Genomic DNA, 57,671 nt, shown 5'->3' with positions numbered 1-57,671 from the left:
GGAACTCTTGGCCGTTTTCACCTTCACGGAAAGATCTTTGCTGTAATAGTCATACACGATATTCTTCATGACCACATCTAAGCCGCCCGTGGTTCCCTTATAGTCATTGCTGTCATACTGGTCATTGACAGAGATGAACCGAACACCCAAGAACGGGAAAATCCGCTCCAGATAATCTCCCAGCTCAATATAGTTCCGGCCAAAGCGTGAGAAGTCTTTCACTATCACGCAGTTAATCTCGCCGGTTTTGATTTTCTCCAGCAGTTTCTCAAAGGAAGGCCTGTCAAAATTGGTGCCACTGTATCCATCATCAAAAAACTCCGATTGAGGGCATCCTGCAAATTCAGGGCGGCTATCTATGAACCGGTTAATCAGGTCACGCTGGTGAGCAATACTATCGCTTTCCGTTTTGCCCTCTTTTCTGGACAAGTCCACATCCGCCTGAGACAGGCGGATATACTTTCCGAGCCGGTAATCAACCATTCAACAACGCCTCCTTTCCCATCATTTCATCCAACAACTCCAGCAAAAGCTGGTGGTCTTCCTTGTAATTCAGCTTTACTTCAATGCGTTTTCCTTCAAAGACATAAACCGCAGCAATCAGTCGGTCAACAACCTCTGCATCCAATTCTGTAGCATCCTTTATGCCACGGATAGCACTCAGCCACTCGTTATTCACAGAAAATGCTCGGTCAAAACATTCTTTCTTCTGGCGGGCTTCATCTAACCGGATACTCAGAGCAGCATATTGATCATCATACTGCGCTTTTGCAAACAGGTATTCCTGATTATCCAGTACACCCTCCACATAGCTCTCATACAACCCCTCTCGCTTAGTGGCAACTTTTCCAAGCTGCCGAGTGAGATTGTTTATTTCACTCTGATACCGGTCACGGATATTCCGTTCCCCGGCACTTCCTTTGAGCTGACTAAGCAGCCGCTCCATATTAGCAGCCACGTTGACCTGCTGTTGGATTGTGGCGAAGACAGCTTCTTTCACATCAGCATAGAGCATCCCGTGTCGAGTACATGTGCGCTTTCTGGTATCAATATATCCAGCACAGGCATAATAATCACTTCGATTATCAGCCCTCATGCTCCGTTTGATAAAACGCATCCTTTTCCCACAATCACCGCAGTATATCTTCTTGTCAAAAAGGTTGATGACAGCGGCACGGGCTTCTTGCGTTTTATCTTTCGTTACCTTATAAATTGCGGAGGTTTCAGCAAATATTGCCTGAACACGTTCAAACAACTCTCGATCCACAATCGGTTCATGATGATTAGAAATGACACGCCATTCTTCTCTCGGCGCACGGTGCATCCTTACACCTTCGTACAAGGATTTTGGAATACGTCCATAAACCAAATCTCCCACATAATATGGTTTTTTCAGCATGTCAACAATGGAGCGTGGAAACCATTCTGTTGTTTTATACTTCTCAGCGTGCCAAATACCTAACTGCACCTTTCGCATAGATGGTGTGGTTGCACCTACTGCATTCAACCTCCGGCAGATTTCTCCGTGTGAAACGCCTTCGGCCTTCCATTGATATATATTACGGACATGATCTGCGACCTCTTCATCAATATCCAGTCCGTACTGAACTGTCTTCGACTTCACATAGCCATAAGGGACAAAACCGGGAAGAAACTCACCCTTTTCCTGTCTTGCCCGAAAGGACGTGATAATCTTCCGGGAAATATCCTTGGCATAGATGTCATTGATCATGTTTTTCAACGGTATCAACAGACTTTCCTCGGAGCCATCTGTATTGAAGCTATCAAAGTTGTCCGTGATGGAGATGAACCGAACCCCAAGGAAAGGAAAAATCTTTTCCAAATACTCACCGGCTTCAATGTAATCACGGCCAAAGCGAGAAAGATCCTTCACCAAGATGCAGTTGATTTTGCCCGCACGTACCAAATCCATCATCCGTGAGAACTCTGGCCGGTCAAAGTTGGTGCCTTTCTCCCCATTGTCAGTAAAGACTTCATAGAGCTTCAAGAAAGGCCGTTCTTCCAGATAAGACATGCAATAACTGATCTGGTTCTCAATGGAGTCTCCGTTATCCATCTTTCCGCTGTTTACAATGGAAAGTCTGGCGTAAATAGCTGTATTAAAGACAGTTGCGACATGCTGCGGGACTTCCGCAACGGTTGTGGCTGCTTTTCTGCTTTTTCTTGCCATTGCTTCATCCCTCCTTAAATTGCTGTCGGCAACTCAACAGTCTCCGACAATTTGCGGATGTACCGAATTGCTCTGGCACATTCGTCCTGATACTTGAAAAAAATCTCTATCCGGTTTCCTTCATGAACTTCGATATGTTCAATTAACTCCACAATCACCTTGCGGTCGAGGGAGTGAATGTTCTCATGCTTTTTGAATACCCCAATCCATAGCAGATCCGCCTTGTTACCAGCAACCGCTGCCTCACGTTCCTTTTCCAACTCGATGATAGAGGCCTCAGCATCACTGATTTTGGAAGCGTAGCTCTGCTTGAACTGGAAGTATTCCTCCTGATTGATAATCCCATCAGTCAGGTTCTCGTACAGCTTCAATTTGAACTTCTGGTTCCGCTCAATCTCTTCTTTGAGCCTTACAATCTGTGCATCAAAATTGAAGACGTTACGCTGCTGCTCTGGCAGATCATCCACAAAATTCAGCAGACGCTCCAAATTCAAAATCATATTGATATGAACACGGATGGCTTCCAGCACAGTCTGTTCCAGTAGCGGTTCACTGATGCTGTGAGCGCTGCATCCTTTCCCGGCCTTATTCGTAGCGCAGACATAGTACACATACTTCCTTTTTCCGGAAGGGATGGTCTTGCGGATCATGTTCTGGCCGCAATCTGCGCATGACAAAAAGCCGGAGAACAGATAAACTGCATCTTCGGCTGGTGATGTGCGGACATCCCGTTTCAGGAGGCTGCGCACGGCAACAAAATCCTCATGGTCAATGATGGCCTCGTGAGAATTTTCAATGCGCACCCATTCAGACTCGTCCTTTGGCAACAGCTTCTTTACCTTGTAATTAGGTGAGCTGGTCTTGCCCTGAATAAGAACACCAATATATAATTCGTTGGTCAGGATCCGGCTGACGGTTACAGCTGACCATTTTGCTTTTGCATGGACACGCAGTTTTGTTGGTGTCTTCATGCCCAGTGACAGCTTATATTCCATCGGGCAGAGAACGCCCTGATTATTCAGCTTGTCTGCAATTTTACTCTGGCTCATGCCCTCCAGCTTCCAACGGAAAATGGAACGCACAACCTCAGCAGCAAACGGATCCACAATGAGCTTGTTCTTGTCTTGGGGATCTTTTAGATAACCGTAAGCTGCAAAGGAACCAATGTACTCACCCTTCTTGCGCTTAATCTCCAGCTGGCTGCGGATTTTGATGGAAATGTCCTTGCAGTAAGCGTCATTGATCAAGTTCTTGAAGGGGATGATAAGGGAGTCAGACTGGCTCCGTTTTTCTGCGCTGTCATAGCCATCATTGATAGCAATGAAGCGCACATTCATAAAAGGAAATACTCTCTCGATGTAATTCCCTGCTTCAATGTAGTTTCTGCCAAACCGGGACAGGTCTTCTTGTGTCAAGTAGGGACTAAAAAAATTTTGAGAATTTACAAGCCGTTCATAGGTGGACAACCACCCGTGAACGGCTTGCGTTTTCTCTATGCTCTTTTGCCGTTCTTTGTGCGACGTTTCTTATACGCCGTCTCAAACGCCTCCATCATTGGAGTGACCGGAAGCTCGTTGTCAGGCTTGGACAGATACTCGAACCGGATGCCGTTCTCCCTGAACTTTCGCTCAAACCTTATGAAAGAGGAAGTGTCCCGGCTAATCCGTGAGGTGTCACGGGTGAGGATCGTACCGGTGCCCTGACGCTTGGCTTCGTTCAGCAAGAAGTTCATGATGCCTTCCGTATGGACGCCGGAGATGCCGTCTGCGGCAACCGCAGCAGCTACCTCATAGCCCTTGTCCTTCGCATAGCGTTCCAACTCTTCCCGCTGGTTTGCTGCCGCAAGCTGATCCGCACAGGCAACGCGGATATAAAGAAATACTTTCATTTGGCTTCTCCTTCTGATGTAGTGAGGAAGTCCTTGAACTTCCAGACGATTTCTATGTTGTCAAGATCGTAAATGTAGACCGCAGAAATGAATGCGTGGGTCAGCTCATAGGTCAGAGCTTTGCAGTCGGCGTACTGTTCGCAGACCGCATCCAGCTTTTCATCTGAACAGGAGGTCTCGGAGTCAAGCTCCTTCATCCGCTCGTGACTGTGCTGAATTGCTTCGTCGTTTTCAGCAATTTTCGCGTCCGTTGCCGCCTTTTGCTGAAGGTACGCTTCCTTCGTGATACCTCCGGCTGCGTACTTTTCGTAGAGCCTCAGCTTGGACGCCTTGTGCTGCTCGTTCTGCTTTTGAAGAATCCGGATTTTCTCAGCACATTCCTTGATGGCAGATTTCCGTAGATCACCGACCTCTCGATTTTGGACTGATTCCTTCTGTGCCAAAGCAAGAAACTGAGTAAGGGCATGGAAGACAACCTTCTCAATATCCATTTCCGGAAAGCTCCTGCCAACCGGACAGTCTGTGTTCCCGTTGTTGACCGAGTGAATGCACTGGAAGTATCGAATGCCAGCCTTGTTCTTTCGGCGCGTCATAGCACGTTTACAGTTACCGCAGCGGACGAGTCCCTTGAGCGGATAGTCCTGCTGCTTGCGCGTGGGATTCCGTCCTCCACCTCGAATGACCTTTTGAGCAAGCTCAAAGTCTTCCTTACTGACAATGGCTTCATGGGTTCCTTCTACGATGATCGGCTCATTGACAACACGCTTTTTTGAGCCGACACCGCAGGACTTCATTTTGCGGCTGACCAGCGTTCCGGTGTAAACAAGGTTTTTGAGGATGTTGTAGACCATCACGGTTTCCCAACTGATTTTCTCGCTCATGTTACTGAACTTCTTCTTGTCGGGATGCTTTCTCTTGAAGTATTGCCCCGGCGTCGGGATGCCGTCATCATTCAGGCTGCGGGCGATCTGAGAGGTATTGCTGCCTTCCAGAGCCTCGTGGAAAATACGACGGATCACATCAGCCGCCTCCGGGTCTACGGCAAGTTTGTTCCGAATGGTGGGATGCAGGACGTAGCCGTATGGAGCGTAGCCACCGACATACTTGCCTTGCTTCATCATCTGGATTTTTGCCGATGTGGTCTTTACGGAAAGGTCTTTGCTGTATGCGGCGTAGATGATGCTGCGCATAACCACTTCCAGACCGCCCGTCGTGCCTTTGTAATCGTCGCTGTCATAGCCGTCGTTGATGGAAATAAAGCGGACGCCCATGAATGGAAAGGTGCATTCCAGATAGTTTCCCGTTTCAATGTAGTCACGAGAAAAGCGGGAAAAGTCTTTGACGCAGATCAGGTTAATCTCACCGCGCTTGACCTTCTCCATCATCTGCGTGAACTGAGGACGGTGAAAGTTCGTGCCGGTATAACCGTCATCCGCAAACTCAGACCGCTGACAGCGAGACAGCTCCGGATGATTGTCAAGAAAGCGATTGATGAGCATACGTTGGTTGCCGATGCTGTCACTTTCCGCCTTGCTGCCATAGCCGGTATCTTCATCAGCCATTGAGAGGCGGATGTAGATGCCGATGTTGTATTCCTTGCTCATTTACATCGCCACCTGTACTTCCTTGATGCTCTGAACGGTCAGAGCGTAAATATCGCCGTATTTCATGACCAGCTCGATTGAGCCGTCCTCATGGACTTTCACAAGCTCTACGGACTCGTCAACCAACTCATGAGAGAGCATCGTTGCACCGCTGACGGATTTCATCAGCGTGAGCCACTTGTTGTCCTCGGACATTGCCTCGGCAAACTTTACCTTCCGCTGAACCGCTTCATCCAACCGCCGTGAAAGATCGACATACTGCTCATCGTAGGCTTTCTTGGCAAAGGCGTATTCCTCTTCATCGAGAATGCCTTCCGTGAAGTCCTCATAGAGCCGAGTACGCTTCTTGGAGATGCCGCTGAGTTTCAGATTCAGGCTTGTGATGAGCGCATTCTGCTGATCGCGGATGCTGCGTTCGCCTTCGCTGTTTCTCAGCTTGGCAAGCAGCTTGTCGTAATTGAGAGCCGCCTTGACTTGAAGCTGGATCGCCGCAAGCACATCGGCTTCGAGTTTGTCCTGCCGCGTATAGTGTGGCGTACAGAGATTGCCGCGCTTGACGGATGAACTGCACTCATAGAAGGCGTACCATGCGCCGTCCTTGCGCTTGTCAACGCGCTTGCGATGGAAATAGAGCTTCCTGCCGCAGTCTGCGCAGACGATTTTGTCTTCAAAGAGATTGATCAGTGTAGCACGGATTTTCTCCGTGCGCTCCATCTTCTCAATCCTTGTCCTTGCAGCAGCGTCGCGCAGCTCTTGTACCTTTTGGAAGTCCTCACGGGAAATAATCGCCTCGTGAGTATTGGGAAAAACAATCCATTCCTCGCGGTCGATATGCTGATTCTTGACGCCCTTGTAGATGGCGTTCAGCGTCCGTCCGAGAACGGTATCGCCGACGTAATGGGGATTATCCAGAATGGTAGTGAGTGAAGACTTGTTCCAAATCTTCTTTGCCGTAGCATTGCCTGTGCGGACGCCGACCTGATACTTCTGAAACTCCGGATTGGGCGCGTTCATTGCATCAAGCCGGTCTGCAATCGCAGGAAGGGACAATCCTTCAATTTTCCATTGGAAAATCTTCCGGACAATCGGTGCGGTTTCTTCATCGAAAACCATATTGCTGTGTTCTTCATCCCAGCGATAACCATACGGGAGATTGCGCTTCTTGAACTCTCCACTTTCCATCTGTGCTTTGAGCGCAGTAGAAACCTTGCGGGAGATGTCCTTCGAGTAAAGGGTGTTGATCATGTTTTGCAGAGGGATGATGAGGCTTTCGCCGGAGCCGTCCGTATCAAAGTTGTCGTAGTTCTCTTTGATAGCGATAAACCGAAGCCCGATCTGCGGAAAGACCCGTTCCAGATAGGTTCCAGCCTCGATGTAGTCACGCCCGAACCGGCTGAGATCACGAACTACAAGGCACTTGATCCTGCCGGTGCGGATGTCGTTCATCAGCCGGTTGAACTCCGGTCTATCAAAAACCGTTCCTGTTCGTCCGTTGTCCACATAGGTATCTATCAGATTCAGGCAGGGACGCTCTGCAATGTAGGACTTGCAAATCTCAATCTGATTTGCGATGACATCCACCTTTTCGGACTTGCCGCTGTTTTCAACGGAAAGACGGGCATAGATGGCTGTTGAGAAGACCTCGGAAGAAACAGGTTCGATAACCGGCTCTTCGACTGCAATTTGTTTTCTGCTTTTTCTTGCCATTTGCTCATCCCTCCTTTATACGGCAATATCCAGTTCGTCGGCATAGCCGAGAATGTATTCAAGCGTCTGCTGGTATTCGTCCCTATATTTGAAGACGATTTCGATTGCATGGTTTTCGTGAATCAGGATGCGGTCAACCAACGACATCAGCACACGGCGGTTCAGCTCTTCGACGTTTTCATACTGCTTGAAAAGCGTCACCCAGTTTCGTTCAGTCGTACCGGTTGTCACCGTCTGCTTCATTTCTTTTTTAACCCGCAGAAGCGCGTCCTGCTTGCCCTCAATGATTTTGGTGTAGCTGTTGCGGAACTCGAAGTATTCCGATTTATCAATGACGCCGCCGATGAAGTTCTCGTAAAGCCCCAGCTTGAGCTTTTGGTACCGTTCAATCTCTTCCTCGATTTTGGCGATCTGAGCTTCGTAATTGAAAGCCTTACGGCTCTGAGACGGAAGCCGTTCTATCATCGCAAGCGCGTGTTCCAGATTGATGACAAGCTCGATCTGGTCATGAATGGCACGGAAGACCTTCTCTTCAACCTCTTTTGCGGCGATGCTGTGCGGGCTGCACGTCCGGCTGTGCTTATTGGTGGAGCAGACGTAGTAGATATACTTTTTCGTCTTCGACGGGACGGTCTTGCGGATCATTGGCTGCTGACAGTCTCCGCAGAACAGGAAGCCGGAAAACAGATGCGCTTCGTCCTGATCGGGTGAGCAGCGCATATCCCGCTGCATCATGACCTTGACTGCCATGAAGTCCTCGTAGGACACAAGAGCTTCATGCGCATTTTCAACCTTGACCCACTCGGATTCATCCTTGCTTTTCACGACGCGGACTTTGTAGTTGGGAGTGCCTCGCTTGCCCTGAGCCAGAACGCCGATATAAACCTCGTTGGTGAGAATACGCTGGACGGCTTTATATGTCCATTTTGCGGTATCGCTGGTCTTGAAGACGGTATCAAACTTCACACCGGCGGAATGCTTGTATTCCATTGGGGACAGGACGCCCATCTGGTTCAGACGCTTTGCAATACGTCCGATGGAGAAGCCGTCCTTGTACATGGAAAAGATCATCTGCACATATTCGCTGACCGCTTCATCCACGATGAGCTGGTTTTTGTTCTCCGGCGATTTCATGTAACCGTAAGGCGCGAACGAGCCGACGAACTCACCGCTCTTCTGCTTGACTTCCAGACTGCTTCGGATTTTCATGGAGATGTCCTTGCAGTAAGAATCGTTAATCAGGTTTTTGAACGGGATAACAAAGGAGTCGGACTGCGGATCACCGGTCAGACTGTCATACGCATCATTGATTGCGATGAAGCGAATGCCGAGCTGCGGGAAAATCTTCTCAATGTAGCGTCCGCCGTCGATGTAGTTTCTTGAGAAGCGGCTGAGATCCTTGACTACAATGCAGTCAAGCGCACCCTTGCGGATTGCCTCTTCCAGCTTTTTGAACTGAGGACGATTGAAGGAAACGCCGCTGTAACCGTCATCCACAAACGGCTCACAGACCAGCTCCAAATCCTTATGTCTTGCGATATAGTCCTCGCAGATAGCTCTCTGACTGGCGATGGAGTTGCTTTCTACTTTGTCTCCATCCTCACGGGACAGACGGCAGTAGATCGCCGTGCGGTAAACCTTATCTGGCATAAAAATAACCTCCGTTTTTCTGTTTGGTGTGGTACATCAAATCAGAAAGACGAAGGCTTGCTTCAACTCTTATGAAGAGAAACACGAAAGCGCCACATGACCATCAGGGCAAGCGGCTTAATCCGTATTCTTCTTTTTTTGACCGATTTCATTATACCACAGGCTCAATCGCTTGTCCATAGAACCGGGTGAAAAGATTCAGACTGTTCATAAATCAAAGACCTCTCAGATAGTGTTCCAGACAATCTTCCATTGTCGTGTCCGTCTCGGCGAAGCTGATCTTCACCACTGTCTTCCCGTCCAGATAACAATAAGGATTTCTGATCTGCTTGATGAACTCCCTCAGCCTGTCCTCTCGCGGTGCCGCAGGATCAAGCCGGATGCTGCTTCTCTGAACGAGTGTGCTTCGGTCAACCGTTTTCGGGCTGACATTTTTCATTGTTTCAATGCCCATCATATTCTAAGCACCTCCTGTTTCGTGAAAATATTCAGGACAAAAGGATATGGCAGAGCATCTTGTGAAGATACCCTGCCACATAGTTTTCATCCTGAAACTATATAGTAAGTTTCTTTTGGGTTTGTTTCATTGTCCGGCATATTTGCAGCTCGCGCCCCTGCCAGAAGAACTTTGTAGTTCCGGGAATGCTGCGGACTACCAATGGTCAATCGGTATCATGGGACTCTCACCCCTCCGAGGATCGCTCCGAGCCGCCCATTCAAAGAAAAGACGGAAGTATCATTATACCCGGCATCTGCATCGTCGCAAGCAGCCGCACCACACGACTGTTATAGCTCTCCGGAGGTCGCTCACTCCCTTTCGGGAGGTCTTGGCGTCGGAAGCTGTGTTGCTTCGCAGAAGCGGAAAGATCCGCAGCACTGAACTATTCAGTTTTCAAGGAGCAGTGAAGTGGTCTGATTGACCCTTTCACTTTACAACGGACATCTTTTTGCCGTTTGTTGAGTACCGCTCAAAAAATACTTTGAAATTTTTTCTGCACCGCTGCTTTGAGGTCAAATGCAGCTCTGATGCCGATGCCTTTCCTTCGGGCAAACTCTCGAAGAGTCAGTCCTTCACGGGTCATCGCAAGATACAATTCGCGCTGCTTCTCGGTCAGAATGGAAAGAAGCTCCTTCTCTTTGAGGGCGGTGATCAGTTCCTCCATGCAGTCGCGGGAGTCTGCCAGCCATGCAGCGGACTTCACATCGTCCTCCGGCATAGCGTCAAGGGACAGCACGGTATCAGAAATTTTCTCTGCGCCGTCATCATCCTCAGAGGTGTTGTCAGAGCCATACGAGCGTCTGATCCGCTTTTCCTCTGCGCGAAGGATTCGCATGACCTTACGATCAACCTCTGTTACTTCGCCGGTTCGTTTCACGCGCACCATGCACTTGCCGTCCTCCGTAGTCCATAGGTTGTAATCGAACGCGATAGGGGTCTTAGGGATTTTCATTGTTCATCCTTTCCGCTGCGCGGGAGCAGCGGGAAGGGTGAAGACAGAAAAAGAGCCGCATGACGGTGAGGTTTGAATCCCATGCCGATAAAACAGAGCAATTAAACTCTGTCTCATGCGGCATTAGGATGACTTCACCTATCAGGCGGCTCCACAGCTCAGCTATGACATATATTTTATTTTAGAACAGAGGCTTGTCCTCCGGTTCTTACTTGGTACGCGGTCGCAGTCTTCTCATATTCAGCACATCAAAGACTGTGATCCGCCCGCATTTCTTGCACTTGGATTCTACATGACCTCTCGTGTCTTCGTAGACAGCAATGGCATTATGCTGACAATAGGGACATTTCAGGTATCGGGGCTTCTGCTGGGAAATGGCAACTCTTGCCCTGCGGATTTTTTCGATCAGCTCCGGCGTCGGTTCCTGAACCCGAATGGATGCTCTCTTCATTACCACACCTCCAATGGGTCAACATACTCACTGAATGGACGATCTACCATGTAGCCGAGCTGACGAAGGCGGATAGACGCCGTTGTCTTGGAGACACCGAACAACCGGCAGAAAAGGCGCAGCGTTAAGTGATCACCATACGAATACCTCCCCTCGTAATTGATCAGCGGCGTTTCTGCAAACCGACGCATTGCCAGGTCAACCTCTTTTTGAGGAAGCAGGATCGCCGCGCCCAAGACATTTGCTTGCCACTCGTTCCAGTCCTCGCGGGTTTTCAGCTCTCGCGGTGTATAAACAGTCCGTGCGGAATATCTCATTTCGCAGGATGCCTTTACCTCTTCCGATTCCAGTTGGAAGAGAATCTGATGGGCGCACTCGTGGGCAAGGGTAAATCTGCGCTTGGCGCAGAGCCGCTGCACGTTGCCGGATAGAATGAAGCTCTCGTCCAAGATGACCTGATTACGCTTCAAAGCCAGTGTGCGCGTAATACCAAGTTCCGTGATCTTGTACTCAGTGTCGGCATAGGCAGTGACACCGCAGATGCTTCCATCCGGCGAGAGACGGGCGAATGATACGCGAAGACCGAGATAATTCTTTGCAAACTGATCAATGGGTGTTGGCAAAGCTGATCGGTCGGGCTTGTCCGCCTCATCCCCGAAAAAGAACCGATTGAAGTCCTTTGTTGTTGAGGCTGCAATTTCTTCAAGTTGGCGCTGGGATAAAATCATGAGCAGTTGTCCTCCTTTGCTTCGACGAACCACTTGTCTCCTTCGTGGAAAAGAAATGACTCCTTTCCGCGAATCTGAACTGTGTAACGGATGCCTCCGCCCCCAACCTTTTTGGATGTGGCGCGGCATTTGTATAGAATCTGGTCGATTTGAAAGATTACACCGTTGTCCCACCAGATAAGGCGAGGGAGGATTGCCCCCTCCTTGTCCACATCCAGCGTAACCGGGACGTATGCTTTTCTGTACTGTGTAGCCATTTCTGTTTTTCTCACTCCTGTTCCCTCATACCGGTGTATGCCGGTACGGATGATCTTCGGCAGCATAAATGCCTGTCCATTTGAACTGCTCAAAAGATGTAACTTTTTCGTGTACAACTACTCATGCCCCTTGACAGGATGAGCAATTCAGGATATACTATGAGTAGTTGGATTGCTCAGTCATTATTATACGCACTTCAAGTGCCTTTGTCAATAGACTTGCGCAATTTGATGTCGCAAACTTTTTGTGAACAGGAGTGATTACCAAAATGACGTTTGGAGAGAAATTCAAGGCTGAACGGGAGAAGCGGAAGCTGACCCAGCAGGAAGTAGCCGATGCACTGGGGATCAACAGGCGTATGATTACCCGGTACGAGAACGGCATTTCCTTTCCCCGTACCAAGGACGCTTACAGAAAAATCGCGGAATACTTCAAGGTGGATGTGAACTATCTGCTGACCGAGGACGAAGAGTTTGTGGTTCAGGCATCCGAGCAGTACGGCTCCCGTGGCATGAAACAGGCAAAGGACCTGATTGAAGGGATGTCCGGCTTGTTTGCGGGCGGTACGCTGTCTGAGCAGGACAAGGATGCGGTGATGAAGGCGTTGCAGGATATATATTGGGAATCCAAAGCCCGGAATGTTGAGAAATACACGCCGAAGAAATACAAGAAGACCGGTACGGACGCAGAGGAATAACTGTCTGCGTCTCGGTTTCTTGACGGATTTACTTTGACTGTTTTCAACATGAAAGGGGTGAAGGTCCCGTGATAATTCGCTCCGAGGAAATATACAAAAAGGCGAACAGCATTGTCAAAAGCTGTGGAACAAGAGATACCTTGAAGATTGCCCGTGAGCTGGGCATTCATCTCCATTTTCTTGACAATCTGAACGATCTGCTCGGAATGTACACCTACCGCCATAAAGAGCGGCATATTCTTCTGAACTCCAACATGGAGTATCTGATCATGCAAATGGTTTGCGGTCACGAGATCGGGCATGATACCTTTCACCGTGATCTTGCCAAAGGAAACGAACCGCTCCCGGAGTTCGTGCTGTTCGATATGCGCACAAAACACGAATATGAGGCGAATGCGTTTGCCTCACACCTGATCATTGACGATGATGAGCTGATTGACCTGATGAAGCAGGACTACGATGTGGTGCAGCTCTCGGCTGCAATGGGAACAAACATCAACCTGATGCTGATCAAGCTCAACGAGCTGAACCGCATGGGCTGGCAGCTCAACTTGCCTTATGTACCGCACTCTGACTTCCTGAAAAATGTCAGACCGGAGGGGTGAATGAGGATGAAGGATAGTAATTAGATGAACGATAACGACTATAAAGAAGCCCTTTTCTATGCCGCTTCCATCTTTAACGAACGCTTGGGGGCAGAGTTCGGCGAGGACAACCTTGTGCTGTGCTGCTTTCAGACGGAAAACCAGCAGGAAGTCTTTGAGCAGTTCTGCAAGCAGTATTTCCCTGACCGGCTGGAAGACCGATATACAGAGGACGGCTATTTTGACTTTCACGCCTCTGCATTCGTCGGCACAGGAGACGGCGCTGACGGAATCCTTCTGCGCACAGACATAGCGCGTCATCCGGCAGAGTTGAAACACATTCTTCTGCATGAGCTGGCGCATATCTTCTGCACCCGCAACGAGATTGACGGAGATAATTTCTTTGAGCGATACTGCATGGACGATACCATCAGCCGCGAAGAGGACGGAACCATTAACGCCGGTTATGCGGTCTGGCGGGAACTGATTGCGGAGCTGATTGCATTTGAGCTGGATGACAACTGCGATGTAGTTCCGCTTCGACGCAAGAAAGACCTACTCAGCTATTACGAAGGAGAACTCCTGACCGGCAACGGAAAAATGGGCGTCAGCATGATTCTCTGTGAGGCAATGACCAGTGCTGAGGGCGAAGCGTCTATGACATGGGACGCTGCCAAAAGCAAGTTTACGCGGTTCAAGCCCTTTGATGATCCGCTGTACAGGGACTTGCTGGAACTGGTTTTTACACACGTTAGAGAATACTTTATCGTGATCGACCGCGACTTTATCTATGAAATTGGAGTTTTGTATCTGAGCATTGCCGCACAAGCGATGATTGCGTCCCTAAAGAACAGATTTCAGGAAGAATAGGCAGACCGAAAGAGAGAAAGGACGGGCAACGATATGAAATATAAGCTGTTTCGCTCCCCCGGTAATCTGGACAAGGCAGTCCGGAAGCACGAACTGGTTGCCGTGGAGACCGGCAAGAACATTGATGATGTGGCAGAAGCGCTTATCCGTGATGTTCGGGATGATCTTGCGGAAATGCCGGAGTATGCGCACTGTGAAACCGCTGCGTATGCACCGGAACCAATTCAGGAGCATCGCCGCGTAAGACGTTATCAGTATGAGATGATGGGTGTTGTTTACCCGCAGTATGCGGAGAAGAACATCCTGATTGATTATGGCGTGATTGAAGAGGCGGAGTAATGTCAAAGAGATATGCCAGACAACTACATAGTGCAGATGGTTTGATTGCCGCCGTCGAACAATACGGCTTTCTGCCCTTCTTTCGGAATGAGATTCACGGCTTCTCCATCGAGGAACTTTGCCCACCTGAGTTATGGTTTGCGGATGATGTAGATGGTCCGTGGGAATGGAAAGGACCGGCTGCGCGGAGCGGCAAATGTCTTTACGGCAAACTTTTCAACAAGAAGGCTGGATTTGTGAGTCGGGAGTGGATTCCGGACTTTGCGAACTTCCGGCGTGACGGCTATGACTTTGACGCCCGTTGGGATGACGGCTTGGCGTCCTACAAGGACAAGGAGCTTTATGAAGCCATAGCCGGTGAAGGCAGGATGCTTTCCAAACGGCTGAAAGAGGCTCTGAACTACCGCAAGGGCGGCAACACCGGTTTTGAGACGTGCATCACGCGGCTGCAAATGCAGAGCTATGTCTGCATCGCGGATTTCGTCTATATGCAGGACAGATACGGAAGACCTTATGGCTGGGGTGTCGCAGAGTATGCGACGCCGGAAGAACTTTTCGGGTACGACCTTATCACATCTGCCTATCAGCGAGACCCGCAGGAATCCAAAGAACGCATTCTAAAACATCTGCAATCACGTCTGCCTAACGCGACCGAAATGCAGCTTGAGAAAATCATAAAGGGGTAACGCAATGGACGATATTATCTTTGAGAAGGATTACCGGGAAACCGAGTCTGCCGAATACGATAAATGGTGCGATGAGGTGTTTGACCGCGCAGTTAATTGTGGTATGCTGAAAGCGTACTCCGAAGCAATGGACAAGATACCAAAGATCATTGTACCGGAGGACAAGAAGAACTACGAGTATCTTCTGGAACGCTGTGATGCGTTTGTCAAGCAACACCGCGGGTATATCAAGGGAATCGTGGACTATCATCGTTGGCACGCGGAAATCAATATGTTTCTTCCGTTTGCGGAGTTCGATGACTCAGAAGACCTTGCATTTTTGAAAGAAATTGCAGAAAAATCGCAAACCGTCTGCTTCTCCCCGGACGAAGAAGGTGGCATTCGCGTTCATATTTTTATCAACTACTTTGAAGAATTGATGTCAGCCGAACACAAGTCATACATCGAATACGATGCTATTATGCAGGACAAGAAACTATCTGAGTTACTTGGCATACCGGAGCTTTCTGACGAGGAAATAGAACTCGCCCTGAAAATGAAGGGCATACTTGACCGCATTGATGATGAAACAAGGATTGACCGTACCACGGCTTTTCGAGCCGTGCTTGATAAGATGACAAAAGAGCCGGAAGAAAACTGGTCGCTTCATTATATGGCAACATTGCTGGAAGCTCTGCTATACTTCATGCTGAATGAAGGAAATGAAAAGATTGATGAGGAAGAACACAATGAGTAAGAAACTTGTAGCATATTTTTCTGCGTCCGGCGTGACCGCGAAGGTTGCCGAGACGCTGGCAGAGGCAATCGGCGCGGACATCTTTGAGATTGAGCCGAAGGTGCCTTACACGGAAGCTGATCTGAACTGGATGGACAAGAAAGCCCGCAGCACGATTGAGATGAGCGATCCTGCCTCCCGTCCTGAGATTGCCGTCAAGCGGGACAACATGAAGGACTACGATACCATCTTTGTGGGCTTCCCGATCTGGTGGTATGTCGCGCCGACGATTATCAATACGTTCCTTGAGAGCTATGATTTGACCGGCAAGACGATCATCCCGTTTGCAACCTCCGGAGGAAGCGACATTGGCAAGACGAACGAACGCCTTGCGCCGAGCTGCAAAGGCGCAAAGCTGATGGACGGCAAGGTTTTCAAGGGCAGCGTCGGGCATCAGGAGCTTGCGGCGTGGGTTGAAGGACTTGGACTTTAAGGGGCAGACAACTCGGGATTTAATGGAGGGATGTTTCTATGAAATCTTTTGTTTGCAGTTTGTGTCACAATGGCATACTTGGAGGAGGTCTGTACCTCGATAGTCAGTCGCTTACTTACAAGACAAACAAGCTTACAGTTGACAAAAAATACAGAAATTTAGTTTTGCCGATGCAGGAAATAAAAGAAATCTCTTGGAAGTGGATAGTCTTTCCAATTGCAACAGTTAATATGAAAAATGGAGAACTATATAAATTCATTATTTTCAATAAATCACGCTTTGCAAAATGGTTTCAAGAGTATTCTCGATAAATACAAAGTGTCAAATTCCGGTTTAATGAACAGGAGATGATGATCGCATGAAAATCCTACATGAACTTTCTTGGCTATGGGAAACGCTGGGCATTGCGCTTGTTGCTGCGGCTGTCTGCATGGCTTGCGCTGCGCTGATTGGCAAGGCAGCGAAGAAGAAGCTCGACAAAAAGGTGTTGGCGGTCGTAGGGGCAGCGGCATTTGTGGGCGCGATTCTGGCGGTCATTCTGATCGCCCGGACACCGATGCCGCTTTGATAGGACGGAGGATAGAATAATGCCGCTTCAAATTGTCAGAAATGACATCACAAAAATGAATGTGGACGCCATCGTCAACGCTGCCAACGAGTCGCTGCTGGGTGGCGGCGGTGTGGACGGCTGCATTCATCGTGCCGCAGGACCGGAGCTGCTGGTGGAATGTGAAACGCTCCACGGCTGCAAAACCGGGAGCGCAAAAATCACGAAGGGCTATAAGCTGCCCTGCAAATATGTCATTCATGCTGTCGGTCCGCGCTGGTATGACGGGCGGCATGGTGAGCGCGAACGGCTGATCTCATGCTATCGGACTTCGCTCATGCTGGCGAAAGAATACGGCTGCGAATCGGTTGCGTTCCCTCTGATTTCCTCCGGCATTTTCGGCTATCCGAAGGATCAGGCTCTCAAAGTGGCGATTGACACCATTAGCAGTTTCCTTCTCGAAAACGAAATGACGGTGTACATCGTCATTTTTGACCGCAAAGCCTATCAGATCAGCGGCAAGCTGTTTGCCGATATTGCAGCGTACATAGATGACCGCTATGTGGACGAGCATACTGATAATCGTTCCGAGCGTCTGCGCAGGATGAACGCCTTCCGGATGGAAGAACCCATGCCTTGCGAGGCATCCGTTTGTGAAGAGGCAATCGAACAGCTCATGCCTCCCGTCTCTGCGGCGGCTGCCCCCAAAAAGGCGGCAACCCTTGATGACGCGCTGGGACAGATCGACGAGAGTTTTTCCGAGATGCTTCTGCGAAAGATTGATGAGCGCGGCATGACAGACGCGCAGTGCTATAAGAAGGCGAATATTGACCGGAAGCTCTTCTCGAAGATCCGCTCGGACAAGTCTTATAAGCCTTCCAAGCCCACGGTCATTGCGTTTGCCATTGCCCTTGAGCTGCCGCTTGTTGAAATGAAGGATATGCTCATGAAGGCTGGCTTTGCGCTCTCCCACTCCAACAAGTTTGACATCATCGTGGAGTATTTCGTGGAGCATGGGAACTATAATGTCTTTGAGATCAACGAGGCTCTGTTTGCCTTCGACCAAAGTTTAATAGGAGCATAAGGTCTATGGATAAAGTGTTTCAGAAATTTTTGCGAAGTGGTATTGACCTTTCGCCCGTAGGGGTGGAGCGTCGTGAAGATAACAACCCATACTTTTGCACGCCAAAAGGTGCATCTATTTTTGGCTGGGCGGGTGTGGACGGCATCCACTTCTGCTTTGTTCGAGACTTTGGCGGTATGGTATTTTCCGTCAGTCCCATGAACTCGGCCCCGGATTTTGTTCATCCGCTGGCAAACGATTTTGAAGACTTTCTGAGGTTGCTCCTTGCTTGCAGTGATTCGGCAGCGCTGGAACAGGCGTGGATGTGGGATAAAGCCCAGTTTGAAGCCTTTTTGCAGGACAACCCTCCAACGCAGGATCAGCAAAGAACGCTATCAGAGCTTGCTGAGAAAATGAAATTGACGCCTATGGAACAGCCGTGGGTATACATCAAAAAGCTGCAAGCATCTTTTGATTATAGTAAGATCAAGTACACCGAGGACTATTATGATGTTGATATGAACCCAGAAGCAGAACCGACCATGCCTGAGTGGAAGGTCTACTTTGAGGGAAACTTCTGGGGACATTCGGGAAAAGACCATGCCGGAACGGAAATCCGGTTGAATAAGCAATTTGACTGGGCGAGGCATCATTGGGTTATTCCTGCGGCGTATTCTTGCAGCAAGGGACTCGTCATGGACTTTTGTATGCGTACCCCGGAAGAAGACATTCGCAAGTTCATAACTAAATGGGATTTACACCCCGAAAACGACTCCTGCGAATACTTCACGCAGGAGCAGCAAATGCAGATAGATTTAGACAATCCACTTTGCCTTGACTTTATTCCTCGTTTGGAATTGAACGGGAAAACAATGCTGACCTCCCACGGCTGTTCCGTGGTCTTTAATCCATGTTTGCCAGACGGGGTGATCAATGAAGCGGAAGCAAAGTGGGCATTGGAACACTATGATTTGGATACATCCTATGGATGGATGATTTTTCGAGCAGCTTTTCCGTGGACAAGCAAACGCCGTCCTGAAATAAAAGCCCTCTCCCTTACAATGGAGCAGCAGTCGTGTCGTGTCCCGGGACCACATTTCAAGGCACACGCTCCCGGTGATTCGTTTTCTTTCCTCCATCCGGTCAGTGGAAAAAAATACACATTGACTGTACAGGAATTAGAGCAGCAGACAATTTCCGAAAAGCGTTACGGTTCTGACCGCTGGTTTTATCCTACGCATTTTACTGCTATGAGCTATACACTTTCTCCTGAACCTGACAGCGATGTTACGATCTGTGATTGCGCTGAGGGGGACAAGCCTTTGGAAATTGCGCCATGCTCTGACCGCTATGCACCAGAGGCACGAAACGATATTGCTTGTATCGGCATTATCGGCGGAGCGGACGGTCCAATCGCAATCGTGTGTGGAGACAGCTCAAAAGAAAAACTTCATGCAGTTTGTTCCTCTCTACACTTTGAGCCGGTGGAGGGTGATATTGAATGGCGTATCGTATTCAACATTAAAAGCTCCAATGAAATGTCATTAGGGCTGATCTAAGAAGAAAGCGGAGGCAAAGAAGGTGAAACAACACACTTACATCGCAATCGACCTGAAATCCTTCTACGCCTCCGTGGAGTGCCGGGAGCGCGGCTTAGATCCTCTGGACACAAACCTTGTTGTTGCGGATGAAAGCCGTACCGATAAGACCATCTGCCTTGCCGTCACGCCCTCCCTCAAGAGCTACGGTATCTCCGGACGCGGGCGGCTGTTTGAAGTCAAGCAGCGTGTGAAGGAAGCAAATGCCGGACGGCAGCACGATGCGCCGGGACGCAGACTGGACGGCTCGTCGCACTTCTTCTCAGAGCTGCAAGCAGACCCGTCTCTGGCGATTGACTTCATCATCGCGCCGCCTCGGATGGCGTACTACATGGAATACAGCACCCGCATCTATCAGGTTTATCTCAAGTATATTGCCCCGGAAGATATTGTGGTCTACTCCATCGACGAGGTGTTCATGGACGTGACGGACTACCTGAATACCTACAAGCTCTCGGCACATGACCTCGCCATGAAGATCATCCTCGATGTGCTTGAGACAACCGGCATCACAGCAACCGCAGGAATCGGCACGAATCTTTTCCTCTGCAAAGTGGCAATGGACATTGTGGCGAAGCACATCCCCGCCGACAAGAACGGCGTCCGAATAGCCGAACTGGATGAAATGAAGTTCCGGCGTGAGCTTTGGGCGCACCAGCCTCTCACGGATTTCTGGCGCGTGGGTCGAGGCATTGCCAAGAAACTTGAGCAGAACGGGATGTTCACCATGGGCGATGTTGCCCTCTGTTCAGAGCGGAACGAAGACTTGCTTTACAAGCTGTTCGGCAAGAATGCGGAATTGCTCATCGATCATGCGTGGGGCTGGGAGCCTACGACCATTGAGGCAATCAAGGCATACCGTCCCAGCTCCAACAGCCTCAGCTCCGGTCAGGTATTGCACTGCCCATACGAGACGGATAAAGCAAAGCTGGTTGTCCGGGAAATGACGGACTTGCTTGTGCTGGACTTGGTGGACAAGGGGCTTGCCACCGACCAGATGGTTCTCACAGTTGGCTACGACATCGAGAACCTTACCAATCCGGCACGACGGGCAAAGTATCACGGTGCGGTGGAGAAAGACCCCTACGGGCGGGAGATTCCCAAACAGGCGCACGGGTCTATCAACCTCGACGGTCACACATCCTCTACCCGCAAAATAAAGTGTGCCGTGTCAGAGCTGTTTGACCGGATCGTGGACAAGAATCTGCTTGTCCGCCGTATGTATGTTGTGGCAAATCATGTCCTGCCGGAAGCCGATGCGCCGAAGAAAAACGACGGTGCTGTCCAGCTCGACCTCTTTACCGACTATGCCGCCGAAGAGGAAAAGCAGAAAGCCGAAGATGCCGCTTTGGAGCGTGAGCGGAAGATACAAGCCGCCACGCTTGCCATCAAGAAGAAGTATGGAAAGAACGCCATCCTCAAGGCAATGAATCTGGAAGAAGGTGCAACCGCGAAAGACCGCAATGCGCAGATTGGAGGGCATAAGGCGTGAACGGAAAATACGACGAGATCATGGGACTTCCTCACCACGTTTCCAAAACGCGACCACAAATGCCGATGTCAGATCGTGCAGCGCAGTTTGCGCCCTTTGCCGCCCTCACCGGCTATGATTCTGCAATCAAGGAAACCGGACGTCTGACCGACGAAAGGATTGAGCTTGATGAGGGAGCCTTGACCGCTTTGAACATGAGGTATCAGCTCCTCATGGATGCCCTTGATGAAGAGCCGGAGGTTGAAATAACCTACTTCAAACCTGATGAGCGCAAAGCTGGCGGCGCGTATGTAACTGCAACCGGCGCAGTCATAAAGGTTGATGACTTTGAGCGCCTGATTACCATGCAGGACGGCACGAAGATTCCGATGGATGACATCCTAAGCATTGACGGAGAGCTGTTCTTGTCCTTAGAATAATGTCGCTTGCCATGCGACCAAATGAAGTGAATACCGAAGTACAATATGACTGTAAGGTGAGACACCAAGCAGTCATATTTTTATATACGGAGGTACAAAACATGAGAAAGAACTTGACGGAGATCGTATTCATCCTTGATCGCAGCGGCTCTATGAGCGGACTGGAAACAGACACCATCGGAGGATTCAACTCCATGATTGAAAAGCAGAAAAAAGAGAATGGCGAGGCATTGATCTCTACCGTTCTCTTTGACAACGTGAGCGAGGTTATCCATGACCGTGTGCCGGTTCAGAAGGTGGAGCCGATGACCGACAGGGACTATTCCGTTCGCGGCTGCACCGCGCTTCTGGATGCTATCGGCGGAGCGATTCATCACATTGGGAATGTCCATAAGTACGCAAGAAAAGAGGATGTCCCTGAACACACACTGTTCGTCATCACAACGGATGGCATGGAGAATGCAAGCCGCCGTTATGACAGCGAGAAGGTCAAGAAGATGATTGAACGACAGAATGAAAAGTACGGCTGGGAGTTTCTTTTCCTCGGTGCAAACATTGATGCAGTTGAGACGGCAAAGCATTTTGGAATTGGAGCAGATCGAGCGGTCAATTACCACTCTGACCGCGAGGGAACGCAACTCAACTATGAAGTTCTGAGCGAAGCGGTTTCCGCTGTCCGATGCAGCGTACCGCTGGGTACGAATTGGAAAAAACGTATTGATGAGGACTTCAATTCCAGAAAGGACGGAAGAAGGTAATGAGAACAATCACCGTAAAAGGGACAGGCAATGTCTCCGCAAGACCGGATTACATCATCCTATCCCTGAACATTGAAGTCTTATCTGAAACCTATGACCGCGCAATGTCGGAAGCTGCCGAGAGAATCGAAAGACTGCAAGGTGCCGCAGTCCGCGTTGGGTATCGCAAGGAAGACCTGAAAACCACGAGCTTTGATGTCCAGACAAGGTTCGAGAATGTCAAGGATCGGCAAGGAAATTACAAGCGAGAGTTTGCCGGATATGCTTGCAGCTATCGCTTGAAACTTGCCTTTGACTTTGACAGCAAGCAGCTTGCAAAGGTCATTTCTGCGATTGCGGATTGTGGGGCGCAACCAGAACTCAGCATTGCGTTCACCGTGAAAAACCCGGCAAGAGTCAGCGAAGAGCTGCTGATCAATGCGACGGAGAACGCCAGGGCAAAGGCGGAGATTCTTTGCAAAGCATCAGGCAGTACGCTTGGACAGTTGCTCAACATCGACTACAACTGGGGCGAACTCAATGTTTTTTCCAGAACAAGCTACGATGTTGAAGACTGCATTCAGCCTCTCATGGCGATGAGCAAGTGCGCCGCACCTGAGATTGAGCCGGTTGATATTGATGTGACAGACACAGTGGCTTTCACATGGGAAATCCAATGATTTTTTGACTTTTTTGAAATCCGGTACTCAACAAACGCCCTTTTTGTGTCCGTTGTAAAGTGAAGGGACATTTCACGGAGGAATCTTCGGGGAATACGATTTTGGGAGATTAGCAAGCAAATCCGGTGAGTACCCACCGGAGAAAAATCAGTTAAGGAGACCCTGCCCTTAACATCAGATTTTTGCTTGTTGGGATAGTCCCAAACCCTTCTAATCTTTACGACGGAGGGCGCAGCATGGTACGAAGAACACGAGACATTCAGAAGAAGATTTGGCTGACACCACAGGAAGAACGGACGATTGCAAAGAAGATGGAGATGATCGGCACAGAGAACTTCGGTGCGTATGCAAGGAAGATGCTGATTGACGGCTACATCATTGTCGTAGACTACACAGAGCAGAAAAAGCTCGCCGCCGAAATCAACAAGATCGGCGTGAACATCAATACCGTCTGCCGCAGGATCAACTCGACGGGACGATTCTATCAGGACGATATTGACGAGCTGAAAGAAAAGATGGACGCGGTATGGCAGTTACTAAAATCAAAGCAATCCGAGGAACTTTGAGCAAGGCAATCGCGTACATTCTGAATCCCGAAAAGACCGACGAGAAGCTGCTGGTCTCGTCCTACGGCTGTGCCAGCGAGACCGCAGCGCGGGAATTTGAATGGACGCGGAAAATAGCCGAGCAAAAAGGGATGACTCCGGTCAGGATCATAGCCCGTCATGTGATCCAGTCCTTTGAAATCGGAGAGGTCACGCCGGAGCTTGCCCACGAGATCGGCAAGCAGTTCGCAGATGAAATCCTCGAAGGAAAATATGAGTATGTGCTGACCACGCACATTGACAAAGACCATGTTCATAACCACCTGATTTTCAATGCGGTTGACTTCGTGGACTACCACGCATACAAGAGCTACAAGCGGATTTACTACGATATGCGCGAGGTCAGCGACCGGCTCTGTAAGGAAAACGGTCTCTCTGTTATCCCGCCCTCTCAGAACAAAGGCATGGGCTACAAGGAGTACACCGAAGCCAAGCGCGGCACGAGCTGGAAGCAAAAGCTCAAGCAGACCATCGACCGGCTTGTCATCACAGCCAAGGACTACGATGACTTTCTGCGGCTCATGCAGGAAGCCGGTTATGAAATCAAGACCGGCAAATACATCTCCTTCCGCGCTGAAGGTCAGGAGCGGTTTACCCGGTCTAAAACCATCGGAGAGAACTACACCGAGGAACGCATCAAGGAGCGGATTGCCGGACGGACGCCCCGAAAAAGTCAGAGACAGACCACGCCGAAGGGCATCTCTCTCATCGGAGATATTCAGGAGCGGATCAGGCTTATCGACAGCAAGGGTTACGAGCATAAAGCAAAGCTCACTATCCTCAAGGAAGCGGCACGGACGCTCAACTATCTCACGGACAACAACTTGCTCCAATACACCGATCTTGAGAAGAAGGTCGAGGATGTTCACAGCTCCTATGATCGTACCGGCAAGGAACTGAAAGTCGTTGAAGCACGTCTGCGGGAAGTCCAGCCGCTTATTAAAAACATCTCCAACTACCAGCGCCTAAAACCCGTATATGACGCCTTCCAGAAGGCGAAAGACAAGCCGAGCTTCAAGGCAAAGCATGAAGCCGAACTTGTGATCTTTGAGGCGGCGCGGAGTACGCTGCTTGCCATGCAGGGCGATGAAAAACTGCCGAGCTTGAAGACACTGCAAGCGGAACAGCAGCGACTTCTTGACGAGCAGCAGCGACTCTATGATGAACGTGCGAAGCTCAAAAAAGAAGTAAAGCAAATAGAGACAATCAAGTCTAATGTTGATACGTTTCTCGCTCCTTCTGCTGACCATGACCGTGATCATCTGCGCGGCACACAGCGCGAATAATCTCTTCAAAAGCAGGGCATCTTCTGTTGACCGGAGATGCCCTGCATCCTTGAGAGAAGGTTCGAGAAGTTGAAACTTTTTCTTTAATTTCTGCATCAACGGATTGCTTTTGAGAATGAAATCCGGTATAATATTATAAGCGATGTTGAATGCAAGCAAGCGAAAGGATGGTTGCCGTGCGCATAAGCTATAAGAAACTATGGATGCTTCTTCTGGAACGCGACATAAAGAGGGCTTCTCTACGACATGAAGTAGGGTTGTCTGCCGGAACATGGACAAAACTGAATAAGGGGGAAGAAGTGTCCCTCTCTATTTTGCTGCGCATTTGTGATTACTTGAACTGTGACATCGGAGATATATGTGAGGCTGTGCGAACGGACAAGAACTAAGTCCGGTTTTTCGTACAGCTCTTTTTGTAGGATAGTAAGTGTGAAACTATAACTTTGGAGGTTGCTGAAATGGCTGAGAATAACACAAGCAATATCGGCTTTGAAAAACAAATCTGGGACGCGGCTTGCGTCCTGCGCGGAAACATCGACGCATCCGAATACAAGTCCGTCGTTCTCGGATTGATTTTCTTGAAATACATTTCTGATCGCTTCGAGGCAAAGTACAAGGAACTGGTTGAAGAAGGCGATGGATTTGAAGAGGATCAGGACGAATACACTGCCGAAAACATCTTCTTTGTCCCTGAGAATGCACGATGGAGTGCGATTGCTGCTGCCGCTCACACGCCGGAAATTGGCACGGTGATTGATGACGCAATGCGCAGTATCGAGAAAGAAAACAAGCGCCTCAAAGATATTCTTCCTAAGAACTTCGCCCGTCCAGAGCTGGACAAGCGGCGTCTTGGTGAAGTGGTTGATCTCTTCACCAACATTCAGATGATCGAGCATGGAAACAGTAAGGACATTCTTGGTCGGACATACGAATACTGTCTCTCCAAGTTTGCCGAGCAAGAAGGCAAACTTGCTGGTGAGTTCTATACTCCCTCTTGCGTTGTACGTACCCTTGTTGAAGTGTTGCAACCGTTTAATGGACGTGTTTATGACCCGTGCTGCGGCTCTGGCGGTATGTTCGTTCAGTCCGCAAAGTTCATCGAAAATCATGGCGGCAACATCAACAAGATTTCCGTCTTTGGTCAAGACTCCAACCCGACCACATGGAAGATGGCGCAGATGAATCTTGCCATTCGCGGTATAGAAGCCGACCTCGGCAAGTTTAATGCGGACACGTTCTTTAACGATTGCCACCCTCAACTCAAGGCAGACTTCATTATGGCGAATCCTCCCTTCAATCTCTCCGGCTGGGGTGCGGATAAACTCGTTGATGATGTCCGTTGGCAGTATGGTACGCCTCCCGCTGGAAATGCAAACTTCGCGTGGTTGCAGCACATGATCTGGCATCTCGCTCCGAATGGTCGTATCGGCATGGTGCTTGCAAATGGTTCGCTTTCTTCGCAGTCCGGCGGTGAAGGTGAAATCCGCAAGAACATTATCAATGCTGACCTTGTGGACTGTATCGTTGCAATGCCGACGCAGCTATTCTACACGACGCAGATCCCGGTATCGCTCTGGTTCCTTGCAAAGAACAAGAAGCAGAAAGGCAAGACACTATTCATCGACGCACGGAAACTCGGCACTATGGTTACGCGGAAGCTGCGCGAACTGACGGATGTAGACATCAAGAAAATTGCCGACACCTACAACGCCTTTGTAGAAGGAACGCTTGAAGATGAAAAAGGCTTCTGCGCGGTTGTTACTACGCAGGACATCGCAAAGCAAGATTACATTCTCACGCCGGGACGCTATGTTGGCATTGAGGAACAGGAAGATGACGGTGAGCCGTTTGAAGAGAAAATGGGACGCCTGACTTCTGAACTGTCTGAGCTTTTCACTAAGTCTCATGAAATTGAAGCTCAGATCAAAGAACGACTGGGGGCGATTGGATATGACATCTGAGTGGCATGAGGTACCGTTACGAGAGCTGGTTGGGTATATTTCCAAAGGAATTGCTCCTTCGTATGCAGAAGAAGCATCCGAGACAACCATTAGAGTTCTCAATCAAAAGTGCAATCGGAATTTCCGAATAAGCTATGGAGATTCAAGGTTGCATGATACCCTGAAAAAGAAAGTCCCTCCTGAACGATATGTCAAACCTGATGATATTCTGATCAATTCGACAGGTGCGGGAACTGCTGGGAGAATTGCGCAAATTGAAGATGTTCCGTCCGCAACTACAATAGACGGACACATGATCCTTATCCGTTCAAACGGAAAGGTAACGCAGAAGTTCCTTGGTTACGCTCTTAAAGCGCACCAATGGGAAGTCTTGCAGTTGGATGAAGGCTCTACGGGACAAACTGAACTAAACCGTGACCGCCTGTTAGATGAAATTATGATCAACTACCCCGTGTCATTTGATGAGCAGAACGCCATCGTAGGTACGCTTGAATCTATTGATAGGAAGTTGATTGTAAACAAAGAGATAAACGATAATTTAGCGGCTTAGAGCTGGATGGCAGAGACATTGATCTCTCCGGACATCAACTTTGGAAGAAGGGTATCTCTTAGTATGGACAGCCGTTTATTTTCCGCTCTATTAGAATAAATCTGCTCAAGAAGTGGTGAAGCAATGGTATTAAACCCAGCTAACTCTTCTTCCGATGGTAGAACAACAGGGTATGTCATAATCTGCTGCTTATCTCCACGGGGCATTTTCGTTCCTTTCGATCCAGCAACCATAAATGCGAAGAACTTGTCGGCATATAGAGTGCTGAATAGGTACGCCGAGTAACACGGCTGACTTGGCGTAAAGCAAAGAACATCGGTTGAGCAGCCACAGTTGTCCTCACAGTAGACAATCTTCTTAAAGTAAGGACGAATGTTGGAAATCAACGTATCACCTTTATGGCAAGCGGTTGTCTGTGATGTAGTTGGTAGGCTTGTCGCCTCGGTTGAACCAGCTTTTCCCGACAGCATATTTTCCGTTGAGAAGTAGGTTCTGACGTTCAACTCAGAGACAGCTACTTTGTCTGTTGAATATGAGCAAATATCCGAGAGGACTCCCTGATTTACTGCCAAAATGTCATTGCTGAACCGCCCTTGATATATCGTTTGCAGGAGATCAGCTAAATTATCGTTTACCGCCTTATTCACTCTCATCAGTGGCGAGAGTCACTTCAAAGGAACTGCCACTGTTTATCGTTCTCTTAAAGACAAAGGAGAACGACGATGAAAGAACAACTTATCCAAGAGATACAGCGTAAAATGCTGCCGTATCTCAACAACGAACAACTATTGCAGTTAGGTGATGCTTTAACCGAAGCTCTACAAGGAGTGAGCGTTAGTTATGAAGACACCACCCCAAAGAAGGAAGAACGGGATGCCGTCGAAGCGTTCATTACTGCCAAGCGCATTGAAGGCTGTTCCGAGAAAACCTTGAAGTATTACCGGAAGACGATTGAATCCATGCTGTCTACCATCGCTAAGAAGGCCAGTCAGATAACAACGGATGATCTTCGTAAGTACCTGACAACCTACCAGACGCAGCGCAGGTCCAGCAAGGTAACGATTGATAACATCCGGCGCATACTGTCCAGCTTCTTCTCATGGCTTGAAGATGAAGACTTCATCTTGAAAAGTCCGGTACGCCGGATTCACAAGGTAAAGACAGCAAAGTTGGTCAAAGACACCTACACGGACGAGGCGTTAGAGCTGATGCGGGATAGCTGCACAACTACAAGGGATTTAGCAATCATTGACCTACTCGCTTCCTCTGGGATGCGTGTTGGAGAGATGGTCATGCTGAACCGAGAAGACATTGACTTCAACGAGCGGGAATGCGTTGTGATCGGTAAAGGTAACAAGGAGCGCCTTGTGTACTTCGATGCAAGAACCAAAATACATTTGCAGAACTACCTCAACGAGCGCACAGATGCGAACCCGGCACTGTTCGTCTCGCTGAAAGCCCCGCACGACCGGCTGATGATCGGGGGCGTGGAGACGCGGCTTCGAGAGCTGGGAAAACGCTTGAATTTGCCCAAAGTACACCCACACAAATTCCGGCGAACGCTGGCAACCTCAGCCATAGATAAGGGAATGCCCATAGAGCAAGTCCAGCAACTCTTAGGGCATCAGAAGATCGATACAACCATGCACTACGCAATGGTAAAGCAACAAAATGTGAAGCTGGCACACAGAAAGTACATCGGATAGGATGGTGAATATGAATAGACATTTTCTAAGAGATATAGCAGACATCCAGACGGGACCTTTTGGGAGTCAGCTTCACAAAGAGGACTATGTAGATATTGGAACCCCCATTGTAACAGTTGAGCATTTGGGAAATAGAGTTTTCACTGAACAGAACCTTCCAAAAGTATCTGATGAAGATAAGGCTCGCCTATCTAAGTATGTTTTGAAGGAAGGAGACATTGTATTTAGCCGGGTTGGATCGGTTGATAGATGCTCTTATGTGGATGCCGCACACGACGGCTGGATGTTTTCTGGACGGTGTTTGAGAGTGCGTCCTAACACAGAAGTAGATCCGTTATATCTCTACTATTTTTTCTGCTTGGAAGACACAAAACAATTCGTAAGAAATATTGCGGTGGGCGCGACAATGCCGTCAATCAATACAAAACTGCTTGGAGAAGTTGAGGTAGCTTACCCTTCACAGACAGAGCAGCAGAAGATCGTTGCACTTCTTTCTGCCTTAGATGATAAAATTGAAATCAACCAAAAGATAAACGATAATTTATACGCACAAGCAAAGGCAATCTTCGCTCAGCGATTCATTGGCATTGAAACTATTCCCGACGGCTGGAAAAAGGGCAATCTTCTGGATATTGCCAATTATCTAAATGGTCTTGCAATGCAGAAGTTCCGTCCTCGTGATGACGAAGTAGGGCTTCCTGTTCTCAAAATTAAAGAACTCCGTCAAGGCTCATGCGATGTCAGCAGTGAATTATGCTCCCCGAGTATTAAGCCTGAATACATAGTCCATGATGGGGATGTTATATTCTCATGGTCTGGCAGTTTGCTTGTTGACATTTGGTGCGGTGGAACTTGTGGCTTAAATCAGCATCTTTTCAAAGTGACATCAGAAACCTACGATCAATGGTTCTACTATTTATGGACGGCACATCACCTTGAACGATTCATTGCTATTGCCGCTGATAAGGCAACGACGATGGGACACATAAAACGCGGGGAACTTGAAAAAGCCGAAGTCCTTATCCCGTCCGAAAAGGACTACAAGGAAATTAGTTCCTTAATGAATCCCTTATTCAACCTGATTATCGCAAATCGGATTGAAGCTCGCAAACTTACTGAACTTAGGGATGAACTTCTTCCGAAACTCATGTCGGGTGAAATTGATGTTTCGGAGGTGTCCGTATGAGTAATAAACAACTGAGAATACCTTTTAATGCACCTTTGCATCCGCAGGACACCGAAGTATCAACCTACGGATGCCGTCAGAACAACCCTGATATTTGCGGTAATAACGGATTGCCGGGAGTATGCGCCTTTGCATCGGATGACCGCATCTGCAAAAAACCATCTCGCGCATGGAAAAAGCAGTTCCAAAAGCTTAAAGAATCAAGCCGCTAAATTATCGTTTATTGCCCTTGTCGCATTGCGAGCGACCACGCGCTGTCAAAACGCGGTATAATATGATTTGAAAATGGGAGGTATGTGCAATGGATATACAAGAAACAATCAGTCGCGTCAGAAAAGAATACAAGGATTATCTGCGTGAGAAGCATCCTGACTGGGCAGAAAGCAGTCTCAGCACCCATGTTTCTGATGCCTTCTACCTGTATCAGAATACCATTGCCCTCTCCTTCTGGAAGTGTTTTGAGAGCGACGAGTCGATGGCAGCGGCAAAGCAGGATATACTCGAATATCTGAAACATGATGTGATGTCGGAACGCGCTGAGGAACGCACAGCCGGTTATTTCAATGATCTCAAGATGCTCAAAGAGTTCCTGGACACCAAAGGCGGTGTGAGAGCCTATGTGGGACCGGAGTACGATTGTGAAGTGACTGTCTACAAATACGCAAAAATGTCCTACGATGGAGCACTTTCTTCCGATGACGCTGTTGCGGCCATGTGCAAGGAAGTTCCGTTCTTCGGGGAAACATCCCATAAGCTCATGGTCATGCTGTTTGCATCCATGATGGAGGGAACAAGATACACCCGCCGGGGCAATACAGAAACAACGATTTACTTCATCGCCCATATCGGACAGGACTATGGCAAGGATCGCATGGTCAATGCCTTAAAAGCAACCCACGAAAACATAACCTACTACTACGAGCAGACCGGAAACAAGTCAAACAGCATCCGCCGGGGCTGCACAAAGGTAGCCAAGGACAACAATATTGTTATGGATTTCAGCGAGAAGATGTTTGAGGGCATCATCCCGAAGGAATCCTCTGATACTGCCCTCACGGTCGATGACACAGCCGTCCGGTATTGGCTGTATGCTGCTGGCGATGGCTCGGTCAACTGGGAGAACGATTATGACGAGGGCATTATGGCTATCGGCTGGGATGACATGGGCGATCTCATGCAGTACAGCTCCAAGGAAGAAATGCGAGCTAAGATGCGGGAAGTCTATGGGGGGACAAGCTCGTATAAAAATCAAGTTCACGCCACATGGCAGTTTGCAAACGACATCAAACCCGGCGACATCATCTTCGTCAAAAAAGGCAGAAAAGAAATCATTGGCAGAGGCGTTGTTGAGGGCGAGTATGTATATGATCCCACCCGTGAGCACTACCGTAACACCCGTACTGTCCGCTGGACAGACAAAGGTTTATGGGAGCATTCTGAGCAGTTGGCGATGAAAACTCTGACCGATGTAACGCCTTATACCGATTTTGTGAAGAAGACGCAAAGCCTTTTTGATGGAGAAAGCACAAATGTTGCTATCCAAGACGAGGATGAAGAGGAACGGACATACGATCCATATACCGCCGACGATTTCCTGCATGATGTGTTTATGGAAGAAGACCGCTACAACATCCTCAAGGCTCTCTTGCTGACGAAGAAGAATGTGATCCTCCAAGGCGCACCGGGCGTCGGGAAAACCTTTGCGGCAAAGAGGCTCGCCTATTCTATCATGGGCGAGAAAGACACGAACCGCGTCAAGATGGTGCAATTCCATCAGAGTTACAGCTACGAAGACTTTATCATGGGCTTCCGCCCCACGGAAACAGGCTTCGAGTTGAAGAAAGGCGTATTCTATGAGTTCTGCCGCAAGGCCGCAGAAGATGACCGTCCCTATTTCTTCATCATTGACGAGATCAACCGAGGCAACTTGAGCAAGATTTTTGGCGAGCTGTTCATGCTCATTGAAAGCGATAAGCGCGGAGTTGAGTTACAGCTTCTCTACGCGGACGAGCAGTTCTCTATTCCAAGCAATGTTTACATCATCGGCATGATGAATACCGCAGACCGTAGTCTTGCCATGCTGGACTATGCACTGCGCCGCCGTTTTGCGTTCTTTGAGATGACACCGGCATTTAACTCGTCTGGTTTCAGGGCATATAGGGCGAAGATCAACAACCCGAAGTTCGACCGCCTAATTGCCACAGTGGAGCAGCTTAATGATGTGATAGCGAATGATGATTCGCTGGGCGAAGGTTTCTGCATCGGCCATAGTTATTTCTGTACGAACGCCACAGTCACAGACGATTGGATGAAGTCCGTGGTAGAGTTTGAGCTGATCCCGCTGCTCAAAGAATACTGGTTTGATGAAGCCGCAAAAGTCAAGGATTGGAGCCGTACTCTTCGTGAGGTGGTCAAATGATTCCCATTCGCAACATCTACTATATGCTGGCCTATGCGTTCCAAGTGTTGCACGAGCAAGGCTATAAGGATGTTGCCGCTGAGGATTTCCGAAACACCGCAGAGTTGCTGGCTGCTATCCTATGCAAAGGCGTGTCTGTTCAGATTAAGCGGGGCTTATGCAGACAGTACATAACAAAGGAAGAGCCGCTGGCTTCCCCAAGAGGCAAGCTTGAAATTGGAGAATCCATCAAAACCCAAGTCCTTCGTAAAAAACAGCTCGTCTGCGCCTATGATGAGTTTTCGGTTAATGCCTATACAAATCGCATTATCAAAACGACAATGGCCGTACTGCTCCGTGCAGATATTACCAAGGCGAGGAAGAAGGAGATCCGCAAGCTGCTTGTCTTCTTCGATGGCGTAGATACCTTGGACGCTCATAACATCAACTGGAACATACAATATGACCGCAATAATCAGACCTACCGGATGATAATTGAAATATGCCGGTTTGTTCTGAAAGGACTGCTGCAAACGACCGCAGACGGATCTACCCGTATTATGGATTATGCGGATGACATGACAATGGCAAAGCTGTATGAGAAATTCATACTGGGCTATTATCAGCGGGAGCACCCGGACATCCGTGCGTATTCCCCGCAAATCGCTTGGCAAGTGACAGATGGGTACAGAACGCTTTTGCCTACCATGCAGTCCGACATCGTGCTTTCAAACAAGAAAACTGGAAAGACGCTTATAATCGACGCAAAGTTCTACACGCACAATATGCAGATGAAAGCACCCTATATGACGCAAACGCTCCACTCAGGGAATTTGTATCAGATTTTCACCTATGTCAAGAACTGGGATGCAGCGCCCGGAGAAACGGTAGCGGGGATGCTTCTATACGCCAAGACGGATGATGCCGTTCAGCCGGATGGAGATTACCAGATGAGCGGCAATCAGATCAGCGTAAAAACGCTTGATATGAACTGCGAGTTCGCTGTGATCGCAGGACAGCTTGACACGATTGCAGAAAGGGTTAGATGATAACACAGCAGATCGAACAAAGGAGCAACGGAAATGGCAGGATATTATACCGAATCAAATTACGAGAATGCAGTTCTCCAATTACTTAATGAAGGGCTTGGCTACACCTATGTCTACGGACCGGATGTGGAGCGTGATTATCACTCTCCGCTCTACGAGGATGCCCTGTTGCCCGCCTTGCAGCGCATCAATAAGGGCTTGCCTCTGGATGCTATCAACGAGGCCATCTACAAGCTCAAGAACTTTGCGTCCGGCTCGCTGTTGCAAAAGAACATGACCTTTACCGACTATCTGCAAAACGGTATCTCTGTAAAATACTTTGTAAATGGCGAGGAACGCTCCACCCTCGTCTACCTTGTTGATTTCAAAAATCCTGCCAATAACGACTTTACCGTTGCCAACCAGTGGACTTTCATCGAAAATTCCGAAAAACGCCCTGATGTCATTCTCTTCATCAATGGTCTTCCCCTTGTCGTAGTGGAGCTGAAATCTCCCTCCCGCGAAGAGACAGATGCTTCCGACGCATATCGCCAGCTCCGCAATTATATGTACGAGATCCCCTCCATGTTTATTTACAATGAGGTCTGCGTCATGAGCGATATGACCACCTCAAAGGCCGGAACCATCACCTCCGGTGAAGACCGCTTCATGGAGTGGAAAACAACGGACGGCAGCTACGAGAACACACAGTACGCAGCCTTTGACACCTTCTTTGAGGGATTGTTTGAGAAGAACCGATTCCTCGACATCTTGAAAAACTTTATCTGCTTCAATGTGGACGGTGAGAAAACATTCAAAGTGCTTGCCGCCTACCATCAGTATTTTGCCGTCAAGAAGGCGATTGCTTCCACTCAAAAGGCAACCGTCACAGATGGTAAAGGCGGTGTGTTCTGGCACACGCAGGGCAGCGGGAAATCGCTGTCTATGGTGTTCTATGCCCACTATCTGCAAGAGGCATTGGAAAGCCCGACAATCGTTGTGATCACAGACCGAAACGACTTGGATGACCAGCTCTACGGCCAGTTTGCCCGCTGCAAGGATTTCTTACGCCAAACGCCGCAGCACGCCCAAAGCCGAACCCACTTGAAAGAGCTGCTTGCAAACCGTCAGGCTAACGGCATCATCTTCACTACCATGCAGAAGTTTGAGGAAAGCGGTGAGCCTCTTTCTGAGCGTCGGAATATCATCGTCATGGCGGATGAGGCGCACCGCAGTCAATACGGATTAACAGAGAAAGTTGTAGTGCGCCAGAAGGAAGACGGCGAGGTCGAGGCCAAGACCATCATTGGTACTGCCCGAATCATCCGTGATACGCTTCCAAACGCTACATACATTGGCTTCACCGGCACTCCCATCTCTTCAAAAGATCGGAGCACCCGTGAGGTGTTCGGTGATTATATCGACATTTACGATATGACTCAGGCAGTTGAGGACGGAGCGACCAGACCGGTTTACTATGAAAGCCGCGTCATCCATCTCAAACTTGATGAAAAGACGCTGCATCTTATTGACGATGAGTATGACCTGATGGCAGAGAATGCCGATCCTTATGTTATCGAAAAGAGCAAGAAGGAACTTGGCCAGATGGAGGCGATTCTGGGGGCTGACCAAACCATCGGCTCTCTTGTGGACGATATTCTCGACCATTACGAAAACTATCGCGCCAATATTCTGACCGGAAAGGCGATGATTGTTGCCTACTCCCGTCCCATCGCCATGAAGATATACAAGCGGATTTTGAAACTGCGCCCTACTTGGACGGAAAAGGTCGCAGTTGTCATGACGCAGGGCAACAACGATCCCGAAGAATGGCGTGAAGTAATCGGCAATAAGGCTCACAAAGAAGATATGGCGAGAAAGTTCAAAGACAACGACTCGCCGCTTAAAATCGCTATCGTTGTGGATATGTGGCTAACGGGCTTTGATGTTCCTTCCCTTGCCACCATGTATGTTTACAAGCCGATGGCCGGTCACAACCTCATGCAGGCTATCGCTCGTGTCAACCGCGTTTTCAAGGACAAGGAAGGCGGCTTGGTTGTTGACTATGTGGGCATCGCTGCTGCGCTGAAACAGGCTATGAATGATTACACAGCGCGGGACAAGAAGAACTACGGTGACACGGATGTCAGCAAGGCTGCATATCCAAAATTCCTTGAGAAACTGTCCGTGTGCCGTGACCTATTCTACGGTTATAACTACGATAAGTTCATGACTGGAACTGACCTCGATAAGGCGAAGGCGATTACCGGAGGTGTAAACTATATCCTCGGCAAGAGCGTCGCAGAGCAAGACCTTCCCGACAAGGAGAAGACGCAAAACATCTACATCAAGGAGGCGTTACTTCTCAAACAGGCACTTTCGCTGTGCGGTAGCTTGGTAGATGAAAAGACACGCTTTGAAGCAGCATTCTTTGAATCTGTCCGAACGATGATTGTCCGGCTTCTGTCCGGCGGTACGGGTAAGAAGTTTACGCTGCCGGAAGTAAACGAGCGGATCAATGAGCTGCTGAAACACAGTATCAAGAGTGAGGGCGTAATCAACCTTTTCTCGGATGTGAAGGCGGAATTTTCGCTGTTCGATCCGAAGTTCCTTGAAGAGATTGCCAACATGAAGGAGAAAAACCTTGCTGTTGAACTCTTGAAAAAGCTGATTGCCGAACAGGTGTCGGTTTACCGGCGAACTAATATTGTCAAATCGGAGAAGTTTTCTGAACTTATTCAGGGTGCAATGAACCGATACCTGAATGGGATGCTGACCAATGAGGAAGTCATTCAGGAGCTTTTGAAGCTTGCTAAAGAAATTGCCGATGCAAACGCAGAGGGTGAAAAACTGGGATTGACCGCCGACGAGCTTGCATTCTACGATGCTCTGACCAAGCCCCAAGCCATCAAAGACTTCTACGAACATGACGAACTGATTGCAATTACAAAAGAGCTGACCGATCTGCTCCGTAAGAACCGGACAATAGACTGGCAGAAGAAAGAAAGCGCCAGAGCTGGTATGCGCCGGTTGGTCAAGCGCCTTCTCAAAAAACACAAATACCCGCCAGAGGGCATGGATGACGCAGTTCAGACCGTGATGAGCCAATGTGAAATGTGGACGGATAATGTAATGACTGTGTGACCTTTTATCGTCTACTGTTCGTTATCAACGCTATGCCTCGAAAGGAACATAATATGGATGTCCGCGAAACAACAGAGCTGGATGAAGATGAGCGCATTATCACGATTGCAGATGGCAGCGATACTGGAATCGTCAATAATCAAGTCCCCGAAGCAGATATAATCAGGTATAAAGACAGCACCTATGAGATTGTTTCTAAGATTGCCTATTTGATTGGTGTGCCAAAGCGGATTTTTGAGAATGAGCACGAGCCGCCTAAAACGGAAGTTTATGAAAGGCTTGAACAGGACAAGGCGGCTCGGATAATCCGCCACCTGTGCATTATCCGAACGGCCATAGAGCGGAATTTCAAACACATCAATGAAAAGATGCGGTTTGACTATACTTCAATTTACAATCTCCCTGAATATATTCCGCCAGACAGCATGACACAGCTCAGTGCCGATGGAGTCAATTTTGTCCGAAAGAGCAGCAAAAAACTTTGCCATCATGTTATTGAGATCAACAAGTTGATAGCTGATAGAATTAACAACTGCAAAAAGCTATTTCCTCTTTGGCTAAACTGGCAATATGTAAAAAATCTTTTTGTGATGCCCAATGGTCTAACTGAGGATGGAACAAAGGCCGCTGCGGATATTTACTACTCGCATTTGCTTTTCTATCCGTATCAGGTTTACATCAACTGGACTCCTAAAGAAGAAGGGAACATTCTCTATAATGACAAGAAATTTGTCACCTTGCTTTACCAATGGAATAATGACTATTTCACAGAATATAGCAAGGTATCAGACGCAGGGAGCTATGTTAAGGGAAGCATCTATGAGTTTATAGAAAGCAGCGAGAAAGTTGTCATCGTGGTAGATTGCGAAAATTCAGACCCATACAAACTTTGTGCAACGCTGAGGAATCTTGACCGTCAATATACAAAGAAGATTTCTTCAATCATCTTGTTTGATGATGTTCATGCTGCATCTGCGTGGCGCATTTTGGAGAGCTTCACCGCAATCCCTGTTGAGCACATGATGATCGAACGAGTGAAGCAAAATAAATCCCTTGTTGATGTGATGCTCATTTCAAGAACCTGTCAGGAACACTATAAAAACAATGTGGATTCCTTCATCCTTGTGTCAAGCGACTCAGACTACTGGGGGCTGATTTCGTCTCTGCAAGATGCCCGTTTTCTTGTCATGATCGAACGGGAAAGCTGCGGGCCAGACTTGAAAAATGCACTTTCAGATGCCGGAATATTCTACTGCTACATAGATGACTTCTATTCAGGGAATACCGAAGACATCAAGCAAGGCGCACTCTTTAAGGAGATGTATCGGTACATCGACAATGCCGTCAGACTCAACATATTTGAGATGTTTGATGAAGCAATACGCACAACACGGATTGAAATGAGTTCAGCAGAAAAACAGCAATTCATTTCTCAATATGTGAAAACGATGCAGATGAGGATTACCGACAGTGGTGATGTGGTCTTGGAGTTCAAACGAAAATAAGCGGAGGTGTAAAATTTATGATGGACGAATTATGGCGTGAAGAGGAAAAGAAAACATTAGAGAGTATTGCCAGGCTTACCGAATTGGGAAAAGTCAAATGGGAATGCGTAGAATACAATCCGCTGTGTTTCATGAATGAGGACAAGGTGGATGAAACCTCTGCTTATTTGTGCCAGATGTTTACTCTGACAGCGGAAATCGGTGGGATGCCTTACGAGCTTGAAATAGCCGAATACATTACCGTACCTGACGGGAAGGGCGATATTGCGCTTACCTTAACACGAGATGTCCCTGATGATTTTATGAAGATTGATTCCATACTGTCCAGTGATGTTGATGAATATGAAAACTGTGAACCGAGCGAGATAGGTAAACGATACAAAAATGATCCTGCCATGCGGCTAACAGAAACCATCGTCCCCGTAGTAATTGAGTCCGAAGCTGTTCAAGACACTTTTGAATGGGCTAGGTTCATCAATGAAAACGGAATTGCAGATGAGATTCTTAATCATCCAGTGGTTCGGCTTGCCGAAAAGCTGTTTAATAAACATCGCCTTCTCGACTACCACCGGATTCTTTTCGACATCCCTTATAGGGAAAAATTGATCTCAGAATAAAGAATAAGCCGCAGTCCCCACAATGGGAACCGCGGCTTATTCAATTCATTGCTGGCTAATTACCAGATTATATGTTTTCTACCACAAGCGTTATGGGATTGATGACACGCACCGGCTTACCCTGCTGTTGCGCATACTGTACGGTTTTCCCTGTGCCACTCGGTTTGCCGTTCCATACTGCAATAATGTAATCAGCCTGGTCCACCATATAACGATTGCGCTTGTGCATACAATCCGGCGTATAACGCTGCTGCAAAAGCGTTTCTTTGTCGCATTTGGAGGCTATATCAAAGTACCGATCCCTGAGAGCCTCGCTCCATTTCTCAGCTTGTGTTTCGCAAGGGATGGCACACTCAAGCGTAATGCCATTATAAGCCGATTTCAAGCCAAGGACGATCTCAGCCGCAAACATATCAACGCCGATTGCCATACCGGTGATAAAGTGCGTAACGCCATTCTCTTCAATCTGCCTGATTATTTCATCTCTGAGCTTCTGCTTGAGTGCAATACATCTTTCGTCTGCCTCATTGAATCCGAACGGGAGGCTCTGGGGTCTGTGGCCGGTAAATGCACATTTCTTTGTCTTCATATCTCATCTCTCCAACTATGTATTTTAGCGCTATTCTCATTCGCTTATCCATAGTATAGCATGAAGAGATGCAGAAGTCAGTCGAAATACGCGGTAAAAGAAAAAACTGCGCCGAATAAGCGCAGTTCAATGACGAATGTTATTTTTCATTCTCTTTTTCTTGACGGATCAGGAGTTCAACTATTTGGAGAATGCGATTTTGAGCATCAACCGAAAGGGTGCCCAATTCATTCGAGAGCTGTGTTGCCTTATACTCTGTCGTGTGGTCGAGTACATCACAGAAGATGGCATCCGCAGATACCTCAAGAGCGTTAAGCAACAATATCAAATTTTCACAACGGGGAAAAGATGCGCCCCGTTCTAAGGTTGAAATATAGTTTGCAGTGAATCCGGTCTTTTCGGCAAACTCTTCCTGCGTAAGACCGAGGCGTTCGCGGCACTGCTTGATCCGCTTGCCTATTCGTTTATCTATCATGACAACTACCATGCCCTTTTCTGTATCGTTCATAGTAATTATATGGACAAGCGGCACAGTTATACAGAAACGCTAATCCACTCTCAATGTATTAGCGGCATAGTGCGGACGAAATTCATGAAAGAACCACAAAAAAAGAGCCTCAGCCGACACCCGCAAGGACATCGACCGAGGCTCTTCGCTTTTGATAGAAAATCAACCTTTATTCTGACATTTCAGGCGTTTGGAGCTTAGACAGGAAAACATACGGGGCTACGCTTCATCTCTGCTCAGAGGGCAGGAAATCAGCGATTTTCGACCTTTATCCCGACAGATTTTGGCTTTGTCCTGAGCGCTTGGAAAAGTAATGCGGACAGGCTATGATAACGGCGCGGAAGCTCTGCTTGCAAGGATGAATGCAGCGGCGGCACAGGTCATTGTATTTGCGCCGACCGTCGCTGCCTAAAAAGAAGCTCCATTCGAGCTTCCATTTCTTACTCCGGCTCATAACTCACGCTCGCTTTTCTTCTCCTTGTGGGGAGAAGGCTTATCCGTCTGCTGGGCGGTTTTGGCGGATTTCAGCCGATCCATGATAGAGACTTTACCGCCCTTCTCGCTCGTTTTGTCTTCCTTCGGGCCGTTGTTGATGATTCCGTCAATCATGCCGTAGTCATCCTCAAGCGACATTTCAGCGGCTTTGAGTGGATTTTGCTTTTCCAGCTCGGCCACCCAATCCGCTTTCTCCACACCGAAGATACCGCCTTTGGCGGCGTGTTCCTTGATCTCGTTAGCGTCCAGAACCAGCCCCTCGGTATCATCACCGTACAGCCGGTAAATCTGGCACGATTTCATGACCTCAGCCGCAGCCTCTTCCCGCATGGGCAACATTCCGCCCCATTTGTAGCCGTACTGCTTCATTTCCTCGATGCTGATGCTGTCATCCGGCATCTTTTCGACCGGCATGACCTCCTGACGGAGCAGATCAACCGTGTTCTCATCGAAGCCGTCGTAGATATGGGACAGCACCAAGTCACCGCGCTCATCGACTATGATGCAGGAGGCATCGTCACCAAAGGTATCATGCTCCATCAGCCAGAAGGTGTGACCGTCGATTTCCTTGTGATCAATCGTGTGCCATGTGCCGATATGGCCATCCACCGCCATACCGGAAGTGTTCTCATTGACAATGGAGCTTTTCTCTTCAAGGACAGTCTGCTTCTGCTGCTCTTCGGAGATCATCGGGATAGCAACGATCCTGTCGCCGATTTTTGCAAACTGCTCCGGCATTTTGAACTCCGTCATGAACTGGCGCAGCAAATCGGGAGAGAGCGAGCCGAAGCTGTCATCCGTCAGACCTGTGACCAGAAATGTACCGGCAACAATATCATAGATTTCTCCATCTTCATCCCGCAGGGCACGGTTGAGCGGCAAGCCTTCCAGCTTGCCCTCTTCATTGCAAATAACGGCAACCGGCTCCGCAAAGGGATAGACGGCCTGAATACTCCCGCCGACTTCATGCTGCAAGGACTCAAGGCCGGAAGGGATTTCTTTCACATAGGGCTTTTGGTCCGGCTCGACCACCAGCACAGTCATTGTAGTTGGCTGTTCCAATTCTGCGCCGCTTCCGGTGACGCGGTACTCATCGGGAATATCTTCAAGAGAGCCGTCAAAGTAGCGGTTCCAGCTATCGCCGGTAGGACGGATGTACCCGGCGTCGGTCAGTGTGCCGCCTTCATTGATTGCGCAGTCTTCCCCGTACCGCTCAAAGTCGATGTAGTCCACAAAGCTGCCGAACTTGTTGTCAATGTTGTAGCCGCCCTCAAAGAAGTAGTAACGACCGAGATCGTCATAGTCCTTGATGTCTGGGATAAAATCATAGTTGTCGAGATTGTAGGTCAGGTTAATCAGATCGTCGAGGTCATTCACTTCATCGCAGCCGCTATCCATGATTGCCACAAAATGCTCAAGCTCAGAGCGGGACATCTCATCCAGCCGGGATGCGAGGTAGTTGAGCTTGTCGAGGTTTTCATATTCCCCAAGGAGGTTGCTAACCCCGTGAATGGAGCAGTCATAATCGGTGATGAACCACTCTTCATAGACCTGACCGAACTCGTCTTTCGAGCCAATACCGATCCGCTCGAACACTTCTTTCATCTTATCCTCGGTGGTCGGAAACTGCACCCACTCACCGACAAGTTCCCCTTCATTATACTTTCCGAGGTTGGTCACAAACGCTTCAAAACTGCCGTCCAAAACAGGCATAGGCATCCTCCTTTCAATCGTCAGTCATGCTGTCCGGTGCGATATATAGTTCTGCAAACGCTTCATCACTGATGCTCTCAAGCTTGCGAACCGTATTGAACAGTAGCTCGGCCATTTCATCATCCAGTTCACCGATGGGCAGCCCCTTCATCTCCGCAATCAGCCTCTTGCGACTGGAAGTGTCGAAGCAACACATCAGATTTGTCTCTTCAACGGTAAAAAACATAATCACATCTCCATTTCTTTTGATTTTGGTTTCTTCGTGTGCTCAGGTTTCTTAGCGCATTTATCCGGCGCACTCTTGGCGTGTTCTTTGAGCTTTGCGAGGACAGAAGTCTTCTTCTGAGAGGGATGCTCTCTGCGGTCCATTGCTTTCCAGAGGCTTTCTGCCGGAGCGTCCTCCACATAGGAACGGACAATAGACAACCGCTCACGGAATGGAACGGGATTTTTTCTGTCCGTAATGTCCGTCAGGCTGACTTCTTCATTTGGAAAATCCACTTTGTCAACGCGAACAGTTTTGCCGTCCATATCCATCACCATGCCAACAGGGATATAGTCCTCAGCGATAAGGTGTTTGACGGTTTCCTGTCTGCCGTCTTCACCGGGTTGCGTAACAAGGACATCGTTGCCTTGTCCCCACAGAGCCTTTGCCTTGGCAACCCACTGATCTTCCCGAAAGCCGGTCACGGCTACCTGCCCGCCGCCTTCCAGCTCTTTCATCAGGAGCTTTGTGCCGAGCGCGGGCGCTGCCTTCTTCGCATCTTCACCGTAAATCTCGAAGTAACTGTTCTGGGCAAAGCAGACAATCGCTTCGGGATGGGCTTCCTTGACGGCATTGTAGGCGGTCTGCGCTTCAAGGGGCAATATGCCAAGCTTTTCTGTCACGCCATGCTGGACGGCAAGCTTGTGAATGTGATCCTCAATACTGCCGGTTTTCGCATGGAAGCCCGTTTTGAAGCGCTCACGGCGGAGGATCATGTCAAGCTCAGTCGCATTCTCAGGCAGATAACTCACCGACACAACCTTGCCGTGCTTTTCTTCCAGCGGGATCGCTTCACGCCGGTAGCTGCGGAAAGGCAGATAAAAGGTGGCATCGTCCTTAAAGGAGACTGCCACTGTCTCAACCGGAACGGTGAGCTTTTGCATCCTCTCCACATGGGCAGCATAGTCCAGCTCAATGAGGTTGCCTCTGACGGTATCGCCCTCTACGCCCTTGATCTCAACCGCGTAGGCAAGGATGGGATCGCGGGTTTGCTCATGGTAAAACTCCCACACTTTGTTTTCGTAGGAATCCTCCACATAGACTTCGCGCTCAGGCAGGAGGTAAGTGCCGTTCGGACGGGACATCCAGAGAAGGTGCTTGTCCTCGGGAGATTGGGAACCGGCAAGACTGTGAAGCAGCCCAGCGTCCAGCTCAAAGTCCTCTTTGTAGTTTTGGGTGTGGATGTCCATAATCCGGTGAAGGGCATCCACAAGATCGATGTTTTCAAACTTCATAGGCATCACTCCAAACCGACATCGTGGGACTTCTGCTTAACCGGCGTTTTCCGCTCAGGCTGGCTCTTTGCCGCAGCACGGAGCTGTTCCCGGATAGAAGGCTTTTCCCGCGCTGCTTCCTGAGTCTTCTCTTTTCCGATATATTCAAGCGTCGGTGTCAGCTCTCGATAGCAGCCTTGCACCTTCTTGGCAGAATGGCGGCGGTGAATGGCGAACATCGGCTCGCCATCCCGGGTAACGGTGTTGCCCTCAATCCTGACCTTGTTCTCCACCATCACCTTGAAGGATTGATTGGACGAGTGGTAGGTAGCCAGCATCCCGTCGTTGCGACCGGCAATCTGCGCTTTGAGCGTGTCCATGACGGCTTCCTTGATTTTCTTTTCCTCCGGTGTGAGGCGATGCTTCGCCGGTGCTGCCTGTTCCGGCTTTTTGGGTGCCTTCTCCGGCACAGCCGGTTTGCTCTGTTCAGCCGGTGTCTGCTCCTGTACCTTGCCGATAGAGGTCTGCCGGACGAACTCTTCGGTGAAAAGGCTGACCAGCCCCGGATTTACGCTGTCAATAATGAGCTGTGAGGCATTATCCGGGCTGCCATCCATGCCCTTTGCCCATTCCTTGCAGTCCGGGGAAATGCGCCCGTCATGGTCTTTCTGCTGGATGGTTTGCGCGAGGACATAGGCGACGCGCTCAGGCGAGAATTTCTCAAGGATGCTCTTAACGGCGGACTCCGTCGCAAGTCGGTTGTTGCCGTAGTAGTCGTTGATGGTCTGCTCAATCGCCTCTTTACAGTCCATGTTCGCTTGCATCGAAGTGCGGTAAGCACTCAGCTCACCGGCTTCAAAGGCATACATCGCTGCTTCCCGATAAACCGGAATAGCCGCATCCCGCAGCGGCGTAGGGGCTTCCTGTTCTTTCACGGCAATCCGCTCTTTGAGCTTTTCATCAATACCGGTGATCATCTCAGCCGCCGTTTTGCGGATGGTTTCCAGCGAGCCTTTCAGCTCCTTGGTCTCCTTGTCGGAGGACCAACCGGCGATATAGCCGAAGGAATAATCAGAGGTTTCAATGCCGTACCGCTGGCAGACGGTATAGGCGACGCTTTCTGCCTCGACCTCCTTAGTGCGCCGGTCTTTCTTGTCCTCGGGAGCAACCTTTTCGCCCGGAGTGACGGCATGGAGCTTGGCATGGGCAATCTCGTGGATCGCCGTCTTGATGGTCTGGATTTCACTCATACCCTCCTGAATGGCAATGCGGTTTTCTACATGAGAGAAGTAGCCTTTTGCGCCATCGGTGATATTTTCAAAGGCAATGGGGACCGGAGACAGCGCTTTGAGAGCATCAAAAAAGGCGGCGTAGTTTTCCACGCTGCCTGTCAGCTCGTCCACGGCAATATCGGGAAGCTCTTTGCCGTCCGTCTGGGACACATCGAAGACGCTCACCACCTTGAAGGCGGGGCGGGTCACTTCAACCGTCTCAGTGACCGGCTTGCCGTCCTTGTCGAGAACGGGCTTCTGCGTTGCCGGGTCGAGTTTTTCCCGCTCTTCCTGCACCTTGTAGGGCGCAGGAGCAAGGATTTTGATGCCCTTTTCGCCCTTCATCACATGGCGGTCGAAGTTGCGCTGCCATGCCGTGTAACCGGCGATCAGCGTCGCATCCGGCTTCTGCATGGCGATGAGAAGCGTATTGTTAAACGAGTAGTTGTAGAACTTGGACATCGTTTTCAGGTACTCTTTGAAGCGTTCGGATTCAAACAGTTCCTTGATTCCCTGTTCCAGCTTGTCGGTGATTTCCCGGACTTGCTGGGCGTTTCTGTTTTCAGCCATTTCTAACCTCCAATCTTACTGATTTGAAATAGAAAACTCCGGCTGAGATTTGCCCGAAAGACGGGCTTTGATCTCAGACGGAGTTTCCGTTCTGGTCAATCTGCGATGATACAAATTATCTGTATGTTCCCATTCAATCAACTTCTCAAATAAGTCAGGGTGACGGTTGACCATGTGGGAAAGCTCAGAAGTCGATGCGTTCGGGCAGAACCAACAACCGTTGCGTTTGGAATGTTGATAACAGGGCGAGAGCATATCGTATTTCTCGCACAGCCGCCAAGCATCCGCTTCCGTCATGCCATACTTTGCAAGAAGGCTGATGTCCTTCTCCTTATTCAGTCTGGCAAGACGCTTTGGCTCGTCCAATGCAATACCTACATAGCTGCGGGTGTCATCAGGTTGAGCCTTGTGGTACTTGCGGAGTGGAGGCATTTTACAGTCCCGATTTACCGCGCACTTTCCCGGCCAGACAAAACCTCGGAGCAGCCCTTCATAAGGTCCTCTTGTGATAATGTGATGGAACACATCATCGTAAGTTTTGTCACTTCGCAGAACCGTGAATTTGCATCCGAGTTCATTTTCAACGAACGGTTTGAGCTTTTGGTGGATAAAGTCCCGATGCTCCGGGACTTCTCCACTGATCTCCTGATCGAACATCACCTCACTGTAAATGACCTCATCCAACGGCTCGTTTTTCTCCGCAGCAAGGAGAATGGTTGCTACGCTGTCCTTGCCTCCGCTGCATGAGGCAATATATCGCGGGCGCGTCATCGGTCGAACTCCATCTTGAAGCTGACATACTTGCCGCCTGTGTCATCCAGACGGATCACCGCATCATAGAGCTGCGGGCGCTTTGGCGTATAAAGCCCGGTCACTCTGCACCAACCCTTGTCCAGCAGTTCGGCGGCGATTTTCTTGGTCAGCTTCTTTTTCTTACTCGTAAAGAACTTGTTATCCTCCCACATACAGAAGGAGCATTCCTTGTTCGAGCAGTAGTAGTTTCCCTTGCCTACATAGACCGGCGAGCCGCAGCGCGGACATTTGCCAATGGACTCTCTGCCGGTATCGAAGCGGTTTGCCTCGGCGTCAGAGAGGAAGGGATAGGCTTTGACCAGCTCGGAGGTCATCCCCACAATGCCGGAAAGGAACTTGTCCGCATCCGCATTGCCGCGCTCAATCTGCATCAGGGTATTTTCCCATTCCGCCGTCATGGAAGGAGAAGTGATCTGTTCGGGCAGGACGCATACAAGGTTGTTGCCGTCCTTTGTAGGCACGAGAGATTTGCCCTTGCGCTCAACAAAGCCACCTTTGACCAGCTTTTCGATGATACCGGCGCGGGTGGCAGGAGTGCCAAGCCCTTTCTTTTCGGTATCATCATCAAACGCATCATTTCCGGCGGTCTCCATTGCTGACAGAAGGGAGTCTTCGGTGTAGGGCTTCGGTGGGGATGTGTAATGTTCGGTGAAGCTGGAAACGACAGAAGAGAGAATATCCTTCTCATTCAGAGAAGGCAGCGAGCGTTCCGGCTCGTCTTTTTCCTTGCTCTTGAGCGTTTCCTTGAAGCGGTGCTCAATGGCTTTCCATCCATCCTGCATGACTGTTTTGCCCTTTGCCTTGAACTCGTAGCCCTCACAGGTGAGCGTGACCGAAGTCTCGTCGTAGATGTGCTTCTCACCGGTAGCGCTCAGAAGGCGCATGGCGACAAGCTGGATGATTTTTTGTTCCGACTCCGGCAGCTCGGCGAGGTCTTGCTTTTCAAGCTGGACGGTGGGAATAATGGCATGATGGTCAGTGACCTTGGCGTTGTTGGTAATTCGCCCGATGTCCGGCTCATGGGTAATGCCCTCGAAGAGCGGCAGCTTGCGGGAGACAATGCCGATCACCTGATGAGCGGTGCTCTCCATATCCTCAGTGATGAACTGACTGTCCGTTCGGGGATAGGTGAGCAGCTTTTTCTCATAGAGGGACTGCACCAGATCGAGCGTCTGCTGGGCGGTAAAGCCATAGTAGCGGTTGGCTTCCCGCTGCAAGGTGGTCAGATCATAGAGCCTCGGCGGGTTGACCGTCTTCGTCTCCTTCTTGAGAGAAGAAACGACGGCTTGCTTTTTATCGCAAGCCGCCGCAATCGCCTTCGCTTCCTCTTCGGTTTTGACCTTTTCCAGGTCCGCCGTCAGGTTGTCTTTGCTGATATGGACATTGAAGTATTTCTCCTTATGGAAGGTTGAGATTTTGCCTTCACGCTCCACCAGCATTGCCAGCGTAGGCGTTTGGACGCGCCCGACCACCAGCTTCTTATGATAGAGTGTCGAGAACAGCCTTGTGCCGTTGATGCCGACAATCCAATCTGCCTTGGAACGGGCAAGCGCGGCTTCGTAGAGCCGGTCATACTCGCCGCTGCTTCGCAGATGGGCAAAGCCCTCCCGGATTGCGCTATCTTCCAACGAACTGATCCACAGGCGCTTAAAGGGCTTTGTGCAACCGGCTTTGTTGTAGACCAACCGGAAAATCAGCTCGCCCTCGCGTCCTGCATCGGTGGCGCAGACAAGCTCGGTCACACGCTTATCGCGCATGAGGTCGCACAGCACCTTGAACTGCTTCTGCTTGTCCTTCGGGACTTCAAACAGCCATTCCTCCGGGACGATGGGGAGATCGCTGTACCGCCATTTGGCAAAGCGCTCATCGTAGGAGCTTGCGTCCGCAAGCCCCACAAGATGACCGACGCACCATGAGACGATGTAGTTGTTTCCTTCGAGATAGCCGTCCTTACGGGAGGAAGCACCCAGCACCTTCCCGATAGCGGCTCCAACACTCGGTTTTTCCGCAATCACTAAGATCAAATCGTTTCCTCCGTTTCTTTGGTTTCGTCCCCGTTATCCTCATCGTCAGCAATGACAGGCTCTTCGTCCTCATTGATATACGGCTCTTCCTCATAACCCTCGTCATCGAAGAAATCCAGATCCTCGTCCTTCTGCTTCTTGCCGCGAACGAACTTGATGTAGTAATATGCACCACCGCCGATGCCGACCAGAGCAACGATGCCGATGATCAGGACAATGTTCGGGGAAGCGTTTTCCGGCTCTTCGGGCGCTTCGGCTTCCGCGTCCTCGACCGGCTCTTCCGGCTCAGTTACAGCGCCGGTGCACTCGCTCATGTTTGTTTTGCAAACAGGACATTCCGTATTGACAGCTCCAGCCTCGCAGCGGGTATCGCAGTTACAGGTAGTAAGCGAAGATGCCGTTTCCTCATCCAACAGGGCAAGCAGATCGGCCTCGTCCACCATGTTGAGGAAATAGGTTTGGTACTGTTCCTTTTCCTCGTTGATGGGCGCATCGTAATCGATCACGACATAGAAGGTGTTGCCGGTCTTGGTCTGCACCGTGATGAACTGCTTATTCGTCGCCTTGTCATAGAGCAGATCGCGGGTATAAGCGTTGCCTTCACCTTCAATCGGCTCGCCCTCATACGGTTCAGGCTCTTCGGGTGCTGCGGTTTCCGGTGTTGCCTCGGGCTGGGTCGCCTCCGTGACCGGAAGCTCCTGCTCGGTATCATCCGCATAGGCGAATGCGGGTACAGTGAACGAGATACAAAGCGCGAAGCACAGTGCAAGTGCCGCCAGAGTGCGGATTCCTTTTCTCTTAGTCATTGTCCGTCACCTCCTGCTGGGTAGTGGTAGGCTTTTCCGCCTTGCCGTCCTTCATCGCGGCAAGGAACGCCATAATCTGATCCTTGTCCATGACCATCGCACGGACGGTGTTGACGATTTCAAGGTTTTCCAGCTCGGTTTTCTTGTCGTACAGCTCCTTGAGCTGCCCCTGCAGGTCCTCGACCTTCTTCTCGGTTTTGGCGATTTCCGCGCAGACCTTCTGATATTTCGGGTTCATAAAAACGCTCCTTTCGGTTAGTAGTTGGGTCTTCCAAAGGCATAAAAGTGGGATTGCCAATAGGAAGTGTTGATGGATGTGTACTGGATGGGATCGCCGCAGTGCAACATCACATTGTCGCCCACATAGATGCCCACATGGGACACGCCCGGCGTGTCATAAGTGCCGACAAAGAAGACGAGATCCCCCGGCTTCACATCGGCGCTGGAAACAGGCGAACAGACATTGTAAAGCCCCTGCGCACCCAGCCGCCCGGTGTTGACAAGTCCGCTGTTTGTGAGAACATAACTGACGAATCCCGAACAGTCAAAGGAAGTGGACGGATTTGAGCCGCCCCAAACATACGGGTAGCCGAGATATTTTTCTGCCTCTGCGATGAGAGTTGCGAACTTCTCGTCCGTCAGATACTCCGCATTGACCGTGTAGTCATCGGGTGGGTTTTCAATGTACTTGTCCACATAGCCGGAGCCGGGGAACAAATCCTCGCGGTTGCCCAGCGTTGACATATAGGCTGAGTACATGGAGAGCTGGTCTTCATTCATGATGTAGACCGGCAAATGGGAGAGGTCAAAGTTTTCCAGCGTGACAGTACAGATGTAGTAGTTATACGGCACTTCGACCTCATAGGTGTAAGTTTCCGTGCTGGTCTCGCCGGTTTCGGGATCGGTGACAGTCGTTGTCCCGGTACGGGTCTCTGTCCGGTAGCGTACCTCAACCTCCACATCTTCGGTGAGGATGTATTGCCGGTCAAAGAGCGTTTGAAGAAGCCCCTGAATTTCGTCCAGTGTGAACTCTCCCTCATTGAAGGAGGATAGAATGGAGATCAGCACATAGGGATCGTGCTCAATCGTATCAAGGTCAAAGTGGTACTCATCGTAGTCGTGCGTGCTCTCGTAGTTATTCAGATACGATTGCAGCTCCGCCTCCATCTGACAATACTGCGCCTCCGCGCCGGTCATGGCATCGTCCTCACTGAGGTAGGAAGTGGCGATGACAGACGAAGTGGTAGAGGTGAACATTGCCGTGCAGGAGCTAATCCCAGCAGACAACAGGATCAGAATCATCAAGCCAGCTCCCAGCCAAGCAAAGACCTTTTTGTTCTTGGCGATAAAGTCCTTGACCTTATCCGACGCTTTCTCTCGGACGGTTTTAGCGGTGGACTTGGTGGCGGTGGAGGCCGTTTGCGCCCCGGCCTTGCGAGCCGCAGCGTATTCCTTCTTGATGTGCTGCTTCTGGTAGTGCTTGTTCATATTGGCTCGGGAAGCCTTCATCTCAGGGTTTTCGGCAACCGTCTTCTCAAAATGGAGCTTCCGGTCAGCGGCCTCGGCCTTCTGCTCCAGCTTGGACACCTTCTCGAACGGCTTGTTTGCACTGCGCTCTGTATGATGCTGGTAGTGGCGGACAACGGACTCGGCGGCAATCTCTGTCTTATGGGCAGCTTCTACACCGGAGTTTTCCTGCTCCACCTCATGGATTTTGCCGTGGATGCCAGAGGCAAGCGTATCGCCGACCTTGCGGACGGTCTTGTCTGCCTCAAACTGCAATTTGCTCTGTCCCTTGGGGACTTTCAGCTCGTCTTCAAAGTAGAGGCGGGTTTTGCCTTTACCGGTTTCCTCGTCAAAGACGCGCTCTTTTTTCAACACCTTCTTGGTGGGCAGCTTCTCACGGGCGGCATCCAGACGCTCATGCGCCTTCTGAGATTTTCGCTCCAACCGTTCAATCCGTCTGGAAGCTGGGGCATCATCGTCAAGGTCCGGCATCTCTGCGGAGGTTTCCGCCGCTCTTTCCAGAACGGACTCTCCATCAATCTGCCTTTCAGCGCGAGGTCTGCTGACCTTACCGGTAACAGCGGTATCGGCAAATGCTTTTCCGTAGTCAACGGAATGGGTGCGGTATGTCTCAGAGTGCAGAGTGTGAGATGTGGGATCATCGCTGACGGGTAGATCGCCCGGATTGTACTCTTGCGCCGCATCTGCGGACTGTGTTTCGGCTTGAGCCTGACTCACTGCGTCTTCCAGCTCATCAGGACGAAGCTGCCGCCGCTTCTTGACCTCTTCGGCAATATCGCCGGTTTCCGTGTCGTGGGGCGCAACAAGTTGGGCGTCCTCAAGCCGTTTTGACACTTTTTCTGAGGTGCCTTCGGTGAGGTTTTCTTCCACTGCGCCGTCTCTGGTCATCCGCAGGACAACCCGGTCTTTGGGCTTCAATTCATCATGCGGCATCAGATTTCACCTCCAATCCGCGCCTCGGCAAGTTCCTTGTATTCAGGGTTTAACTCAATTCCGACATAGTGACGGTCAAGCTGCTTTGCGACCATACCGGTTGTGCCGCTGCCTATGAAGGGATCAAGGACAACGCCGTCTTTCGGGCATCCGGCAAGCAGACAGGTTTCAACCAGCTTCGGCGGGTATGCGGCATAGTGACCGCCTTTGAAGGGGACGGTGTTGATAATCCAGACATCCCGCTTGTTACGCAGCGGATTGATCATCTCATCGGAGATAGCACCGTGTTCACGGCACAGGTTGATGGTCTGCTGCTTTGCCTGTCCGGGGATCGGCTCCCCGTATTTGTTGCTTCCCTTGACCCCGCGCTTGAGCCTGCTTACCGTTCCGGGAGCAATCGGCTCGGAAATGGCCTTGTAGTCAAAGAAATACTTCCGTGACTTCGAGAACAGAAAGATATGCTCATAGCAGCGGGCGCAGCGGTCTTTGACGCTTTCCGGCATCGGGTTTTCTTTCATCCAGATAATGTCATTGCGCAAATACCAGCCGGAGTCGCGGAGCGAAAAGGCCAGCATCCACGGGATGCCGATCATATCCTTGGGCTTGCAGCCCTCAACCTTGTAGTTGAGAGCCACAGCCTGACCGTTTCTGCCCTTGGGATTCTTTGCGTCCACATAGCCGCCCTGATTGCCTTTCCCGGCATAGGTGTCGGAGATGTTAAGCCAGAGCGTCCCGTCTGAGCGCAGTACGCGCCTGACTTCGGTGAACACTTCCGTCAGGCGCGAGATGTATTCCTTTGGCGTTGCCTCTCTGCCGATCTGCCCGTCCACACCGTAATCACGCAGCGCGTAATACGGCGGGGAGGTGATGCAGCAATGGACGCTTTCATCGGGCAGCGTTTTGAGGACTTCGAGACAATCGCCGGTGTAAATGTGATCAAGCTGTATGGGGACTCCCTCCTTTCTGCGAGACTTGATGCGCAATCAGTCGGAGAAATACTCGTCCGGCTCGTAGTCCTCGTCATCGTCCAGCTCATCCTCCCAGCGGTCGATGATGGACTCGGCCTCCTTCGCCGCTTCGCGGTACAGGGAAAGACGATTGCGCTCATAGGCGGCATAGGCCGGGATGAACTTGCCAAACTCCTGAATGGCGCGGACATCCTTGGTGCGCATATCCGATACCATGTCGATCAGCTCGGCCATCGTCAGCAGATCCTCAATCATGCTGTCGTACTTCTCCTTGGGGATGGTGACGAAATCATCCTCATACTCGTCTTCCTCATCCATATCAAAAGCGGAAGGAGAGCCGGACACACGGTAGATGTGTTCTTTCTCCTGAATGGAGTCGAGAATACCGCCGATGACCTCCGTCGCCTCATTGGCGCACTCGGCGATTTCCTCGCGGACATGGAGGTAAGCGCGGTGGTGCTTTTTCAGCTCGTCCTCCTTGCGGATCAGGTTGACCAGCTCCACGGTCAGCCCCATCAGGCCGAAGAAGCTGTCCATGCCTTCCTTGACCTCGCGGAAGCTCATCTCAACCGGCGTATCGCCGAAAATCTCGGTCATCTCGTCAACGGTGATCTCAAAGTTCTCATTCATATTCTTTTTCATAATGGTAGTCCTCCTTAATTCTGCAAGGTTTCTTCGGGTTTGGTGGTCATGTAACGATAGAGCATCGTGTCCTTCGGGAAGTCATCCTTGAAGGGGACGATGGTCGAGCCGTAGAAGATCAAGCCTTCACCGGCGTTGGAATTGGTGATGTAGTTCTGCTGGCTGGGCGAGATGTTCAGCGCCTTCGAGAGAATCTGCCGGTCGCCGGATGCCTGGTTCAGAAGGTAAACGAAGTCGGAGTTCTCGAAGATGTTCTCGATCTCACGGGAAGCCAGCAAATCCTTGACATTCTGCGTGATCCCGGTGGGGATGCCGCCCCATTTACGGAACCGCTTCCAAATCTCGACACTGTATGCCGCTGTCTGCTCTTCCTTGAGCAGAAGGTGGAACTCGTCCATGTAATAGCGCGTCGCCTTGTGCTGGGCACGGTTGATGGTCACGCGGTTCCAGACCTGATCCTGCACAATGAGCATCCCCAGCTTTTTGAGCTGCTTTCCGAGCTGCTTGATGTCATAGCAGACGAAGCGATTATTCACATCCACATTCGTCCGGTGATTGAAGACATTCAGCGAGCCATGCACATAGATTTCAAGGGCAGTGGCAATCCGCTGTGCCTCCGGCTCACTCTGACTGCGCAGGATGTTGTAGAGGTCTTCGAGAATAGGCATCTTCTCAGGGACCGGATCGGCAAGGTAGTCCTGATACACCTTGCGGACGCTGCGGTCGATGATGGTCTTTTCCACCGGTTGCAGCCCATCCTTGCCGCCCACAATCAGCTCACACATGGAGAGGATGAAATCAGACTTCAAAGTCAGCGGGTTTTCCTCTTCCGAGTAGTTCACATTGATGTCCAGCGGGTTGATGTAGTCGGTGCTCACCGGCGAGATGCGGATGACCTGACCGCCGAGCTTCTGCACAAGGGGATAATACTCCGCCTCGGGATCGCAGACGATGATGTCATCCTCTGTGATGAGGAAGGCGTTGGTCATTTCCCGCTTCGCCGAAAAGCTCTTGCCGGAGCCGGGGGTGCCGAGGATCAGACCGTTCGGGTTTTTGAGCTGCTTGCGGTCAACCATGATCATGTTGTTGGAGAGCGCGTTCAGCCCGTAATACAGCGCCTCGCCGCTCTGAAAAAGCTCCTGCGTCGTGAACGGGACGAACACCGCCGTCGAAGAGGTGGTCAGCCCGCGCTCAATCTCGATCTGATTCAGGCCAATCGGGAGAGAGGACATCAGCCCTTCTTCCTGCTGGAAGTCCAGCCGCTTGAGCGCACAGTTGTATTTCTGGGCAATGGAAGCCGTCTGGAAGATGGCATTTTCGAGCTTCTGGCGGGAGGCAGCGGTATTCATGATGAGGATGGTCACAAGGAACATTCTCTCGTTGCGCGTCTGAAGGTCCTGCAACAGGCGCTTGGCCTCACCGCCGTAGGTGGCAAGGTCGGACGGGATGATTTCCATGTCATATCCGCTTCTCACGGCCTTCTTCTGCTCTTCAATTTTCATCTTGTCGAGGTCAGTAATCTTCATCTTGATACTCTTGATGGCTTTCGCCTGATCAATCGTGCGGATATGAAGATTGACCGTGATGTTGCTGTCCATGTCGAGGAAGTCAGCCAGCATCCGGTCATTGAGTTCCGGCGCGAGGATTTGCAGGAAGCTCACTGCGCCGATGGCCTTGCCCATCTTGAAGCACTTGCCTTCACGGAAGTCGAAGGAAGTGGGCGCGATGAAATCTTTGCTGCTGAGTCCCGTCCGGGCTACCATGTCAAAGGAGAAGCGGAACGGCTCGTTCGAGTCCATGTTGAACACATCATGGAGCACTTTCAGCCGTTCGTAGCCGGACAGCGGCTCGGTCTTCACACCGAGGGTTTTGAAATTATTGAGGATGTCCGTCTCAATCCGATCCAGCTTGGCCTTCGCCATGCGCAGGGAGTCGGCCTCAATGCCGAAGGTAATGTACTTGCGCTTGATGAGGCCGTTGTTGCCCTTCGTGAGCTGGTTTTGCAGCATCTCGGAATACTCGCTGCGGATGTCGTTGAACTCGTCATCCTGCTCCGGGATGTCGATCTGCTTCTTGAACTCGCTGATGCTCGTCCTCTGGTTGATAAAGGAGAACTGGACAAAAATCGAGCTGTCAAAGTAGTTCAAAAAGTCGCACCAGTTCTCAAAGATAGCCGTTTTGTCCTCGTTCTGGGCGAGCTGGTAGTTGATGTCGTTGAAACGGATAGTCTTTGTGTAGAGGCGGCTGTTGACCTTGCAGATGCCGTCGCGGCACATCTCCACATAGGGGATAGTCTGCTGCGCCGACTGACGGACTTTCTTTGTCTTCTTGGCCTTTTTCTTCTGCAGGACCAGCTTCTTCTTTTCCTCAGCGGAGAGAAGATCGCCGTACACCTTGCCGTTTTTGGTAAGCCGCTTAGGCTCTGCGGCCTTTTTCGTGCTGCTGTGCAATCTGCAATTCCTCCTTCTCTTTGATTTCCTGCTGGAGCGCAGCGTATAGGTTGCTCGTGCGGTATGGCCGCACCTTATCCCTCAAAAACATGGACTTGATCACATGACCGAGGATTTTTTCAGCCGGTTGCCCGTCCTTCTCATAGAGAGCGAAGAAGATAAACGGGAGCATGATGACCACCATCAGCATTGCCGAAGTGGAGATGCCGAGGCTGGGCTTAGTCAGGAAGAAGATCGGAACACCCGCTGCCGCAGCCAGCGCAAAGCAGATGAGCTGCCGCTTTGTCAGGTTGAACATGACCTTCGTCTTGACACGATTCAGGTCCTTCGGGACCGGTACAAACGCCATTGGGAACCTCCTTTCCAAGCGTGATGCTGCATTCGACCTCATTGCCCCATACATCCCAGCCTTCGGGGGACTGGCGGGCGAAAAGTTCGATGCGCGGGACATCGCCCATGAGCTGGACGATGCGGTTGCGGGCTTCCTCCGGTTTCTTGGAGTGCTCTTCGATGTGGCTCATGATGACCTGATGCACACCGGGGCTTGCCCGTTTGGGATGGCCTTTCGTTGCAAGGATGCAGAGTTCAGCATTCGCCCGTGTCCAGTACCCCATGCCCCAAAAGAGACTGTCGGACACCCGGTTCTGCTTGATCCAGACAAAAGCCGTCGTTTTGTATTCAAATCCCCATGCTTCAAGGACTTGGAACGCCTCCTGCATACAGGGGAAGGTAATCCACATGAAGAGCGCACAGTCTTTTGCTGCAAGCTCTCCAATAGGCAGAGCCTTGATGTCTTCAAGGCTCATGGTCGGGTAATGGCTTTCCGCTGAGCGGCCAAGCCCCTTCTTTGAGTAGACCTTGTACCGCCACGGAGGGTCGGCGTAGATCACGGAGTATTTCTTCAAGTTGACCCTCCTTTCTCAGTGGGCATTGAATAGTGACTTTGCAAGCGAACCTGTCTTGAACAGGGAGAAGCAGAGGATGACCGTATAAGCTGCCACCGAGAACAGCGCCGAGTGGATATTGGCTGCGATGATCATGTTGTTGATGAGCACGGCATAGATCGCAACGCACACCATGATGAGGAAGCCTTGGAATGCCAGCGCGAACAGCCCTTTGAGGTAGTTCGTGCCGATGCTGCCCCATTCGCGGTTGCTCATCGTCGCAATGGGAATGGGCGCGATGCTCACGGTGCAATAAATCTCAATCATACGGCCATAGAGAATGACCGTGATGAGAATCGACATGATCTTGAGGCACAGGCTGATCAGCAGCGTCTCTATGGACAAGCCGAGCAGTTCGCCAATGCCCATCGTTTCCATGCTGGCGCGCATTTGTTCAAGAGTGGATTCGATGTCGATGTTCGTGTCGCCGCTTATGACACCGGCTGCACCGGCTACGACATTCTGACCGATGTCGAAGACCGCCATCACAATGTCAAAGGTATTGGTAACGAGGTAGATCGCCACAGCCGCCTTGAAGAACCACTTGAAGAACATCCATGTGTCCATGTCATGCAAGTTGTTTTTCTCGGTGATCATGGAGATCAGCTCGTAACACAGGACAAAGGTGATGATGATACCAGCGATGGGGACTATCACATTTTCGGATAGTCCCCGGATCATCTGGTATATGCTGCTATCCCATGAAGAGGGCGTTTTGCCTACCTCAGCAGCTATCGTCCCTACCTTGTCGTTGACATCGGTGAACATATTGGTCATGTTGCTTTCAATCCAGCCGATCAGAAGCTCTTTTATGGCTTCTTCGATTTTTTCAAGGATAAATCCCAATATTTCACCACCTTTCGGTTATGCTGGGGCTGCCGGATCAGAACAGGCCAGACAGGAGCGGGATAAGGGTCGTGCCGATGAGTACCACACCACCACCGGCCATCAACTGCTTGATTCCTTGGCTCTTGGCACCGGGATTGTCATTGCCGTACCCCTCCATGAGGTTGACCACGCCCCACACGGCAAGGCCAGCGCCAAGGGCGACAACGAGGGTCTGCAAAACGGTAACTGCCTGATTGATAAATTCCATAAATGACCT

Annotated in this window: 57 protein-coding genes and 1 pseudogene (1 of these 58 running past the window's edge); 28 read left to right on the top strand and 30 right to left on the bottom strand. The window is 50.0% G+C overall.

The window, feature by feature from the left end; all coding sequences use genetic code 11:
- The 11 genes from TQ39_RS14170 to TQ39_RS14120 all read right to left on the bottom strand — a co-directional run.
- Positions 1 to 483, bottom strand: partial view of a recombinase family protein gene (locus TQ39_RS14170; protein WP_050005996.1) — the beginning only. The gene continues 1,125 nt to the left of window position 1, outside the view; the window shows 483 of its 1,608 coding nt (coding positions 1–483); its start codon is at positions 481 to 483; its stop codon lies off the left edge, out of view.
- A complete protein-coding gene (locus TQ39_RS14165; RefSeq protein ID WP_050005995.1) occupies positions 476 to 2,191 on the bottom strand; it encodes a recombinase family protein in 1,716 nt (571 codons plus the stop codon). Before TQ39_RS14165 ends, TQ39_RS14170 begins: the two co-directional genes overlap by 8 nt.
- Before the next feature lie 14 nt (positions 2,192 to 2,205).
- Positions 2,206 to 3,528 (bottom strand): recombinase family protein, encoded by a 1,323-nt coding sequence (locus tag TQ39_RS14160; RefSeq protein WP_050005994.1) that lies wholly within the window; start codon positions 3,526 to 3,528, stop codon positions 2,206 to 2,208.
- Between the two features lie 155 nt (positions 3,529 to 3,683).
- On the bottom strand, positions 3,684 to 4,079 hold the full coding sequence (locus TQ39_RS14155; RefSeq protein ID WP_050005993.1) for a recombinase family protein: 396 nt from the start codon (positions 4,077 to 4,079) through the stop codon (positions 3,684 to 3,686).
- The gene (locus TQ39_RS14150; protein WP_050005992.1) at positions 4,076 to 5,683 is read right to left on the bottom strand and encodes a recombinase family protein; all 1,608 of its coding nucleotides are present in this window, start codon (positions 5,681 to 5,683) and stop codon (positions 4,076 to 4,078) included. The genes TQ39_RS14155 and TQ39_RS14150 overlap by 4 nt, the downstream gene beginning before the upstream one ends.
- Positions 5,684 to 7,390, bottom strand: a complete 1,707-nt coding sequence (locus TQ39_RS14145) for a recombinase family protein (protein ID WP_050005991.1) — start codon at positions 7,388 to 7,390, stop codon at positions 5,684 to 5,686.
- A gap of 15 nt (positions 7,391 to 7,405) precedes the next feature.
- The gene (locus TQ39_RS14140) at positions 7,406 to 9,040 is read right to left on the bottom strand and encodes a recombinase family protein (RefSeq protein ID WP_050005990.1); all 1,635 of its coding nucleotides are present in this window, start codon (positions 9,038 to 9,040) and stop codon (positions 7,406 to 7,408) included.
- Positions 9,041 to 9,254: 214 nt separating this feature from the next.
- The gene (locus TQ39_RS14135) at positions 9,255 to 9,497 is read right to left on the bottom strand and encodes a DUF6870 family protein (RefSeq protein ID WP_050005989.1); all 243 of its coding nucleotides are present in this window, start codon (positions 9,495 to 9,497) and stop codon (positions 9,255 to 9,257) included.
- 511 nt (positions 9,498 to 10,008) lie between these two features.
- On the bottom strand, positions 10,009 to 10,491 hold the full coding sequence (locus TQ39_RS14130) for a hypothetical protein (protein WP_050005988.1): 483 nt from the start codon (positions 10,489 to 10,491) through the stop codon (positions 10,009 to 10,011).
- Positions 10,492 to 10,941: 450 nt separating this feature from the next.
- Positions 10,942 to 11,670 carry an ImmA/IrrE family metallo-endopeptidase gene (locus TQ39_RS14125; RefSeq protein ID WP_009323469.1) on the bottom strand — a complete coding sequence of 243 codons (729 nt, stop codon included), beginning with the start codon at positions 11,668 to 11,670 and terminating at the stop codon, positions 10,942 to 10,944.
- Entirely contained in the window at positions 11,667 to 11,993 is a 327-nt protein-coding gene (locus TQ39_RS14120; RefSeq protein WP_005934743.1) for a hypothetical protein, read from the bottom strand. Before TQ39_RS14120 ends, TQ39_RS14125 begins: the two co-directional genes overlap by 4 nt.
- A gap of 203 nt (positions 11,994 to 12,196) precedes the next feature.
- On the opposite strand from TQ39_RS14120, the gene TQ39_RS14115 reads away from it, so the two are divergent.
- The 20 genes from TQ39_RS14115 to TQ39_RS14020 all read left to right on the top strand — a co-directional run bounded on the left by TQ39_RS14115 (position 12,197) and on the right by TQ39_RS14020 (position 27,250).
- Positions 12,197 to 12,625 (top strand): helix-turn-helix domain-containing protein, encoded by a 429-nt coding sequence (locus TQ39_RS14115; RefSeq protein WP_005934745.1) that lies wholly within the window; start codon positions 12,197 to 12,199, stop codon positions 12,623 to 12,625.
- Between the two features lie 68 nt (positions 12,626 to 12,693).
- Positions 12,694 to 13,230: an ImmA/IrrE family metallo-endopeptidase gene (locus TQ39_RS14110; protein ID WP_005934746.1), complete on the top strand. Its 537-nt coding sequence runs from the start codon at positions 12,694 to 12,696 to the stop codon at positions 13,228 to 13,230.
- Positions 13,231 to 13,254: 24 nt separating this feature from the next.
- Entirely contained in the window at positions 13,255 to 14,079 is an 825-nt protein-coding gene (locus TQ39_RS14105) for a hypothetical protein (protein ID WP_050005987.1), read from the top strand.
- A gap of 33 nt (positions 14,080 to 14,112) precedes the next feature.
- Positions 14,113 to 14,418: a hypothetical protein gene (locus TQ39_RS14100; RefSeq protein WP_008816144.1), complete on the top strand. Its 306-nt coding sequence runs from the start codon at positions 14,113 to 14,115 to the stop codon at positions 14,416 to 14,418.
- The gene (locus tag TQ39_RS14095) at positions 14,418 to 15,104 is read left to right on the top strand and encodes an AlkZ-related protein (protein ID WP_050005986.1); all 687 of its coding nucleotides are present in this window, start codon (positions 14,418 to 14,420) and stop codon (positions 15,102 to 15,104) included. The genes TQ39_RS14100 and TQ39_RS14095 overlap by 1 nt, the downstream gene beginning before the upstream one ends.
- Before the next feature lie 4 nt (positions 15,105 to 15,108).
- On the top strand, positions 15,109 to 15,840 hold the full coding sequence (locus tag TQ39_RS14090; RefSeq protein WP_050005985.1) for a hypothetical protein: 732 nt from the start codon (positions 15,109 to 15,111) through the stop codon (positions 15,838 to 15,840).
- Positions 15,833 to 16,312, top strand: coding sequence for a flavodoxin (locus TQ39_RS14085; protein ID WP_050005984.1), 480 nt, complete (start codon positions 15,833 to 15,835; stop codon positions 16,310 to 16,312). Before TQ39_RS14090 ends, TQ39_RS14085 begins: the two co-directional genes overlap by 8 nt.
- 38 nt (positions 16,313 to 16,350) lie before the next feature.
- Positions 16,351 to 16,623: a hypothetical protein gene (locus tag TQ39_RS14080; protein ID WP_015518051.1), complete on the top strand. Its 273-nt coding sequence runs from the start codon at positions 16,351 to 16,353 to the stop codon at positions 16,621 to 16,623.
- 47 nt (positions 16,624 to 16,670) lie between these two features.
- Positions 16,671 to 16,880, top strand: coding sequence for a hypothetical protein (locus TQ39_RS14075; protein WP_006573505.1), 210 nt, complete (start codon positions 16,671 to 16,673; stop codon positions 16,878 to 16,880).
- A gap of 19 nt (positions 16,881 to 16,899) precedes the next feature.
- A complete protein-coding gene (locus TQ39_RS14070; protein ID WP_009323473.1) occupies positions 16,900 to 17,943 on the top strand; it encodes an O-acetyl-ADP-ribose deacetylase in 1,044 nt (347 codons plus the stop codon).
- A 5-nt stretch (positions 17,944 to 17,948) separates the two neighbouring features.
- The gene (locus TQ39_RS14065; RefSeq protein ID WP_008396796.1) at positions 17,949 to 19,481 is read left to right on the top strand and encodes a hypothetical protein; all 1,533 of its coding nucleotides are present in this window, start codon (positions 17,949 to 17,951) and stop codon (positions 19,479 to 19,481) included.
- Positions 19,482 to 19,503: 22 nt separating this feature from the next.
- Positions 19,504 to 21,012: a Y-family DNA polymerase gene (locus TQ39_RS14060; protein WP_050005983.1), complete on the top strand. Its 1,509-nt coding sequence runs from the start codon at positions 19,504 to 19,506 to the stop codon at positions 21,010 to 21,012.
- A complete protein-coding gene (locus TQ39_RS14055; RefSeq protein ID WP_008396798.1) occupies positions 21,009 to 21,431 on the top strand; it encodes a YolD-like family protein in 423 nt (140 codons plus the stop codon). Before TQ39_RS14060 ends, TQ39_RS14055 begins: the two co-directional genes overlap by 4 nt.
- 101 nt (positions 21,432 to 21,532) lie before the next feature.
- Complete coding sequence (locus TQ39_RS14050) at positions 21,533 to 22,189, top strand: vWA domain-containing protein (protein WP_050006001.1); 657 nt, start codon at positions 21,533 to 21,535, stop codon at positions 22,187 to 22,189.
- A complete protein-coding gene (locus TQ39_RS14045) occupies positions 22,189 to 22,848 on the top strand; it encodes an SIMPL domain-containing protein (protein WP_050005982.1) in 660 nt (219 codons plus the stop codon). The genes TQ39_RS14050 and TQ39_RS14045 overlap by 1 nt, the downstream gene beginning before the upstream one ends.
- A gap of 236 nt (positions 22,849 to 23,084) precedes the next feature.
- Positions 23,085 to 23,414, top strand: coding sequence for a plasmid mobilization protein (locus tag TQ39_RS14040; RefSeq protein ID WP_005934759.1), 330 nt, complete (start codon positions 23,085 to 23,087; stop codon positions 23,412 to 23,414).
- Entirely contained in the window at positions 23,375 to 24,739 is a 1,365-nt protein-coding gene (locus TQ39_RS14035; RefSeq protein WP_050005981.1) for a relaxase/mobilization nuclease domain-containing protein, read from the top strand. Before TQ39_RS14040 ends, TQ39_RS14035 begins: the two co-directional genes overlap by 40 nt.
- A 149-nt stretch (positions 24,740 to 24,888) precedes the next feature.
- Positions 24,889 to 25,128 carry a helix-turn-helix domain-containing protein gene (locus TQ39_RS14030; RefSeq protein WP_008982943.1) on the top strand — a complete coding sequence of 80 codons (240 nt, stop codon included), beginning with the start codon at positions 24,889 to 24,891 and terminating at the stop codon, positions 25,126 to 25,128.
- Positions 25,129 to 25,197: 69 nt separating this feature from the next.
- A complete protein-coding gene (locus tag TQ39_RS14025; RefSeq protein ID WP_050005980.1) occupies positions 25,198 to 26,700 on the top strand; it encodes a class I SAM-dependent DNA methyltransferase in 1,503 nt (500 codons plus the stop codon).
- Positions 26,690 to 27,250 carry a restriction endonuclease subunit S gene (locus TQ39_RS14020; protein ID WP_050005979.1) on the top strand — a complete coding sequence of 187 codons (561 nt, stop codon included), beginning with the start codon at positions 26,690 to 26,692 and terminating at the stop codon, positions 27,248 to 27,250. The genes TQ39_RS14025 and TQ39_RS14020 overlap by 11 nt, the downstream gene beginning before the upstream one ends.
- Here TQ39_RS14020 and TQ39_RS20940 read toward each other — a convergent pair.
- Complete coding sequence (locus tag TQ39_RS20940; protein ID WP_156146331.1) at positions 27,247 to 27,903, bottom strand: restriction endonuclease subunit S; 657 nt, start codon at positions 27,901 to 27,903, stop codon at positions 27,247 to 27,249. The two genes, TQ39_RS14020 and TQ39_RS20940, sit on opposite strands and share 4 nt — an antisense overlap.
- Positions 27,904 to 27,972: 69 nt before the next feature.
- Between TQ39_RS20940 and xerA the strand changes: the two genes are divergently transcribed.
- The 8 genes from xerA (at position 27,973) to TQ39_RS13980 (ending at position 38,834) form a co-directional block, all read left to right on the top strand.
- The gene (gene xerA / locus TQ39_RS14010; protein ID WP_050005977.1) at positions 27,973 to 28,956 is read left to right on the top strand and encodes a site-specific tyrosine recombinase/integron integrase; all 984 of its coding nucleotides are present in this window, start codon (positions 27,973 to 27,975) and stop codon (positions 28,954 to 28,956) included.
- 10 nt (positions 28,957 to 28,966) lie between these two features.
- Positions 28,967 to 30,142 (top strand): restriction endonuclease subunit S, encoded by a 1,176-nt coding sequence (locus TQ39_RS14005; protein WP_082052276.1) that lies wholly within the window; start codon positions 28,967 to 28,969, stop codon positions 30,140 to 30,142.
- Positions 30,139 to 30,354 (top strand): hypothetical protein, encoded by a 216-nt coding sequence (locus TQ39_RS20405; protein WP_082052274.1) that lies wholly within the window; start codon positions 30,139 to 30,141, stop codon positions 30,352 to 30,354. Before TQ39_RS14005 ends, TQ39_RS20405 begins: the two co-directional genes overlap by 4 nt.
- An 89-nt stretch (positions 30,355 to 30,443) precedes the next feature.
- A complete protein-coding gene (locus tag TQ39_RS14000) occupies positions 30,444 to 32,561 on the top strand; it encodes an AAA family ATPase (protein ID WP_050005975.1) in 2,118 nt (705 codons plus the stop codon).
- On the top strand, positions 32,558 to 33,589 hold the full coding sequence (mcrC, locus tag TQ39_RS13995) for a 5-methylcytosine-specific restriction endonuclease system specificity protein McrC (protein WP_050005974.1): 1,032 nt from the start codon (positions 32,558 to 32,560) through the stop codon (positions 33,587 to 33,589). The genes TQ39_RS14000 and mcrC overlap by 4 nt, the downstream gene beginning before the upstream one ends.
- 33 nt (positions 33,590 to 33,622) lie before the next feature.
- The gene (locus TQ39_RS13990; protein ID WP_050005973.1) at positions 33,623 to 36,712 is read left to right on the top strand and encodes a type I restriction endonuclease subunit R; all 3,090 of its coding nucleotides are present in this window, start codon (positions 33,623 to 33,625) and stop codon (positions 36,710 to 36,712) included.
- A gap of 53 nt (positions 36,713 to 36,765) precedes the next feature.
- Positions 36,766 to 38,217 (top strand): NYN domain-containing protein, encoded by a 1,452-nt coding sequence (locus TQ39_RS13985; protein ID WP_242853509.1) that lies wholly within the window; start codon positions 36,766 to 36,768, stop codon positions 38,215 to 38,217.
- A gap of 17 nt (positions 38,218 to 38,234) precedes the next feature.
- Complete coding sequence (locus TQ39_RS13980) at positions 38,235 to 38,834, top strand: hypothetical protein (protein ID WP_050005972.1); 600 nt, start codon at positions 38,235 to 38,237, stop codon at positions 38,832 to 38,834.
- A gap of 67 nt (positions 38,835 to 38,901) precedes the next feature.
- On the opposite strand, the gene TQ39_RS13975 is transcribed toward TQ39_RS13980, so the two are convergent.
- The 18 genes and pseudogenes from TQ39_RS13975 to TQ39_RS13890 form a co-directional block, all read right to left on the bottom strand.
- The gene (locus TQ39_RS13975) at positions 38,902 to 39,423 is read right to left on the bottom strand and encodes an SLOG family protein (RefSeq protein ID WP_004611964.1); all 522 of its coding nucleotides are present in this window, start codon (positions 39,421 to 39,423) and stop codon (positions 38,902 to 38,904) included.
- A gap of 139 nt (positions 39,424 to 39,562) precedes the next feature.
- Entirely contained in the window at positions 39,563 to 39,931 is a 369-nt protein-coding gene (locus tag TQ39_RS13970; RefSeq protein ID WP_004611963.1) for a helix-turn-helix domain-containing protein, read from the bottom strand.
- A gap of 450 nt (positions 39,932 to 40,381) precedes the next feature.
- A complete protein-coding gene (locus tag TQ39_RS13965) occupies positions 40,382 to 42,139 on the bottom strand; it encodes an antirestriction protein ArdA (protein WP_050005971.1) in 1,758 nt (585 codons plus the stop codon).
- 13 nt (positions 42,140 to 42,152) lie between these two features.
- Positions 42,153 to 42,365: a transposon-transfer assisting family protein gene (locus tag TQ39_RS13960; RefSeq protein ID WP_050005970.1), complete on the bottom strand. Its 213-nt coding sequence runs from the start codon at positions 42,363 to 42,365 to the stop codon at positions 42,153 to 42,155.
- Positions 42,366 to 42,367: 2 nt separating this feature from the next.
- Positions 42,368 to 43,639 carry a MutS N-terminal domain-containing protein gene (locus tag TQ39_RS13955; RefSeq protein WP_050005969.1) on the bottom strand — a complete coding sequence of 424 codons (1,272 nt, stop codon included), beginning with the start codon at positions 43,637 to 43,639 and terminating at the stop codon, positions 42,368 to 42,370.
- A 5-nt stretch (positions 43,640 to 43,644) separates the two neighbouring features.
- Complete coding sequence (locus TQ39_RS13950) at positions 43,645 to 45,459, bottom strand: DUF3849 domain-containing protein (protein ID WP_050005968.1); 1,815 nt, start codon at positions 45,457 to 45,459, stop codon at positions 43,645 to 43,647.
- A 15-nt stretch (positions 45,460 to 45,474) separates the two neighbouring features.
- Positions 45,475 to 46,230: an adenine nucleotide alpha hydrolase family protein gene (locus TQ39_RS13945; protein WP_050005967.1), complete on the bottom strand. Its 756-nt coding sequence runs from the start codon at positions 46,228 to 46,230 to the stop codon at positions 45,475 to 45,477.
- Positions 46,227 to 48,296 carry a DNA topoisomerase 3 gene (locus TQ39_RS13940; protein ID WP_050005966.1) on the bottom strand — a complete coding sequence of 690 codons (2,070 nt, stop codon included), beginning with the start codon at positions 48,294 to 48,296 and terminating at the stop codon, positions 46,227 to 46,229. The genes TQ39_RS13945 and TQ39_RS13940 overlap by 4 nt, the downstream gene beginning before the upstream one ends.
- Positions 48,293 to 49,102, bottom strand: coding sequence for a DUF4366 domain-containing protein (locus TQ39_RS13935; protein ID WP_050005965.1), 810 nt, complete (start codon positions 49,100 to 49,102; stop codon positions 48,293 to 48,295). The genes TQ39_RS13940 and TQ39_RS13935 overlap by 4 nt, the downstream gene beginning before the upstream one ends.
- Positions 49,095 to 49,340: a DUF4315 family protein gene (locus tag TQ39_RS13930; protein WP_004611956.1), complete on the bottom strand. Its 246-nt coding sequence runs from the start codon at positions 49,338 to 49,340 to the stop codon at positions 49,095 to 49,097. The genes TQ39_RS13935 and TQ39_RS13930 overlap by 8 nt, the downstream gene beginning before the upstream one ends.
- A gap of 17 nt (positions 49,341 to 49,357) precedes the next feature.
- The gene (locus TQ39_RS13925) at positions 49,358 to 51,562 is read right to left on the bottom strand and encodes a C40 family peptidase (protein WP_050005964.1); all 2,205 of its coding nucleotides are present in this window, start codon (positions 51,560 to 51,562) and stop codon (positions 49,358 to 49,360) included.
- Positions 51,562 to 52,392: a DNA-methyltransferase gene (locus TQ39_RS13920; RefSeq protein ID WP_430651173.1), complete on the bottom strand. Its 831-nt coding sequence runs from the start codon at positions 52,390 to 52,392 to the stop codon at positions 51,562 to 51,564. The genes TQ39_RS13925 and TQ39_RS13920 overlap by 1 nt, the downstream gene beginning before the upstream one ends.
- Positions 52,393 to 52,545: 153 nt before the next feature.
- Positions 52,546 to 53,067, bottom strand: a complete 522-nt coding sequence (locus TQ39_RS13915) for a nitrogen fixation protein (RefSeq protein WP_420865191.1) — start codon at positions 53,065 to 53,067, stop codon at positions 52,546 to 52,548.
- 119 nt (positions 53,068 to 53,186) lie between these two features.
- The gene (locus tag TQ39_RS13910; protein WP_478002443.1) at positions 53,187 to 55,526 is read right to left on the bottom strand and encodes a VirB4-like conjugal transfer ATPase, CD1110 family; all 2,340 of its coding nucleotides are present in this window, start codon (positions 55,524 to 55,526) and stop codon (positions 53,187 to 53,189) included.
- A 61-nt stretch (positions 55,527 to 55,587) separates the two neighbouring features.
- The gene (locus TQ39_RS13905; protein ID WP_242853507.1) at positions 55,588 to 55,971 is read right to left on the bottom strand and encodes a PrgI family protein; all 384 of its coding nucleotides are present in this window, start codon (positions 55,969 to 55,971) and stop codon (positions 55,588 to 55,590) included.
- 7 nt (positions 55,972 to 55,978) lie between these two features.
- Positions 55,979 to 56,527: pseudogene (locus TQ39_RS13900) on the bottom strand (MT-A70 family methyltransferase); the annotation flags it as partial.
- A gap of 15 nt (positions 56,528 to 56,542) precedes the next feature.
- Positions 56,543 to 57,412 carry a VirB6/TrbL-like conjugal transfer protein, CD1112 family gene (locus TQ39_RS13895; protein WP_050005960.1) on the bottom strand — a complete coding sequence of 290 codons (870 nt, stop codon included), beginning with the start codon at positions 57,410 to 57,412 and terminating at the stop codon, positions 56,543 to 56,545.
- A gap of 37 nt (positions 57,413 to 57,449) precedes the next feature.
- Positions 57,450 to 57,662 carry a Maff2 family protein gene (locus tag TQ39_RS13890; protein WP_004611947.1) on the bottom strand — a complete coding sequence of 71 codons (213 nt, stop codon included), beginning with the start codon at positions 57,660 to 57,662 and terminating at the stop codon, positions 57,450 to 57,452.
- Positions 57,663 to 57,671 lie beyond the last annotated feature (9 nt).

The sequence above is a fragment of the Ruthenibacterium lactatiformans genome (assembly GCF_000949455.1).
Lineage (GTDB): Bacteria > Bacillota > Clostridia > Oscillospirales > Ruminococcaceae > Ruthenibacterium > Ruthenibacterium lactatiformans.
The sequence above is the reverse complement of the archived record's forward strand: the minus strand, read 5'-3'. Positions and strand labels throughout refer to the sequence as shown.

Bases quoted from the DNA above. Each gene is read 5' to 3' on its own strand.
- TQ39_RS14115 (WP_005934745.1), top strand. From the start codon at position 12,197: ATGACGTTTGGAGAGAAATTCAAGGCTGAACGGGAGAAGCGGAAGCTG.
- TQ39_RS14095 (WP_050005986.1), top strand. From the start codon at position 14,418: ATGTCAAAGAGATATGCCAGACAACTACATAGTGCAGATGGTTTGATT.
- TQ39_RS14145 (WP_050005991.1), bottom strand. From the start codon at position 7,390: ATGGCAAGAAAAAGCAGAAAACAAATTGCAGTCGAAGAGCCGGTTATC.
- xerA (WP_050005977.1), top strand. From the start codon at position 27,973: ATGAAAGAACAACTTATCCAAGAGATACAGCGTAAAATGCTGCCGTAT.
- TQ39_RS14050 (WP_050006001.1), top strand. From the start codon at position 21,533: ATGAGAAAGAACTTGACGGAGATCGTATTCATCCTTGATCGCAGCGGC.
- TQ39_RS14160 (WP_050005994.1), bottom strand. From the start codon at position 3,528: ATGAATGTGCGCTTCATTGCTATCAATGATGGCTATGACAGCGCAGAA.
- TQ39_RS20940 (WP_156146331.1), bottom strand. From the start codon at position 27,903: ATGAGAGTGAATAAGGCGGTAAACGATAATTTAGCTGATCTCCTGCAA.
- TQ39_RS13975 (WP_004611964.1), bottom strand. From the start codon at position 39,423: ATGAAGACAAAGAAATGTGCATTTACCGGCCACAGACCCCAGAGCCTC.
- TQ39_RS13950 (WP_050005968.1), bottom strand. From the start codon at position 45,459: ATGGCTGAAAACAGAAACGCCCAGCAAGTCCGGGAAATCACCGACAAG.
- TQ39_RS14035 (WP_050005981.1), top strand. From the start codon at position 23,375: ATGGCAGTTACTAAAATCAAAGCAATCCGAGGAACTTTGAGCAAGGCA.
- TQ39_RS14005 (WP_082052276.1), top strand. From the start codon at position 28,967: ATGAATAGACATTTTCTAAGAGATATAGCAGACATCCAGACGGGACCT.
- TQ39_RS14020 (WP_050005979.1), top strand. From the start codon at position 26,690: ATGACATCTGAGTGGCATGAGGTACCGTTACGAGAGCTGGTTGGGTAT.
- TQ39_RS14140 (WP_050005990.1), bottom strand. From the start codon at position 9,040: ATGCCAGATAAGGTTTACCGCACGGCGATCTACTGCCGTCTGTCCCGT.
- TQ39_RS14070 (WP_009323473.1), top strand. From the start codon at position 16,900: ATGCCGCTTCAAATTGTCAGAAATGACATCACAAAAATGAATGTGGAC.
- TQ39_RS13965 (WP_050005971.1), bottom strand. From the start codon at position 42,139: ATGCCTGTTTTGGACGGCAGTTTTGAAGCGTTTGTGACCAACCTCGGA.
- TQ39_RS13990 (WP_050005973.1), top strand. From the start codon at position 33,623: ATGGCAGGATATTATACCGAATCAAATTACGAGAATGCAGTTCTCCAA.
- TQ39_RS14000 (WP_050005975.1), top strand. From the start codon at position 30,444: ATGGATATACAAGAAACAATCAGTCGCGTCAGAAAAGAATACAAGGAT.
- TQ39_RS14065 (WP_008396796.1), top strand. From the start codon at position 17,949: ATGGATAAAGTGTTTCAGAAATTTTTGCGAAGTGGTATTGACCTTTCG.
- TQ39_RS14045 (WP_050005982.1), top strand. From the start codon at position 22,189: ATGAGAACAATCACCGTAAAAGGGACAGGCAATGTCTCCGCAAGACCG.
- TQ39_RS14040 (WP_005934759.1), top strand. From the start codon at position 23,085: ATGGTACGAAGAACACGAGACATTCAGAAGAAGATTTGGCTGACACCA.
- TQ39_RS14080 (WP_015518051.1), top strand. From the start codon at position 16,351: ATGAAATCTTTTGTTTGCAGTTTGTGTCACAATGGCATACTTGGAGGA.
- TQ39_RS20405 (WP_082052274.1), top strand. From the start codon at position 30,139: ATGAGTAATAAACAACTGAGAATACCTTTTAATGCACCTTTGCATCCG.
- TQ39_RS14085 (WP_050005984.1), top strand. From the start codon at position 15,833: ATGAGTAAGAAACTTGTAGCATATTTTTCTGCGTCCGGCGTGACCGCG.
- TQ39_RS14135 (WP_050005989.1), bottom strand. From the start codon at position 9,497: ATGATGGGCATTGAAACAATGAAAAATGTCAGCCCGAAAACGGTTGAC.
- TQ39_RS14100 (WP_008816144.1), top strand. From the start codon at position 14,113: ATGAAATATAAGCTGTTTCGCTCCCCCGGTAATCTGGACAAGGCAGTC.
- TQ39_RS13905 (WP_242853507.1), bottom strand. From the start codon at position 55,971: ATGGCGTTTGTACCGGTCCCGAAGGACCTGAATCGTGTCAAGACGAAG.
- TQ39_RS14120 (WP_005934743.1), bottom strand. From the start codon at position 11,993: ATGCTGCCGAAGATCATCCGTACCGGCATACACCGGTATGAGGGAACA.
- TQ39_RS13925 (WP_050005964.1), bottom strand. From the start codon at position 51,562: ATGCCGCATGATGAATTGAAGCCCAAAGACCGGGTTGTCCTGCGGATG.
- TQ39_RS14075 (WP_006573505.1), top strand. From the start codon at position 16,671: ATGAAAATCCTACATGAACTTTCTTGGCTATGGGAAACGCTGGGCATT.
- TQ39_RS13985 (WP_242853509.1), top strand. From the start codon at position 36,766: ATGGATGTCCGCGAAACAACAGAGCTGGATGAAGATGAGCGCATTATC.
- TQ39_RS14150 (WP_050005992.1), bottom strand. From the start codon at position 5,683: ATGAGCAAGGAATACAACATCGGCATCTACATCCGCCTCTCAATGGCT.
- TQ39_RS13915 (WP_420865191.1), bottom strand. From the start codon at position 53,067: ATGGACAGCTTCTTCGGCCTGATGGGGCTGACCGTGGAGCTGGTCAAC.
- TQ39_RS13960 (WP_050005970.1), bottom strand. From the start codon at position 42,365: ATGTTTTTTACCGTTGAAGAGACAAATCTGATGTGTTGCTTCGACACT.
- TQ39_RS14155 (WP_050005993.1), bottom strand. From the start codon at position 4,079: ATGAAAGTATTTCTTTATATCCGCGTTGCCTGTGCGGATCAGCTTGCG.
- TQ39_RS14105 (WP_050005987.1), top strand. From the start codon at position 13,255: ATGAACGATAACGACTATAAAGAAGCCCTTTTCTATGCCGCTTCCATC.
- TQ39_RS14090 (WP_050005985.1), top strand. From the start codon at position 15,109: ATGGACGATATTATCTTTGAGAAGGATTACCGGGAAACCGAGTCTGCC.
- TQ39_RS13970 (WP_004611963.1), bottom strand. From the start codon at position 39,931: ATGAACGATACAGAAAAGGGCATGGTAGTTGTCATGATAGATAAACGA.
- TQ39_RS13935 (WP_050005965.1), bottom strand. From the start codon at position 49,102: ATGACTAAGAGAAAAGGAATCCGCACTCTGGCGGCACTTGCACTGTGC.
- TQ39_RS13930 (WP_004611956.1), bottom strand. From the start codon at position 49,340: ATGAACCCGAAATATCAGAAGGTCTGCGCGGAAATCGCCAAAACCGAG.
- TQ39_RS13945 (WP_050005967.1), bottom strand. From the start codon at position 46,230: ATGACGCGCCCGCGATATATTGCCTCATGCAGCGGAGGCAAGGACAGC.
- TQ39_RS14125 (WP_009323469.1), bottom strand. From the start codon at position 11,670: ATGATTTTATCCCAGCGCCAACTTGAAGAAATTGCAGCCTCAACAACA.
- TQ39_RS14030 (WP_008982943.1), top strand. From the start codon at position 24,889: ATGCAAGCAAGCGAAAGGATGGTTGCCGTGCGCATAAGCTATAAGAAA.
- mcrC (WP_050005974.1), top strand. From the start codon at position 32,558: ATGATTCCCATTCGCAACATCTACTATATGCTGGCCTATGCGTTCCAA.
- TQ39_RS13980 (WP_050005972.1), top strand. From the start codon at position 38,235: ATGATGGACGAATTATGGCGTGAAGAGGAAAAGAAAACATTAGAGAGT.
- TQ39_RS14165 (WP_050005995.1), bottom strand. From the start codon at position 2,191: ATGGCAAGAAAAAGCAGAAAAGCAGCCACAACCGTTGCGGAAGTCCCG.
- TQ39_RS14130 (WP_050005988.1), bottom strand. From the start codon at position 10,491: ATGAAAATCCCTAAGACCCCTATCGCGTTCGATTACAACCTATGGACT.
- TQ39_RS13955 (WP_050005969.1), bottom strand. From the start codon at position 43,639: ATGAAGTTTGAAAACATCGATCTTGTGGATGCCCTTCACCGGATTATG.
- TQ39_RS14025 (WP_050005980.1), top strand. From the start codon at position 25,198: ATGGCTGAGAATAACACAAGCAATATCGGCTTTGAAAAACAAATCTGG.
- TQ39_RS13890 (WP_004611947.1), bottom strand. From the start codon at position 57,662: ATGGAATTTATCAATCAGGCAGTTACCGTTTTGCAGACCCTCGTTGTC.